The following is a 56306-nucleotide window of genomic DNA, read 5'->3' as shown; positions in this document are numbered from 1 at the left end:
GTTGTCCGGCGTGGACGTGCAGCTGATCCTGTCGGCCAGCAACAACCAGCGGCTGACCTCGTGGGCGCAGGAGGCGTACTACGACGAGCTGCTGCGCTGTGGCGTGCGCATCGCGCTGTACGAACCGCAGTTCCTGCACGCCAAGCACATGAGCGTGGACGAGGACATCGCGGTGCTTGGCTCGATCAACATGGATATCCGCTCGTTCGCGCTGAATGCCGAAATCGGCCTGATCTGCTACGACCGCGCGCTGGTGCAGCAGCTGTGCGCGATCGAGGACGGCTACCTGCGCGAGTCGCGGCAGCTGGACCTGCAGCAGTGGCGCAGCCGCCCTACGTGGCGGCGCAGCCGCGAAGGCATCGCACGCTTGGCCGATGCGTTGATGTGAGGCAAGGCCGGCCGCCCATTTCGGCAATCCGGCCTGTCATCGCCGATGGCCTACAATCGGCACATGACTGATTCACCGCGTAATGGCGAACTGGACCTGGCAATCATCGGTGGTGGTGCGGCCGGGGTGCTGGTGGCGATCCAGGTACTGCGCCAGGCCAAGGCGCCGCTGGCGCTGGCCATTTTCGAACCCGCCTCGCAGCTGGCGCAGGGCATCGCCTATGCCACGCCGTGGCCGGAGCATCTGCTGAACGTGCCGGCGGCGAAGATGAGTGCGTTTGCCGACCAGCCCGGCGATTTCCTCGACTACCTGATGGCCGCCAACGCCTACCCGGGCGAGGCGCGCGAGGTGCTGGGCGAGCGTTACGTGTGCCGCCACTACTTCGCGGCCTACCTGCAGCAGCGCCTGCAGGACGCTGCCGCAGCCAGCCCGGCGCAGCTGCAGGTGATCGCGCAGCCGGTACTGGGCCTGCAGCCGGATGACCACGGCTACCAGCTGACGCTCGGCGATGGCCACACGCTGCACGCCGCGCAGGCGGTGCTCGCCACCGGCAACAGCATGCGCCCGCTGCCGGTGGCCGGTGCCGATGCGCTGCCTGCCGACGATGTGATCGAGGCCTGGGACTACGACGGCGTACGCACCCTGGCCGGTGAGCAGGCCGTGGCCATTGTCGGGTCCGGCCTGAGCATGGCCGACACCGTGTTGGCGCTGGTCGCTGCCGGCCACACCGGCCCGCTGCACGTGATCTCGCGCCACGGCCTGCTGCCGTTGCCGCATGCGCATGGCGGCCTGCCCAGCTTCGACCCGGCCACGTTGCTGCCGATGAACCTGCGCCAGCGCCTGCACGCATTGCGCGGGTTCGCACGCCAGGCGCAGGCCGACGGCCTGCCGTGGCAGGGCGTGATGGACCGCATCCGCTCGCACGGGCAGGCGCTGTGGTGCAGCCTCGATGAGGCCGACCAGCGCCGCTTCCTGCGGCATGTGGTGCGCTACTGGGACGTCCATCGCCACCGCATCGCCGAAGAGGTCGACGCGCAGCTGCAGACACTGCAGGACAGCGGCCAGCTGCGTATCCACCGGTCCCGCCTGCAACGCGTCTGGCGCGAAGATGATGTTCTGCGGCTGTCTGGCCGCGATGCCTCGGGCAATGAACAGCAGTGGACGATCAGCGGGGTGATCAACGCCACCGGCGTGGAAACCCGCGCCAGCGCGCTGCGTAATCCGTTGCTGCAGCAGCTGCAGGCTGATGGGCTGGCGCGCCCCGGCCCGCACGGGCTGGGCCTGGACAGCACGGTGCCGGGCGATCGCCTGTGTGCCGCCGGTGGCCAGCCGCAGGCACGGCTGGGCGTACTCGGCAGCCTGCGCATCGGCAGCCTGTGGGAAAGCCTGGCGGTGCCTGAACTGCGTCAGCAGGCGCAGGCACTGGCAACCCAGGTGGTCGCAGGAGCCGCGACGGCGATGCCGTAAAATGGGGGCATGGATGTCTCCCACCTGCTTGATGGCCTGAACCCGGCCCAGCGCGAAGCCGTCTCCGCTCCCCCCGGCCACCACCTGGTGCTGGCCGGTGCCGGTTCCGGCAAGACCCGCGTACTCACCCACCGCATCGCCTGGCTGCATGAAGTCGATGGCGTGCCGACCCACGGCATTTTCGCGGTGACCTTCACCAACAAGGCGGCCGGCGAAATGCGCCACCGCATCGACGCACAGCTGCCCAATGGCAGCCGCGGCATGTGGATCGGCACCTTCCACGGCCTGGCCAACCGCCTGCTGCGCCTGCACTGGCAGGACGCGAAACTGCCGGAAGGCTTCCAGGTGATGGATTCGGACGACCAGCTGCGGCTGGTCAAGCGCGTGGTGCAGGCGCTGGAACTGGACGACGGCAAGTACCCGGCCAAGCAGATCGCGTGGTGGATCAACGCGCAGAAGGACGAGGGCCGCCGCCCTCAGCACATCCAGCCCGAACCGCACGACGCGTGGCTGGAAACCATGCGCCAGGCCTACATCGAGTACCAGGCGCGTTGCGACCGCGCCGGCCTGGTCGACTTCGCCGAGCTGCTGCTGCGCGCGCATGAGCTGCTGCGCGACAACCCGGCGTTGCTGTCGCACTACCGCGCGCGCTTCCGCGAGATCCTGGTGGACGAGTTCCAGGACACCAATGCCATCCAGTACGCCTTCGTGCGCGTGCTGGCCGGCGATTCCGGCCACGTGTTCGTGGTCGGTGACGATGACCAGGCCATCTACGGCTGGCGCGGTGCCAAGGTCGAGAACGTGCAGGGCTTCCTGCGCGACTTCCCGGGTGCGCAGACCATCCGCCTGGAACAGAACTACCGCTCCACGGCCAACATCCTCGGCGCCGCCAACGCGGTCATCGCGCACAACCCGGACCGCATCGGCAAGGAACTGTGGACCGACAGCGGCGACGGCGAGCCGATCGACTTGTACGCGGCGTACAACGAGATGGACGAGGCGCGCTACATCGTCGAGCGCGCGCGCCAGTGGGTGCGAGACGGTGGCAGCTATACCGAAGTGGCCGTGCTCTACCGCAGCAACGCGCAGTCGCGCGCGCTGGAAGAGGCGCTGCTGAGCGAACAGGTGCCGTACCGCGTGTATGGCGGCATGCGCTTCTTCGAGCGTGCCGAAATCAAGGATGCGCTGGCCTACCTGCGCCTGCTGTCCAACCGCAACGATGACGCCGCCTTCGAGCGCGCGGTCAACACGCCGACGCGTGGCATCGGCGACCGCACGCTGGACGAAGTGCGCCGCGAGGCGCGCGCGCAGGGCATCTCGCTGTGGGAAGCGACCATGCTGGTCACCCAGGGCAGCGCACTGGCCGCACGTGCGCGCAATGCGCTGGCCGGCTTCCTGGTGCTGGTCAACGAGCTGCAGGCGCAGACCCTGCACATGACCCTGGCCGAGCGCGTGGACCACGTGCTGGCCCGCTCGCAGCTGCGCGAGCACTGGAGCAAGGAAAGCCGCAACGCGCTGGACTCGGAATCGCGCACCGACAACCTCGACGAACTGGTCTCGGTGGCCTCTCGCTTTGTGCGTCGCGCCGACGACATCGAGGAAGTGGGCGAGGACATGGACGAGCTGGTCGCATTCCTGGCCTATGCCGCGCTGGAGGCCGGTGAGGGCCAGGCGCAGGCGGGCGAGGACGGCGTGCAGCTGATGACCCTGCACTCGGCCAAGGGCCTGGAGTTCCCGCTGGTGTTCCTGGCCGGCCTGGAAGAAGGCCTGTTCCCCAGTGCACGCTCGCTGGAGGAAAGCGGGCGGCTGGAAGAAGAGCGCCGCCTGGCCTACGTCGGCATCACCCGCGCGCGCCAGAAGCTGGTGCTGAGCTACGCCGAATCGCGCCGCATCCACGGCCAGGACAACTACAGCCTGCCGTCGCGTTTCCTGCGCGAGATTCCGCGCGAGCTGCTGCACGAAGTGCGCCCGAAGGTGCAGGTCTCGCGGCCGGCCTCGATGGGCGCCAGCCGGGTGATGGGCCATGCCTCGATCGAGGCACCGCCGCTTAAGCTTGGCGCACTGGTGAACCACCCCAAGTTCGGCGAAGGCATGGTGACCGACTACGAGGGCAACGGCGCCCACGCCCGCGTGCAGGTCGAGTTTGCCGATGCCGGCAGCAAGTGGCTGGTGATGGCGTATGCCAACCTGACGGTGATCTGATCACTGTCGAGGGGTCGGATCCCTTTTCCGTTGGAAAAGGAGTCCGACCCCGATACGCTGCGGGCATGACCCGCAACGTGCTCTTCCTCTGCAGCCAGAACCGCCTGCGCAGCCCCACCGCCGAGCAGGTATTTGCCGATTGGCCGGGCATCGAGACCGCCTCAGCCGGGTTGCTGGCCGACGCCGAGGAAGTACTCAGCCCCGAGTTGCTGCAGTGGGCCGATCTGGTCTTCGTGATGGAAAAGGCGCACCGCAACCGTCTGTCCAGCCGTTACAAGGCATGGCTGAACGGCAAGCGGGTGATCTGTCTGGATATCCCGGACGACTACGACTACATGGACCCGGTGCTGGTGGAGCTGCTCAAGCGCAAGGTGGCGCCGTTCCTGCGTTGACGGGCTGTTGTAGAGCCGAGCCCATGCTCGGCTGCTTCTGGTGGGAAAGGCAGTCGAGCACGGCTCGACTCTACAAAGGCAGTCGAGCAAGCTATGCCGGTCGTCCTGACCGGCACCCTTCGGGCCGTCGCAGGCGACGTTGGCAGCGGCTCCTGCCGCTACCTTCGACTCTACAATGGGGTCTGACATCTTCCAGGAACGCCCCGATGACCGAACCCACGCTGCACGTCACCGTGAAGTTGAACGCCAAGCTGCAGCCCGAGCATCGTCATGAGCTGTTCGAGGATCCGCTCGATGCGCTGCTGCAGGCGGCCCAGGTGGGCGAGCTGACCGGCGGCGGCACTGCGATGTCAGACCTGGGTGAGGTCGAATACGGCGATATCGAAGTTGCCCTGGTCGATGCGGCCGGCGTGCCGAAGCTGATCGACCTGCTGGAGCAGCTGGGCGCGCCGAAGGGTTCGCAGCTGCAGGGTGCGGGCGAGGCTGATCGAGGCTTCGGCGTGACCGAGGGCCTGGGCATCTACCTGGATGGCCTGACCCTGCCGGACGAGGTCTACGAGCAGTGCGATTCCAACCACGTGTTCGAACAGCTGTCGGAGAACATCGACGGCCTGGGCGAGATCTGCAGCTGGTGGCAGGGCCCGACCGAGACCGCGCTGTACATGTACGGCGAATCGTTCGAAGCGATGCGTGATGCGATTGCTGAATTCGTCGGCAGCTACCCGCTGTGCCAGAACGCACGCGTGGTGCAGATCGCCTGAGGGCAGAAATTGTAGCGCCGCGCCTGGCTCGGCTGCTTCGGGGGGTAAAAACAGCCGAGCTGGGCTCGGCTCTACAGAAGAGCGTTATCGGCCGGCTGACTGCCGGGCGTTGTCACGCAGCGCCATGTCCTTGCCCAGATGATAGCCGCCGCATAACAGCACGAAGGCGGCGATGAGGCTCCAAAGGATGATCCTGAGGGGGCTTCGTGGTGTCGGCTTGCTGTCCTGCATGCGGGTTCTCCCAAGGCGGCGGTGCCGCCGCCCACCCAGCTTGCGCTGCAGTGTCCGGGTACGCAAGCCGGCGGTGCGCACACGCCGCTGCGCCGCGCCGGATTGATCCTGCTCAAGGCACGGCCTGCACATCCGGTGTGCAATGGTGTCGTTCCCATCTGGCAGATCGCTACGGAGCCCCACCATGTACAAGCGCATCCTGATTGCCACCGACGGATCCGAGCTGGCCGACAAGGGCCTGGCCAAGGGCCTGGAGCTGGCCAAGGACCTCAATGCCGAGGTCGATATCGTGACTGTTTCCGAGCCATGGGCCGTCGGCATGTACGATGCCATGGGCTGGAGCGTGGGCTACATGAACAGCCCGGAGTACAAGGCCGACCGCGAGGAAGGTGCGCAGAAGGTGTTGCAGCCGGCGCTGGCCAAGGCGGCCGAGCAGGGCATCACCGCCAATCCGGTGCACGTGCTGGACCGCTACGCGGCTGACGGCATCATCGAGACCGCCGGCGAGCGCAACAGCGATCTGATCGTGATGACCTCGCATGGCCGCCGTGGCGTGACCCGTGTGCTGCTGGGCAGCCAGACCGCTGAAGTGCTGGCACGCAGCACGCTGCCGGTGCTGGTCATCCGCTGATACAAGCGTTCCCGGGGAGGGGACCCGACGCCGGCCGCAGGATGCGCGCCGGCGTCATCTTTTGTGGGGGCCGGCAGGGGCCCATCCACGCATGGCGTGGATCTACTGAATCGCAGGGATCCGACCCCGGTCACATCACCAGCTGTACAGCTTCCAGTACACCGGCGATACGCCGTCCTTGTCGTTGTCGAAACGGCCATCGCCGTTCTTGTCGTACATGTAGAACGGGGCACCGCGCGACGGGGTCACTTTGACCATGCGCAGCTGGCCGGACACGCGGTATTCCTCGATGACATCGCCGTTGTCCATGGTGCGCTTGGACACATCCGCGCCCTTGACGTCCACCGGGGGAGCGCCCGCGCCACCCATGCTGGCGCAGCCAGCGAGCAGGAGCAGGGAAGCCAGCATCAGGGTCTTCATCGGCGGGGGCCTTTGCCTGGAAAGAGCCTTGATTATGCCCCATCGCCGCGGCTGTGCCGTGTCGTCGCAGTGCAGGCACGGGCGCGTAGAATCAACCCATGAGCAGATTAGTCCTGATCGACGGGTCCAGTTACCTGTACCGCGCGTTCCACGCGCTGCCGCCCCTGTCCAATGCACAGGGCGAACCCACCGGCGCGCTGTTCGGCGTGGTCAACATGCTGCGCTCGACGCTGAAGGAGCGCCCGGCCTACGTGGCATTCGTGGTCGATGCGCCGGGCAAGACCTTCCGTGATGACCTGTACGACCAGTACAAGGCCAACCGCCCGCCGATGCCCGACGAGCTGCGCAGCCAGGTTGAACCGATGTGCCGCATCGTTGAAGCACTGGGCATCAGCATCCTGCGCATTCCCGGCGTGGAGGCCGATGATGTGATCGGCACGCTGGCCCTGCAGGGCGTGGCACAGGACCTGAAGGTGACCATCTCCACCGGCGACAAGGACTTTGCCCAGCTGGTGCGCCCGGGCATCGAGCTGGTCAACACCATGACCGGCAGCCGCATGGATTCCGATGCCGCGGTGATGGAGAAGTTCGGCGTGCGCGCCGATCAGATCATCGACCTGCTGGCGTTGATGGGCGATACCGTCGACAACGTGCCGGGCGTGGAGAAATGTGGGCCGAAGACCGCCGCCAAGTGGCTGGCCGAGTACCAGCACCTGGACGGGGTGATGGCCGCCGCGCCGACCATGAAGGGCAAGATCGGCGAGAACCTGCGCGCCGCGCTGGAGCGCCTGCCGCTGAACCGCGAGCTGGTGACCATCCGCACCGACGTAGAGCTGGACGCCAGCCCGACCACGCTGGCCCTGCGCGAGCAGGACGTGCCGGAGCTGACCGAGCTGTATGCGCGCTACGGCTTCACCCAGGCGCTGAAGGAGCTGGGTGCACCGCTGCCGGCGCCGACGGCCGCCAGCGAAGCAACGCCGAGCCTGCGTGGCACCGCCGCCGGCTTCGCCCGTGGCAGCGCCGAGGCACCGGCCGTCGGCACGCTGGATCCGGCGCTGGCCGCGCCGGGTGAATACGAGACCGTGTTGACCGCAGAGCAGCTGCTGGCTTGGGTGGAGCGCCTGCAGCAGGCGGACCTGATCAGCTTCGATACCGAAACCGATGCGCTGGACGCGATGCGCGCGCGCCTGGTGGGCATCAGTCTGGCGGTCGAGCCGGGCAAGGCCGCCTATATTCCGGTCGGCCACGATTACCCGGGCGCGCCGGCGCAGCTGCCGATGCAGCAGGTGCTGGATGCGCTGCGCCCGGTGCTGCAGGACCCGGCAAAGAAAAAGCTGGGCCAGCATGGGAAGTACGACCTGCATGTGCTGCGCCGCCACGGCGTGGAGGTGCAGGGCTACCACGACGACACCATGCTCGAGAGCTTCGTGCTCAATTCCACCGCCACCCGCCACGACATGGATTCACTGGCCCTGCGTTACCTGGGCTACAACACCATCAAGTTCGAGGACGTGGCCGGCAAGGGCGCCAAGCAGATTCCGTTCTCGCAGGTGGGCATCGACGAAGCCAGCCGCTATGCGGCCGAGGACGCCGACGTCACCCTGCGCCTGCACCACGCGCTGCAGCCGCAGCTGCTGGCCGAGCCGGCGCTGGACAGCGTGTACCGCGACATCGAGATGCCGCTGGTGCCGGTGCTGACCACGATCGAAGCCAATGGCGTGCGGATCGATACCGATGAACTGCGCCGGCAGAGCCAGGACCTGTCCTCGCGCATGCTGGCCGCGCAGCAGAAGGCCACCGAGCTGGCCGGCCGTAGCTTCAACCTGGATTCGCCCAAGCAGCTGCAGGCGGTGCTGTTCGATGAGCTGAAGCTGCCGGCGGTGGTGAAGACCCCGAAGGGCCAGCCCAGCACCAATGAAGAGGCGCTGGAGGCGATCGCCGACCAGCACGAGCTGCCGCGAGTGATCCTGGACTACCGGGGCCTGGCCAAGCTGCGCAGCACCTACACCGACAAGCTGCCGGAGATGGTCAACCCGGACACCGGCCGCGTGCACACCAGCTACCACCAGTCCGGCGCCGCCACCGGCCGCCTGTCCTCGTCAGACCCGAACCTGCAGAACATCCCGATCCGCACCGAGGATGGCCGCCGTATCCGCCGCGCATTCATCGCGCCGGAGGGCTTCCAGCTGCTGGCGGCCGACTATTCGCAGATCGAGCTGCGGATCATGGCCCACCTGTCCGAGGACCCGGGCCTGGTGCGTGCCTTCGAGCAGGGCGCCGACGTGCACCGCGCCACCGCCGCCGAGGTGTTCGGGCGCACGCTGGAGGAAGTGACCCCGAACGAGCGCCGCGCGGCCAAGGCGATCAACTTCGGCCTGATGTACGGCATGAGCGCCTTCGGCCTGGCGCGCAACCTGGGCATCGACCGTGGCCAGGCGCAGGACTACGTGGCGCTGTACTTCAGCCGCTACCCGGGCGTGCGTGATTTCATGGAGCGGATGCGCCAGCAGGCCCGCGACCAGGGCTATGTGGAAACCCTGTTCGGCCGCCGCCTGTACCTGAACGACATTCATGCACGTAACCAGGGCCTGCGCGCCGGTGCCGAGCGCGCCGCGATCAACGCGCCGATGCAGGGCACCGCCGCAGACATCATCAAGCGCGCGATGGTGGACGTGGACCAGTGGCTGCGTGACAGCGGCGCACCGGCACGGATGATCCTGCAGGTGCACGATGAACTGGTGTTCGAAACCGAAAGCAGTTTCGTCGAGGAGTTGCGTTTGCAGGTGGTCGAGCGCATGTCGCAAGCGGCCAAACTGCGGGTGCCGCTGGTGGTCGATATCGGCATCGGCAACAACTGGGACGAAGCACACTGAGGGTGTTTCAGGCCGAAAACGACGTGAATTCGTTCATTCGTCAGAGGTTTCTGACTCGATCATGAATGTTGCCCTGATGGAGGTTCATTAAATTGGGCCCCTTCACGAACCGTTAGTGTTCGGAGTGCTTCTATAACTCTCGACAGGCGCAACGCCTGTTGTGGATCTCTCCCATCCCCTGGAGCAGATCTCGGAACGGGGACTCCTCCCCAAGTGCCCGTTCCCCGGCCCCGTTGACCTCCCCCTGGTCAGCGGGGCTTTTTATTTGTGCCGTTGCCAGATGACGTGGCCTGCGCCACGCTGGGCCACCGCTCCGCAGGGGAACCCGCAATGCCCGATCTGTTCTCACTGGCGATGCCGTGGTGGGAGTTCATCCTGCGCGCGGTGGTGGTCTACGTCGTGGTGCTGGGCATGGTCCGGCTGAGCGGCAAGCGCCCGCTGGGGCAGATCACCCCGTTCGACGTACTGCTGGTGGTGCTGCTGGGCAATGCGGTGCAGAACGCGCTGCTCGGCACCGACACCTCGCTGGGCGGTGGCTTGTTGCTGGCCGCAACCCTGATCCTGCTCAACTACGGGGTGGGCTGGGTCAGTACCCGCAGCCGTCGCATCGAGCGCCTGGTGGAAGGAGAACCGGTAGTGATCGCGCGTGATGGGCGCCTGTTCGACGCCGTTCTGCGCCGTGAGCAGGTCACCCGTGCCGATTTCGAGGCCGCGATGCGCCAGCAGGGCTGCCTGGGCGTGGAGGATGTCGAGCTGGCCCTGCTGGAGATCAACGGGCACATCACCATCATCCCCAGGAAGAGCACCTGACGTGTAGCGTCGAGCAAGCTCGACGCTACGGGTACCCCTTCCCGCGCCCTCAGAGCGCGGCTTCGGCCTTCAGTGACGGCCAGTTGCGGGTGGCGTCCACATCGCAGGCCACATGCGTGCCCTTGCCATCCTTCGCGCAGAGCGCCGCCATGGCCTGCGGGATCTTCGGGTCGGCGGTATGCGAATACACCGCTGCCAATGCCAGGCACCCTTCGCGGACACCGGCGCCGCACAGCGTCTCGAAGTAGGGCAGCGACGCGGCCCATTTCTCGGCCTCGAACAGGGCTTCGCCGGCAACCTTGCAGCCCAGCAGCTTGCCCTCGGTGCAGCAGGCGTTGGCGCCGTCCTTGCGTGCCAGGGTGGGGCAATCCAGTGGCAGCGGGATCTCCACAAACGCCACCGGCGGCGTGCAGCTGGCATTGTCTGCGGCGGGCTTGCGCTCGTAGTAGGCGAAGCGGTTGCCGCCGTCGACGCTGGCGAGGTTTCCGTTCTTCAGCGGTTGCAGCACGAAGTCGCTGCCGACATCGGGACGGATGAGGATGCGGCCGTCCTGCAGGCGCGCGCGCAGGCGCTGGTCGCGGCCCTCGGCCTCAACCAGGCCGCCATCGAGGAAGCGCAGCTGCGAGAGCACACCGTACTCGGCTTCATAGCTCCCACACGGCAGCGCAGTGGCCGGCACCGGAGCCAGTGAAGCGACCGGCGCAGCGGCCAGGCTGGCAAGCGCCTTGGCGCGACCGCAGGCCACGCCATCGGCGCGCTGCGCGCACGACAGCTGCAGTGCTTCGTGGGCCTGCGAAAGGCGCCCGCCACTCCACAGAACCTCGGCAACATCGGCGCAGAACGTCTCGCCGTGCTGTTGCCGGCACAGTGCGGCCAGCTCATCGAGCTGCGCGAACGGCAACACGGGATCGACCGAATGCTGCAGACCCAGCAGGGACTTGCCGATCATCTCCAGCCCGACCACCTCGGCGATCGCTCTGCAACCCTCGGCGTTGAAGGACGCGGAATCCTCCTTGCAGATCTCCGGCTTCGGCGGCTCGGCCCGTGCAGGCGCCGGGGCAGCGTCCTTGGCCTGCTGCTGGTAGGTCTCCAACAGCTGGGAGCAGGCCGCGCCCACGCCCTCGACGCACCAGGCGTGCAGCTTCACCGGTGCGGCCTCGGGCAGCGCCTCCAGGCACTCGGAGGTGTTCATCACGCAACCATCTTCGATGGGCTCTGGCATCGTCTTGCAGGCGGCGGCGTGCTCACGGGTGAACTCGCGATAGGGCGTGTTGATCGTGCGGTCGTTGTCCGAGAAGAACCAGTTTTCCAGGCGTCCCGTGGACAGGTTGCCGGTGCCGAGCACGTCTTCCTGGCGGGCGATGCGCAGTTCCTCGGTGGCCTGGTAGGGACCGGACAGGAAGGCGTGGCCTTCGCTCTCGATGGTCAGCGTGATAGTGCCGTCGCTGTCCTTGTAGGTGCCGCAGGCCATCGATTGCGCGGCAGCCGGCAGGCTGGCCGAGGCCAGTGCGAGCAACAGCAGAGAGCGCCAGCCCGCAGCGCGGGGGCGGAGGGAAACAGCAGCATGCATGGGGTCATCCTTGAAGGAGGCAAAGCAGGACCTGTCCGGTGCAGGGCGCACCACAGGCAGGAGAAGACGCCACGCCTCAGGCGTGGCGCCGGAAGGTCAGAGCCAGTCGCGCGGCACCAGGTAATCGGCCAGGCGTGCCTCGGCGCTACCCGTTTCCGGGGTGAAGCCGTACTCCCAGCGCACCCGCGGCGGCAGGCTCATCAGGATGCTTTCGCTGCGGCCACCACTCTGCAGGCCAAACAGCGTGCCGCGGTCGTAGACCAGGTTGAATTCCACATAGCGGCCGCGTCGGTACAGCTGGAACTCTCGCTCGCGCTCGCCGTAGGCGGTGTCCTTGCGCTGCTGCACGATCGGCAGGTAGGCATCCAGGAAGCCATCGCCGACCGCACGCAGATAGTCGAAATCGCGCTCGAAGTCACCGTGCAGGTCGTCGAAGAACAGGCCGCCGACGCCGCGCGTTTCATTGCGGTGGCGCAGGAAGAAGTACTCGTCGCACCAGCGCTTGTGCGCGGCATAGCGTTCTTCGCCGAACGGGGCGCACAGGTCGCGCGCGACCCGGTGCCAGTGCTGCACGTCCTCGTCGAACGGATAGAACGGGGTCAGGTCGAAGCCACCGCCGAACCAGCTGGCCACCACTTCGCCGTCGCGCTGCGCCTGGAAGAAGCGCACGTTGGCATGGGTGGTCGGCACGTAGGGGTTGAGCGGGTGGAACACCAGCGACACGCCAGTGGCACGCCAGGAGGCGCCAGCCAGTTCCGGACGGTTGGCCGAGGCCGATGGCGGCAGGCGGCTGCCGGCCACGTCGGAGAAGCCGATGCCGGCCTGCTCGAACACCGCACCGTCGCGCAGCACGCGGGTACGCCCGCCACCGCCCTCGGCACGCTGCCACAGGTCTTCCTGGAAGCGGGCCTGGCCATCGACGGCCTCGATCGCCGCACAGATGCGGTCCTGCAGGTCGGTGAGGTAGGCGCGCACGCGCTCGAATTCGTTCATGGCGCGTACTTTACCGCAGGGCCCGCCCGAAGCTGCGGACAGGCCCTGGCCTGCTCAGCGCTTGCGGTTGGAGTTGCGCGGCGCCGGAGCGTCGTCCTCGGCTGCCTCATCAACCGCCTTCTGCAGGGCACCACCCAGCGTGATCAGCTCCCAGTTCTGGGTGCCGAGCACGTCGCAGGCCACGTGCAGGCCGCTGCGGTCGGCCTTGCAGAGCTGCTCCAGGGTTGCCCGTGCGTCCAGTTCCGCGCCGTTGCCCTGCGCGGTCACCAGGTTCTCGCACCCTTCGCGCACGCCGGCGCGGCAGACCGTGGTGTAGTGCCCGGCAGCCTGCAGCCAGTCGCCGGACAGCGCAAGGCGGTTGCCGAGAATGTTGCAGCCCTGCAGCTTGCCCTGCGCGCAGCAGGCTTCGGCACCGCCCTCGTTGGCCAGCGCCAGCGGGCAATCCTGCGGCAGTGGCAGCACCTTGAACTGCTTCGGTGCACTGCACCGGGTCGGGCCCTCGCCGGTGGGGACGAACACCTGGAAGCGGGTCCAGTTATCCAGGCCCAGCAACTGGCCGCCGGGCAGCGGGCGCAGCACGAAGTCGCCGTCCCGGTCGTGGTGGATGCGGATGTCGCCCGCTTCGACGCGTGCGCGAAGATGGCTGCTCCAGCCCACACCGACCAGGCCGGCGTCACCGAAATCCAGCGTGTCCATCAGGCCGCCGTCGGACCGGTAATTGCCGCAGGGCAATGCAGTCGCGGGCTGCGGTCGCAGCGATGCGCCCACTGCCTGCAACGCCGGCAGGCGCTCGCAGGTGGCGGTGTCATTGCCGGGGGTGCAGGCTGCAGTCAGGGCCTGCACCGCCTGCTGGGGATCTCCCGCGTCCCAGGACAGCTCAGCCACGCGGGTGCAGAATCCGCCGTGCGGTACCTCGCGGCACAACCGCAACAACTGTTGCCGCCGCTCAGCTGGAATGATCACCGGCACGGTCGGCGCCGTCATCGTCACCATGGCTTCGGTCATGGCGGCCGTCATCGCGGCCTTGACCAGCTGCTCCTGCACTGCCGGGTTGGCCTCGAGTGCCGCGGCACACGCCGGGGTTCCCTGTTCGAAGCCACCGTTGTCACAGGCAGCGGGGAGTTTGATGCCAGACAAGGCGGCGTCGAGCGCTGCCTTTGCCAGGGCGGGATCGGCCTCGACCGAGGGTTTGGCCTCCTCGTGCCAACGATCAGCCAGTTGCAGGCACATGCCGGGCACGCCTTCCCGACACCCTGCTTCCAGGGCGGCCAGGGTCGCTTCGCGACGGTTGTCCAGGCACGCCGCCGCATCAGCCAGGCAGCTGCCTGCAGCCGGCGTGGCGGCTGCGGCGCACTGTGCGGGCGCCTGCAGGAGGTAGACCGTGCCATCCACCTCGACCGTGCGGCCACGATCGCGCACTTGCAGCGCGCTGGGCAGGCCGTACTCCAGGTTCACCAGTTGCAGCTTTCCGTCGATCTGCTGGAACGCGACCGGAGACGGCGCACTGCCGAAGTGCTTCTGCTCGCCGCGGTTCGGTGAGCTGATGCGCAGCGTGCCGCTGCCTTCGTCGGCCTTGAACAGGCCGCATTGTGGCGACTGTGCGGCGGCCATCGGCGCGGCCAGCAGCAGGGCCCAGGCCAGCCAGCGGCGGCGCGGTGCGGGTGAATGCATGTCGTCTCCTTGACGATCGAACGGGAAGCTCCTGGCGCTACGGCGAACCCTGGCCCTCGCGCGGGGGCGTGCATTGTGCCGTGCCGGGCACGAGCTGGTAACGCTGGTAGGCCGTCTGGTTGTCCATGCCGAGCAGGTCGCCGTTGCCGAGCTGGCGCAGCACAAGAGTTTCGCCGTTCTGCTGCAGCTGGACGGCGCCTTCGTGCAGGCGGGCACGCGCGCCATCACCGAAGTCGAGCATGTCGATCACGCCACCGTCGGCCTGGTAACGGCCGCACGGCACCTGCTGCAGCGGAACCAGGCGCAGGTCGGTGCCGAGGCCACGCAGTGGCGCGATACGCTCACAGGCACTGACGCGGCCTGCATCGCAGACCACCTGCAGGGCCTGCACTGCCAACGCAGGTTCCAGCGCGTTCAATTGCTGCGCGGCCACTTCCACGCAGAAGCGGCCACTGCGGTGCTGCAGGCACCGCTGCTGCAGCTGATCGCGTGCAGCGGCCGGAAGCGGCGAATCCAGTGTGTCTTCGTCTTCCTGCTGCAGGCGTTGATTCACCCGCTGCATGGCGGCAGCCAATGCATCATTGGTCAGCGCCTCGCAGGCCTGCGGGTCATGCCCGGGCGTGTATTCGCGGCAGGCAGGCGGGCGTTCAAAGCCCGTGGCACCAACGTCGTCGGTGGCCTTTGCTGGGCTGCCATCCCGCAGTTGTCGCAGCAGCGCCGAGCAGCCTGCGCCAACGCCTTCGTCGCACGCGCGCTGGGTCTGGCCGGGCGAAGCCGCAGGCAGCTGCGCAATGCAGTGGCTGCCGGCGGCGCGGCAGCTGCCGGCAATCGCGGCGGGTTCGCTGGCGCAGTCCCGGGACTGGCGCAACGTGTAGACCACCAAAACCTCGTCTTCGATGCGCTGCCCATCGGCGCTGATCCGGACCGGCAGTGCCACGCCATCGTCGAGCATGACCAGTCGGGCCTGCGCCGCACTGCGATCGACCCACAGCGGCTCCGGCTCGCTGCCGTCGTCGCGGCGGTAGCCGGTGCTGGGTGATGTGAATATCAGCGCCATGCCACCGTCGGTGCTGCGGTATTCGCCACAGCGCAGCGCATCGGCGGCGGCAGGCAGCGCGGCGAACAGCAGCAGCGCGGGGAGAAGGGTCAGCAAGCGCATGCGACGGTCCTTGTCGTACGGGAAAGGGGTGTGGCTCAGTGGAAGCGCGAGCGGATGTCTGGTCGCAGCAGGCGCCAGGCCAGCCAGCCCTGCAGGCCGAGGAGTACGAACGACATGGCCACCATGGTCAGCGTGATCAACCAGCGTTTCAGATGGAGTTCCTGTTGCAGGACGGCGTCGTCGGAGAGAAACGGGATGACGTCGCGCATGAACACGTCCAGCCACCCGGCGATCGCAAAGTTGGTCAATGCACTCATCAGCAGGATCGCCACAAAGCTCCACAGGCCCCAGCTGCGCTCGCGCAGCAGTCCCCAGCTGGCCAGTGTCGAGGCAAGGCACAGCAGTGCGACGATCATCGACGCGGCCACCGGATGCGCCAGAAGCCAGATCAGGCTGTGCAGGTGCTGGAGTTGTACTTCCCTCTCAACCAGGTGCCAGATCGGAAGGTTGTGCAGCGGCCACAGCAGCAGTCCCTGCATCACGAAGTAGACCGTGAGCAGCAGTGACAGCCAGAACGAGGCGTGTGCGATCGGGCGCACCCAAGCGTGATAGGTCGGTTGGACCAGCGAAGGAATCGGCGGGATCGACATTGACATCCGGTGTCCTTGCAATCGGTGCCCGCGCGCTCAGCGGGCCGTCACCCGGGTGGCGACGGCCGGCAGGATATGGTGTTCGCTCAGCGGTGCCAAGGGCAGGCCGTGCGGTGGCTGCAGCGGCACCCAGGCCAGTTCGGCGATCTCCGCGCGTGCCTGTGGCATGCCGTCCACCTGCACCCACCAGGCCTGGGCCTGCACGCGGTGGCCAGGCTCGTTCACCGCCCAGTCCTGGAACGTGCCCAGCGCGATGGAGGCATCGGTGCACAGCTGCACGCCGAGTTCCTCGTCCAGCTCACGGGCCAGCGCCTGCAGTGGCGCTTCGCCGGGTTCGGGCTTGCCGCCGGGCTGGATGAAGCGGCTGGCGCCGTGTTTGCGCACCACCAGCGCCCGGCCGCGGTCATCCAGGATGACCGCGGCCACGATATGGATCGTGGCCGCGGCGTTGCTCACTTCAGGTTCTGCTCGAACAGCTTGAGGATGCGCTTGTACTGGTCCAGCCAGGAATCGGCGCGGACGTAGCCGTGGCGCTCCAGCGGGTACGGAGCGATCGACCAGTTGTCCTTGTGCAGTTCGATCAGGCGCTGGGTCAGGTTCACCGAGTCCTGGAAGAACACGTTGTCATCCATCATGCCGTGGGCGATCAGCAGGTTGTCCTGCAGGTTCTGCGCGTACTCGATCGGCGAGGACACGCGGTACGCCTCCGGATCGATGTCCGGGGTATTGAGGATGTTGCTGGTGTAGCCATGGTTGTACTGGTGCCAGTCGACCACCGGGCGCAGCGCGGCGCCGGCCTTGAACGTGCCCGGCGAGCGGAACAGCGCCATGAAGGTCATGAAGCCGCCGTAGGAACCGCCGTAGATGCCGGCGTGGTCGCGGTCACCCTGCTGGGTGTCGACCAGCCAGTCCAGGCCGTCCTTGTAGTCTTCCAGTTCCGGGTGGCCCATGTTGCGGTAGATCGCCGTACGCCAGTCGCGGCCGTAGCCCTCGCTGCCGCGGTAATCCATGTCCAGCACGATGTAGCCCTTCTGCACCAGCAGGTTGTGGAACATCTGCTCGCGGAAGTAGGCCGGGTAGCGCTGGTGCACGTTCTGCAGGTAGCCGGCGCCGTGCACGAACATCACGATCGGGTACTTCTTCCCCGGTTCCTTGTTTTCCGGTTCGTAGTACTTGGCCCAGACCACGCCGGCGCCATGCTTGGACGGCACTGCCACCAGCTTCGGCTGGATCCACTGGCGCGCCTTGTAGTCGGCGGTGCGGGTGTCGGTCAGCACGCGGGCCTGGCCACCGGTGCTGGGCAGCACGGCCAGCTGCGGCGGCAGGTAGGCGCCGGAGTAGCGCACCAGCAGCTGCTGGCCGTCCGGCGACAGCGAGAAGTCTTCCACGCCGTTGAGGCTGGTCAGCTCGCGCACCTGGCGGCTGCCGGTGTCGACCGCGCAGACTTCGTAGTCATGCGGGGCCTGCTGGTTGCACAGGAAGTAGAAGCCCTTGCCATCGGCCGACGGCACCGGTGCCGAGGTTTCCCACTTGCCGCTGGTCAGCGCCTGCGGCTTGGCGGTGCCGGCCTGGGTGTACAGGTGCGAGAAGCCCGATTCCTCCGACAGCAGCCACAGCGTGCGGCCATCGGCCATCCAGCCGAAATCGTTGAAGCCCCAGTTGATCCAGCCGTTGTCGGTCAGGCGATGGCGGTTCTGCACGCGGCCATCGGCAGCGTTGACACTGATGATCCAGCGGTCCTTGTTGTCGTTGGCACGCAGCATCACTGCGGCCTGCTGGCCATCGGGGCTCCAGCGGATGCCACCGCCCATGAAGTCGCTCATCACCTGCAGGCTGCGCTCGCCCTTCAGCGCGTCCTTGCCGGCCTTGCGGCGCAGCTCGGCCAGCGGATCGGTGCTGATGCCAGGCAGGCCGGCCAGCGAGACCTTCTCGGCCTTGCCGGTGCGCACGTCCACGTACCACAGGGTGTGCGGCTCGAAGCCGTTACGGCCGACGCGGGTGCGGGTGTCTTCGGTTTCCTCGTAGCCCGACTCGGTCACGTACAGCGGCATCTTGCCGCCGCGGCCGTCATCGAAGTCCTTCGGCTTGGTCACCACGATCAGGTGGGTCAGGTCCGGCGACAGCACGCTGTCGGCGATCTCCACGTCGGTGCCCAGGTACACCGGGCCCGGCGCGCGGGTCGGGTCGGCCTGGCGCCAACGCTGGTCCTGGTCCTTCAGTGCTTCGCGCTGGTCGCGGTCGCGGCGCAGGGTTTCCAGCGTGCGCAGCTGCTGGTCACGCAGCACGTCGGCCTTCGGCGGCGTGCGCGGATCCTTCTCGGCCTTCAGGCTGGCCACCTGCTGCACGCCGCTCGCGGCGGTCCAGTGGAACCAGTTCTGGCCAACGCGCCAGATCACGCCATTGTCGGCAGCAAAGTTCACGTTGCCCGCGCGCTCGTTGCTGCGGGTCAGCTGGGTCAGCGCGCCGCTGCGCAGGTCGCGCACGAACACGTCGCCATTGCGGACGAAGGCGCTGCGGCTGCGGCTGCGGTCGTAGACCGGCTCGGCCACGTCCAGGGTGCCGCGCTGGTCATCGGCCACCTGTGCGGCCACGCCACCCGCCACCGGCTGGCGGAACGTATCGCGCACCGGGCTGCCGTTGCGCTTGAGCTGGTATTCCACCTGCTGGCTGTTCCACGACCACCAGGCCTTCTCGACCGGCGGACCGATCCAGTCCGGGTCGGCCATGGCCTGTTCGATGGTGATCGGCGTCGGCGCGGCATGCGCAGCCGGTGCGGCCAGCACGGCCGACAGCAGGAGGGACAGGGGCAGCACTCGGGACATGGGCGGACGGCACCAGAAGAGGAAACCGGCCAAGCGTAGCAGCCGCAAGGGCCCGGGGCAGGGGCCACAGGTCATGGCGGCGGGATTGGCAAAGTGGTGCAACCGGTGGCCGGGGTTGCGCATCCATTCTTCTGAACCCGCATCATCCACCGAACAGGAGCCCGACCATGCAGGAACTGATCCCGATCACCCTCTTCATCTGCATCGCCTACGCGATCCATGCCATTGCCGATGCCCGCGCCCGCAGCAAGCTGGTGGCCCCGCACGTGCCGGAGGAAGTGATCCGCTCGCTGGCCGTGCTGGAAGAAGAACGCCGCCGCCAGGGGGCGCTGCGCTGGGGCATCAGCCTGGTCTGCCTGGCGTTGGCCATGGCCCTGCTGGAAGCCATCGGTGCCCGTGACCTGACCTTCGGTGCCGCCGCCGCGCTGGTCGGCAGTGCTGGCCTGGGCCAGCTGCTGGCCTGGCACTTCACCCGCCCCGCCGCACGCAAGGGCTGAGTCGGCCCATGTCACGGGCACAGGGGGCGCCCCGCAGATGAGCCTGCTCGGCGAAGCATTGTCGGCACTGCGGGGCCGTCGCCGCCACGATGCAGCGGCGACGGCGGCACCCGCCGCACCGCTGGATGCGGACCAGGCCCTGGTGCGGGCCATCATCGATGGCTCGCAGGCGGCGTTTTCGCAGCTGGTCGAGACCCACCAGCGCACCTGCGCACATGTGATCGGGCGCATGGTGGGCGACCGCGATCAGGTGGCCGACCTGCTGCAGGAGACCTTCCTGGCCGTGTTCCGCCAGCTGCACCGCTTTCGTTTTGAATCCTCGCTGCGCACCTGGGTTTCCCGGGTGGCCTACACCACCGCGCTGCAGCACCTGCGCCGGCGGCGGCTGGAGGCGCAATGGATGGTGGCGGTGGAGGTGCCGGAGGAACTGGGAATCGGCGATGAAGGACCGGGGCCGGCTGAACTGAGCGAGGCGCTGCAGGCGGGGCGCCATCTGGGCGTGGCGCTGGAGCGGTTGAGTGCACCGCAGCGCCTGATCGTCGGCCTGCACTACCTGGAGGACTTCGACCTGGTCGAGATCGAGCAGGTGACCGGGCTGGCACGCGGTACCATCAAGAGCCACCTGCACCGCGCGCGCCAGGTCCTGAAGCAGGAACTGACGCGGCATGCCGCCGCCGGAGAACTGCTGTGAGCCCATCGACCGACCCTCGCGATGCGGAAGAACGCGCGCTGGCGCAGGCGTTGCGTGAGCAGACACAGCAGGAAGAAACGCCGGATGTGAGCGAGGCGCTGCAGAAGCGCATTGCCGCTGAATCGCGCGATAGTGGCGTGGGCTATGTGGTGATGCAGGTGGTGTTGTTGGGGGCGTTGGTGGCGGCGGCTGTCTGGTATTTCTGGCACTGAGGCACCCTCCGGGCGGTGGGCCGCTCCAGTCGCTGTTGGTAGATGCCGACCTTGGTCGGCGTCTGGGCGTGTGTGCCAACCAAGGTTGGCAGCTACCAGAACGGTTGACCCCTGCGACAAAGTGAAGCAGCGCGTCACCCGGTCGCATCCCACCTTAACGAAATCCTCCTAAAGTGGTCCGGTATCCCACCGGTCACAGGCAGGAGGCGTCCCTTGGACGCGTTGTTGTTGTCCCGGATCCAGTTCGGATTCGTCATCAGTTTCCACGTGCTGTTCCCCGCCTTCACCATCGGTACGGCCAGCTGGCTGGCCTTCATCGAATGGCGGTGGCTGCGCACGAAGTTGCCCGTGTGGCGCGAGCTGTATTTCTTCTGGCAGAAGATCTTCGCCGTGTCGTTCGGCATGGGCGTAGTCAGCGGCATCGTCATGGCCTTCCAGTTCGGCACCAACTGGCCACGATTGAGCGAGGTGGCCGGTACGGTCATCGGTCCGTTGCTGACCTATGAGGTGCTGACCGCGTTCTTCCTGGAAGCCAGCTTCCTCGGCGTGATGATGTTCGGCTGGGGCCGGGTCTCGCCGCGCCTGCATTTCCTGTCCACCTGCATGGTGGCGCTGGGCACGCTGTTCTCCACGTTCTGGATCCTGTCGTCCAACAGCTGGCTGCATACACCGGCCGGCTACGAGATGGTCAACGGCATCGTGCATCCGGTGGACTGGTGGCAGGTGGTGTTCAACCCCTCGTTCCCCTATCGCCTGGCCCACATGGCGCTGGGCTCGTTCATCACCACCTGTTTCGTGATCGGTGGCGTCGGCGCGTGGTACCTGCGCAAGGGCACACATGTCGAGGCCGGACGGCGCATGCTGATCGCGGCGGTGGCGTTCGCGGCGCTGACGGTGCCGGTACAGATCTTCGTCGGCGACATGCATGGCCTGAACACGCTCAAGCATCAGCCGATGAAGATCGCGGCGATGGAAGCGCACTGGCATGAAACCCAGGAAGGCGAGGGCGTGCCGCTGGTGGTGTTCGCGCTGCCGAACGAGAAGGAAGAGCGCAACGACTTCGAAGTGGCGATTCCGAAGCTGGGCAGCGTGATCCTCACCCACAGCCTGGACGGCACCTTCGATCCGCTCACCTCGGTGCCGGCCAGCGAACGGCCGCCGGTGACGCCGGTGTTCTTCGCCTTCCGCATCATGGTTGGGCTGGGCACGCTGATGCTGCTGCTGGCCTGGGTGTCGGCTTTCCAGCTGTGGCGCAGGAAGCTGCTGGATTCGCCGTGGCTGCTGCGCGGCTGGAACTGGATGCTGCCGAGCGGCTTCATCGCGCTGCTGTCGGGCTGGTTCGTCACCGAAATGGGGCGCCAGCCGTGGGTGGTCTATGGCGTTCTGCGCACCGCTGATGCGGTCGGCCCACAGAGCGCGTGGATGACCGCGCTGTCGCTGGGTGTCTACGTGGTCGGCTACGCATTCGTATTTGGTTGGGGCATCTGGTACCTGGTGAAGATCCTGCGCCATGGGCCGCAGCCGTATGCCGAGGGGCCATCGCTGGACCACGGCAGCCATACCCCGGCACGTCCGTTGTCGGCCGCCGACGAACCGCTGGAGGAGCGCTGACATGGACCTGATGACCTGGCTGCCGGTGGCGTGGTTCGCGGTGATCGGCTTCGGCGTGCTGATGTACGTGGTGCTGGACGGCTTCGTGCTCGGCATCGGCATCCTTGCCCCGTTCGCCGAGGACGAGGAACAGCTGGACCTGATGATGAACACCGCCGCGCCGATCTGGGACGGCAACGAGACCTGGCTGGTGCTCGGTGGCGCTGGCCTGCTGGCGGCCTTCCCCAAGGCCTATGCGGTGCTGCTGTCGGCGCTGTACCTGCCGGTGCTGCTGCTGGTGGTGGCGCTGGTGTTCCGCGGCGTGGCCTTCGAGTTCCGCTTCAAGGCGCATCGATCGCGCCGGTTGTGGAGCGTGGCGTTCGGCCTCGGTTCGCTGCTGGCCACGTTTGCCCAGGGCGTGATCCTTGGCACCCTGGTGCAGGGCATCCCGCTGGTGGACGGTGTCTATCAGGGCGGGCCGTTTGCCTGGTTCAGCCCGTTCGCGATGCTGACCGGTGCCGCGCTGGTGGCCGGCTATGCGCTGCTGGGCAGCACCTGGCTGATCCTGAAGACCGAAGGTCGCGTGCAGGCGCTGGCGCGGCAGATGACCCGGCCACTGGTCGTGGCGGTGATCGCGGCGATGGGCCTGGTCAGCAGTTGGCTGCCGTTCCTCGATTCGCGCCTGATGGCGCGCTGGTTCAGCGACGGCAACTTCTGGTGGCTGTCGCCGGTGCCGCTGCTGACCCTGGCGGTAGCCGCCGCGCTGTGGCGCAGTGCCACCCACCCGCGCCGCGACCTGCCGCCATTCCTGCTCAGCCTGGCCCTGTTCGTGCTCGGCTTCCTCGGCCTGGTGCTGGGCATGTGGCCCTATCTGCTGCCACCGTCGATGACCTTGTGGCAGGCCGCCGCGCCGGCGTCGTCACTGGGCTTCACGCTGGTCGGGCTGGTCATATTGCTGCCGGTCATCCTCGGCTATACGGCGTGGTCCTACCGGGTATTCCGTGGCAAGGTGCACGCAGACACCGGTTACCACTGATCGATTGAAGACGGGGCCTGCCGGTGCCGGGCCCCGTGTTGGGGAATGTGAAACCTGCACACCCTGCGCGGGACGTGCTAGCGTGCGCTCCTTTCCGGCGGCCAGGGGGGCAGCCGGCGACGTCCTGGACGGACGCACGGCTGCAGGAACGGGGGGCCGCCGCGCGTCGCCGTAATGGCTCGTGCCTATCGTTCTCCCGTTGAAGCACCATCGCTAAATGATCGAATTCTCCATCGTCGACTGGGCTGCCTGGGCGCCCGGCCTGAGTGAGCGTAGCCAGTGGCTGGGCTGGGCCGATGCGCCGTACCTGCCGCACGGCGCGGACACGCCGGCGCTGGCCGAGGTGCCGGCGATGCAGCGCCGCCGCATCGAGCGGCTGGGCCGGATGGCGATCCAGGCCGCGTGCTGGTGCGAGGACGGGCAGGGCGCCGACAGTGACGTGCCGCTGGTGTTCGCCAGCCGCCACGGCGACGTGGCCCGTTCGATGGACCTGCTGGGCGCGCTGGTCGGCGACCAGCCGTTGTCGCCGACCGGATTCGGCCTGTCCGTGCACAACGCGATTGCCGCGCTGTATTCCATCGCCCGCGGCCACCGCGGCAACTACCTGGCGCTGGCGGCGGGCCAGGCCACGGTGGAGACGGCTTGCCTGGAGGCCGTCGGCCTGCTGGCCGACGGTGCCCGCGAGGTGCGGGTGGTGGTCTATGAGTCGCCACTTCCGGAAATTTACGCGACGTTCGCCGACGAACCCGACCCGTTCTTTGCCTGGTGCTGGCGCCTGACCGCCCCGGCAGAGGGCCGGCCGACGCTGTCGCTGCAGTGGCAGCCGGCCGACGCCCAGGCCAGCACTGCGCCCGGCCTGCTGCCGCACGCGCTGGACCTGCACCGTTTCCTGCTGTCCGGCGCGCCGGCGCTGGAGCACGTGGCCCAGGGCCAGCGCTGGCGCTGGGGGCGCCGTGGCTGAGGCGCTGCGCCGCCTCGATCATGCCTGGCGGGTGTTCGGCACCGGCCTGAGCTTTGTCGCATTTGGCCTGGGCGGCCTGCTGCTGGGCGTGCTGGTGATGCCGGTGCTGCTGCTGATGCGCGACCCGGTGGTCCGCCGCCGCCGGGCCCGCCGCGTGGTCCAGGCCGCCTTCGCCAGCCATCTGCGGCTGATGCGCGGGCTGGGGGTGATGACCTACGAGATCGAGGGCGGCGAACGCCTGCAGCGCGACGGCCTGCTGGTACTGGCCAATCACCCGACCCTGATCGACGTGGTCTGCCTGATCTCGCTGCTGCCCAACGCCGACTGCGTGGTCAAGCGGGCCGTGGCCTGCAACCCGTTCATGCGCGGCCCGGTACGGGCCGCCGGCTACATCTCCAATGACGATGGCGCCGGCCTGGTCGATGACTGCGTGGCCGCGGTGCATGCCGGCGGCACCCTGGTGATCTTCCCGGAGGGCACCCGCAGCGTGCCCGGGCAGCCGCCGCGGCTGCAGCGTGGGGCCGCCAACATCGCCGTCCGCGGCCGGCTGGACATCACCCCGGTGCGGATCACCTGCAGCCCGCCAACGCTGACCAAGGGGCAGAAGTGGTATCGTGTCCCCTCACGTCGCTTTCACGTTCGGCTGCAGATCGGCGAAGATATCCCGATCGCGCCATTTCTGGCCGAAGACGACTCGCCAAGGGGGGATGCCTTGGCAGCCCGTCGCGTCACCGAGCACCTTTCTCGTTATTTCGACCTGTCTGGAGATCCGAACCGTGCAAGCACTTGAGCACGAGATCAAGGAATTGATCATTTCCTCCCTTTCGCTGGAGGACATCACGCCGGAGGACATCGATCCGACCGCCCCACTGTTCGTCGAGGGCCTCGGCCTGGATTCGATCGACGCGCTGGAGCTGGGCCTGGCGCTGCAGAAGAAGTACGGTGTGAGCCTCTCGGCCGATTCGGAAGAAACCCGTCGCCATTTCTCCAGCGTGCGCGCGCTCGGCGAGTTCGTCGCCGCCCGCCAGTCGTAACGGTGCCAGGACCTGCCATGACCAAGAATGAACTGTTCGAACGCATCGTCAGCATCCTGACCGACAGCTTCGAGATCGAAACCGCCCGGATCACCCCCGAGGCCCGCCTGTACGACGACCTGGACATCGACAGCATCGACGCGGTCGACCTGATCGTTCAGCTGAAGCCGTTGCTCGGCCGCAACCTGCAGCCGGAAGCGTTCAAGGCTGTGCGTACCGTGCAGGACATCGTCGATGTGGTGCACAGGCTGCTGCCGGACCAGGCAGCCGCCTGACCGCAGCGTCGGCGGCTCCACCATGGCACGCGCACGCACGGTCGTGGTGGCTGCGATCTCGCTGGCCTACCCGGTGCTGGTGTACCTGGCGATGGGCCGCTTCGAGCCACGCTGGCTGTCGCTGCTGCTGTTCACCCTGGCCCTGCTGCGCGCGCTGAGTACGCGCCAGCCGCTGTGGTGGGCTGCGGCCGCCGGCACCGGCCTGCTGGCGGTGCTGGCCACTGTGCTCAACCAGGCCCTGCCGCTGAAGCTGTACCCGGCGCTGGTCAACGCAGTGATGCTGGCGGTATTCGGCACCAGCCTGCGTTTCGGCCCGCCGCTGGTGGAACGCCTGGCACGGCTGCAGGAACCGGACCTGCCCCCGTTCGCGGTGGCCTATACCCGCCGCGTCACCCAGGTGTGGTGCGGCTTCTTCGTTCTCAACGGCAGCCTGGCCCTGCTGACCGCGCTGTACGCGTCGGACCGGGTCTGGATGCTCTACAACGGATTGTTGGCGTACGTGATGATGGGCGTGTTGTTCGCAGGTGAGTGGCTGGTGCGGCGGCGGGTGAAGGCGGCGCACGCGCATGGCTGAGTGGATTGCCCTGGACCGGTTGCTGCTGGAGGCGCGGCCGCATCGAAGTGTTGGCGTCTGCGATGGCGAGGTGATCGACCACGCCCGCTTCCGCCAGCGCGTACTGGCCTGGCGCGCCGCGTTTGCGGCGGCCGCAGGCCGTGACTGGGCCCTGTATTTCGATGATGCGGTGGCCTTTGCCGCTGCGTTGTTCGGTGCCTGGCATGCCGGCAAGCGGGTGTTCCTGGCTGCCGACAACCTGCCGGCCACGCTGCAGGCGCTGCAGCCGCAGGTGAGTGGTTTCGCAGGCGACGTGTCCGCCGATTATCGTCCGCTGGCGGCGCTGGACGCCGCACCGGACGAGGGTCTTCAGGCGCTGGACGAGCGCGCCTGCGAGCTGTGCGTGTTCACCTCCGGCAGCACCGGACAGCCCAGTGCGATCAACAAGCGCATGGACCAGCTGACGCGCGAGGTGGACGCACTGCAGGCTGCGTTCGGCACGCAGCTGGAAGGCGTGCAGGTGCATGGCACGGTGTCGCACCAGCACATCTATGGCCTGCTGTTCCGCGTGCTGTGGCCGCTGGCTGCCGGCCGCCTGATCCATCCACGCCGGTTCTTCCACGAAGATCTGGTGGGTGCGCTGGCCGGTACCGATACGGTGCTGGTCGCGACCCCGGCCCACCTCAAGCGCCTGCCCGAGCAGCTCGACTGGGCCAGCCTGCATGGCCGCCTGCGCGCGGTATTCTCCTCTGGCGGCCCGCTGCCGGAAGAAGCCGCACGCCAGGTGCGGCAGTGGCTCGGCGTGGCACCGACCGAGGTCTATGGCAGCAGCGAGACCGGCGGCATCGCCTGGCGCCGCTGGGACACCGACCTGCCGCCGTGGCAGCCGCTGCCCGGCGTGCAGTGGCGCATCGAGGAGGGCTGCCTGGCGGTGGCCTCCGCACATCTGGAAACCCCGGATTGGTGGCGTACCCAGGACCGCGTTGAAGCGTTGGCCGATGGCCGCTTCCGCCTGCTGGGCCGCGCCGACCGCATCGTCAAGATTGAAGAGCGCCGCGTTTCGCTGGATGCACTGGAACGTGCGTTGCGCGAAGACGCCGAAGTGGATGACGTGCGCGTGCTGGTGCTGCCCGGGCAGCGCGAGCAGCTGGCCGCGGTGGTGGTACCGGCCGACCCGACGCTGCTGGAGGGCGGTGAGGCCGCGCGCCGCGCGCTGGGCCAGCGCCTTGGCACACGCCTGGCACAGGCTCATGACGCGGTCACCCGGCCGCGCCGCTGGCGGCTGGTGCCGGCGCTGCCGATCAACGCACAGGGCAAAGTCACCCAGGCGGCACTGGCAGCGCTGTTCCAGCCGCTGATGCCGGTGCCGGTCTGGGATCACCGCGATGCGGCCAGCGCCACGCTGCGGATGACCCTGGACCCGGCGCTGCGGCCGTTCCAGGGCCACTTCCCGCAGGCGGCGATCCTGCCCGGCGTGGCGCAGCTGGACTGGGCGGTGCGGTTTGGCCGCCAGGTGTTCGCCATGCCGGCAGTGTTCCTGCGCATGGATGCGGTGAAGTTCCAGCACGTGGCCCGCCCGGGCGATGAGCTGACCCTGCAGCTGGACTGGGATGCCGCACGCAACGTGATGGCCTTCCGTTACACCTCCAGCCACGGTGTGCATGCCAGCGGCAAAGTGGTCTTCGCCGATGCGGACTGATCCGGCCGTTGCCGGTGCCGCGTTCGCGCCACTGGTGGTGATTCCCGTCTACGACCACGAGCACGCCATCGCGGCGGTGGTCGACGGCGTGCAGGCCGCCGGCCTGCCATGCCTGCTGATCGACGATGGCTCGCATGAGGCGTGCGCGGCAGCATTGCGTTCGCTGGCACAGCGCCAGGGCGTCGACCTGCTGCGCCTGGACGTCAACCAGGGCAAGGGCGGGGCGATGCTGGCCGGTTTCGCCGAAGCCGGCGCGCGAGGCTACAGCCACGTGCTGCAGATCGATGCCGACGGCCAGCACGATACCCGCGATCTGCCACGCTTCATCGAAGCGGCGCGCGCCCATCCCGAGGCGGTGATCTGTGGCATTCCGGCCTACGACGCCAGCGTTCCCAAGGCGCGCCTGTATGGCCGCTACGCGACCCACATCTGGGTCTGGATCAACACGCTGTCGCTGCATCTGCGCGACACCATGTGCGGCTTCCGCGTGTATCCGCTGCCGCCGGTGCTGCGCCTGATCGGTGAAGAAACCATCGGCCGGCGCATGGATTTCGATACCGAAGTGATGGTGCGCCTGTACTGGCGGCACCTGCCGGTCGAGCACCTGGCCACGCGCGTGACCTATCCATCCGATGGCGTCTCGCACTTCGATGTGTGGCGCGACAACGTGCGCATCAGCCGCATGCACACCCGCTTGTTCTTCGGCATGCTCTGGCGCGCACCGCGCCTGCTGTGGCGCCGCCTGCGGGGGCAGCGCTGAGATGGCGGCCGCACAGGGTGCCCCGCACTGGGCCGACATCGGCGAATCCACCTCGGTGGCCGGCGTGCTGTTCCTGTGCTGGGTGCACCGCTGGTTCGGGCGCTGGCCGTTCCGCCTGTGCGTGTGGCCGGTGGTGGCCTGCCATTGGCTGGGCAACCGCGTCGGCCGCCAGGCCTCGATGCAGTACCTGCAGCGGCTGCAGGCATACAGCGGCGTGCTCGGCCGCACGCCGACCCGGGGTGACAGCCTGCGCCACTTCTTCGCCTTCGCCGATACGATGCTGGACAAGATCCTCGGCCTGGGCGGGCGCTATCCGGCCGAACGCATCCACCTGCATCGCGACCTGGTGCTGGAGAAGATCGCGCGCCGCGAAGGCGGGCTGATCCTCACCGCGCACATCGGCTGCCTGGAGCTGTGCCAGGTACTGGCCGAACAGGTGCCGGGGTTCCGCATCACCGTGCTGGTGCACACCGCGCATGCGCAGCGCTTCAACCGCCTGCTGCAGCGGCTGGACCCGCTGGCGGCGGTGGAGCTGGTGCAGGTAACCGAAATGGGCCCGGCCACGGCAGTGATGCTGGCAGAGCGCGTGGCGGCCGGTGGCTTCGTCGCCATCGTCGGCGACCGCACGCCGGTGCAGGGCGGCCGCAGCGTCACCGCCGATTTCCTTGGCCACCGCGCGCCGTTCCCGATCGGTGCCTACGTGCTCGCCGCCGCGCTGGGCTGCCCGGTCTACACGATGGCCTGCCTGCACCAGGGCGAGGGTTATCGCGTGGCGTTTGAACAGTTCGCCGAACGCATCGTGCTGCCGCGTGGCTCGCGCGATGCCGCACTGGCCGAACAGGCACAGCGCTTCGCGCGCTGGCTGGAACTCCAGGTCATCCAGTCCCCGTTGGACTGGTTCAACTTCTTCCCCTTCTGGGATCAGGCTCCGCATGACGACTGACGCCGTACCCGTGTGCCGCTTTGGCGATGCACCGTTGACCATTGAAGACGTGGTTGCTCTGGCCCAGCGCCAGTGCGAGGCCGCACTGAGCGACGCGCCGGCGTTCCGCGCGCATATCCAGCGCGGTGCCGACTTCCTCGACCGCCTGCTGCGCGAGGACGGCGTGATCTACGGCGTGACCACCGGCTACGGCGACTCGTGCACGGTGAACATCCCGCCGGCGCTGGTGGCTGAGCTGCCGCACCACCTGTACACCTACCACGGCTGTGGCCTGGGCCGTTACCTGGACCCGGTCGAGACCCGCGCGGTGCTGGCTGCGCGCCTGGCGTCGCTGGTGCGTGGCATGTCCGGTGTCAGTGTGCCGCTGCTGGAAGGCCTGGCCACACTGCTGCAGCACGACGTGCTGCCGATGATTCCGGCCGAGGGCTCGGTGGGTGCCAGCGGTGACCTGACCCCGCTGTCGTACGTGGCCGCGGTGCTGTGCGGCGAGCGCGAGGTGCTGCACGACGGCCGCGTGCAGCCGGCGGCGGATGTGTTGGCGAAGATCGGCATGACCCCGTTGAAGCTGCGGCCGAAGGAAGGCCTGGCGATCATGAACGGTACCGCCGTGATGACCGGCCTGGCCTGCCTGGCCTGGCAGCGCGCCGATTACCTGGCGCGCATGGCCACGCGGCTGACTGCGTTCAACGTGCTGGCCAGCGACGGCAACGCGCATCACTTCGACGAAACCCTGTTCGCCGCCAAGCCACACCCGGGCCAGGGCCGCATCGCCGCGCGCCTGCGCAGCGACCTGCACAGCGAGCGTCCGCCGCGCAATGAACAGCGCCTGCAGGACCGCTACTCGCTGCGCTGCGCGCCGCATGTGATCGGCGTGCTGGAAGACAGCCTGCCGTTCCTGCGCCAGCTGATCGAAACCGAGCTGAACAGCGCCAACGACAACCCGCTGATCGACGCCGATGGCGAGCGCATCCTGCACGGCGGCCACTTCTATGGCGGCCACATCGCGCTGGCGATGGACACCCTGAAGAACACCGTGGCCAACCTTGCCGATCTGCTCGACCGGCAGCTGGCGCTGGTGGTTGATGCCCGCTACAACCACGGCCTGCCGGCCAACCTGTCGGCGGCCACCGGCCCGCGCGCGGCCATCAACCATGGCCTGAAGGCGCTGCAGATCAGCGTTTCGGCGTGGACCGCCGAAACGCTGAAGCAGACCATGCCGGCCAGCGTGTTCTCGCGCTCCACCGAATGCCACAACCAGGACAAGGTCAGCATGGGCACCATTGCCGCGCGCGATTGCCTGCGCGTGATCGAGCTGACTGAACAGGTGGTGGCCGCGATGCTGGTCGCTGCCCGCCAGGGCCTGGCGCTGCGCGAACGGGTTGGCATGAACGCGCAGCTGCATGGCAGTCTGGCCGACATGTACGCCGACCTGGGGCAGCGCATCGCCCTGGTTGAAGAAGACCGCGCGCTGGATCGCGAACTGCGGGAACTGCTGGTGGAGATCCGCGCGCAACGTTGGGAGCTGTATGCCGGTGAATGAGGCAATCGAACTGGTCGGCGAGATTTCGCTGACCCCCGCCTTCCATGACTGCGATCCGATGAACGTGGTCTGGCATGGCAACTACTTCAAGTACTTCGAGATCGCGCGCTGCGCGCTGCTCGGGCGCTACGACTACGACTACCCGCAGATGCTCGAATCGGGCTACCTGTGGCCGGTGGTCGATGCGCGGGTGAAGTACGTGCGTCCGTTGCTGTTCAACCAGGCCCTGCGCGTGATCGCGCGCATCGTGGAATGGGAGAACCGGCTGAAGATCGAGTACGAAATTCTCGATGCGCAGAGCGGCCAGGTGCTGACCCGTGCGATGACCATCCAGGTTGCGGTGGACGCGACCAGCAAGGAAATGCTGTACCAGTGCCCGCCGGTACTGTGGGAACGCCTGGGAGTGCCTGCGCCATGAACCGAGCGAACCGTTTCGCCCGTGCGCTGCTGTGCGCGCTGCTGCTGGCCGCACCGCTGGTGCAGGCGGCCGACCCCGCCATCGATGCGATCACCCAGGCGGTGGCGCGGCCGGACGTGCTGCGCGGCCAGTTCAGCCAGGAAAAGCAGGTCAGCGGCTTCAAGAATCCGCTGCGCTCGCAGGGCCGGTTCGTGGTCGCGCGCCAGCACGGTGTGATCTGGACCACGCTCAAGCCGTTCCCCTCCGAGGTGGTGGTCACCGCCGACCGCATCCTCAGCCGCCAGCGCGATGGCAGCACCCGCGTCGAACTCGATGCACGGCAGCAACCGGCGATGCGTTCGGTGAACGCGATCATGTTCGCGCTGATGAGTGGCGACGTGCAGGCGCTGTCCAGCCAGTTCAACGTGGCGGCCAGCCGTGAAGGACAAGGCTGGCGGCTGCGCCTGACGCCGAAGTCGGCGATGCTGGCCAAGGCTTTCGAATCGCTGACCCTGCAGGGCGACCGCTACGTGCGCCAGGTCGAGATCGTGGAGGCCAACAAAGACCGCACGCAGATCCAGTTCAGCGCGTTGAGCGAGACGCCGGCCACGCTCAATGCCGACGAGGCCCGCCGCTTTGAGTGAGGCCGCGGCATCGAACGCACCGGACCGGTTGCGGCGCTGGTGGCACTGGCTGGGCATCGCCTGGCTGCTGGTGCTGGTGGTACTGGGCGCGCAGCAGTGGCACCTGTGGAGCCAGCAATCGCGGATCGACACCGACATCCTCGCCCTGCTGCCGCAGGACGCACACGACCGCCTGTTGAGCGACGTCACCCGGCGCATCGCCGACGGCAGCTCGCGGCAGGTCGTGGTGCTGCTCGGCAGCAAGGACAGCGCCGCCGCCAAGCGTGCGCAGGCGGCTTTTGCCGCGGCCATGGCCAAGGACGCCGATCACGCCCTGCTGGTACCCAGCGGCTCGATCGAAGGCTGGTTCGATGAGGCGCGCGCGTTCTACGCGCCGTACCGTGACCGCCTGCTGACCCCGGCCCAGCGCGAGCAGCTGCAGGGCAGCGAGCCGGGCGCGCTGGCAGAACAAGCGTTGGCTGCGCTGTACGGCCCGATGGGCGCGCCGCGCCTGACCGACTGGCGGCAGGACCCGTTGTCGCTGTGGCCGCAATGGTGGCAGCAGCAGGCGCAGGGTTCGGGACTGCGGCTGGGCGATGACGGCCTGCTCGAAGCCGAGGACAAGCATTGGGCCGCGCTGCAGTTCGACACGCCGGGTTCGGCGTTCCAGCTCGACGGCGAACGCCATCTCGATGGCCTGCTGGAACGTGCCGGGCAGGCAGCAAAAGCGGCCGCTCCGGATCTGGAGATCCTGCATGCCGGCGTGCCACTGCACGCCGAAGCGGCCGCGGTGCAGGCCAACCAGGAGATCAACACCATCGGTTGGGGGTCGCTGGCGGCGGTGCTGCTGCTGGTGTGGCTGGCATTCCGCTCGCTGCGGCCGATCCTGCTGGTCGCCGCCTCACTGCTGATCGGCTGTGGCGTGGCGCTGGCAGTGACCGTGCTGGTGTTCGGCAAGGTGCACGTGCTGACCCTGGTGTTCGGTGCATCGCTGGTGGGCGTGGCCGAGGATTACGGCATCCACTGGTTCGCTTCGCGCCAGGCCGAGCCGGCCGATCGTCGCTGGAAGCTGCTGCGGCACCTGTTGCCGGGCCTGTGGCTGGCGTTGCTGACCAGCGCACTGGCCTACCTGGCCCTGGGCCTGGCCCCGTTCCCGGGCCTGCGCCAGATGGCGCTGTTCTCGGTGGTCGGCCTGGCTGCCGCCTTCCTCACGGTGATCTTCTGGTTCCCGTGGCTGGATGGTGGCGAGATCCGCCAGACCCGCTTCTCGCAGTGGCTGGGCAACACGCTGGAGCGTTTCCCGCGCCTGCATGGCCGCCGCGCGGTGACGATGTTCGTGGTGATCACGCTGGCACTGTCTGCCATCGGCATCGCGCGCCTGCAGAGCAACGACGACCTACGCAGCCTGCAGTCGTCGCCGCCGGCATTGATGGCGCAGCAGATCCGCCTGAGCCAGCTGCTGGGCATGCCCAGCCCGGCGCAGTTCTACCTGGTGCAGGGTGCCGATGCCGCGCAGCTGCTGCAGCGCGAAGAAGCGCTGACCGAACGCCTGCGTGTATTGGCCAACGACAAGCGCATTGGTGGCTATCGCGCGATCAGCGATTGGCTGCCGTCGCCGTCGCGGCAGCAGGCCGATGCCGCGCTGACCGCGAGGGTGGAACCCGGCGTGCTGTCGGCCGTGTCCGAGGCCGTCGGCGAGCCGCTGCAGCGACCGCAGTTCGCGGCCGCACCACTCAGCGCCGAAGCCTTCCTGGCCTCGCCGGCCTCGCAGCCGTTCCGTCACCTGTGGGTGGGTGAGGTCGGTGGACAGATGATCAGCGTGGTGATGGTCGATGACCTGTCGCGCGCCGATGCGCTGGCCACCCTGCAGGGTGCGGCCGAAGGCCTGCCGGGCGTGCGCTGGGTGGACCGTACTGCCGACTTCTCCACGCTGCTGGGCCACTACCGCAAGCTGATGGGTGGGCTGCTGCTGGTCGGCATCGCGCTGGTGTTCGGCGCGCTGTGGCTGCGCTACCGCCGCCAGGCCTGGCGCGTGTTCGCACCGACCCTGATTGCCGGTGCCTTGACCCTGGGCCTGCTGGGTCTGTTCGGCCAGCCGCTGCAGCTGTTCAACGTGCTGGCACTGATGCTGCTGCTGGGCATGGGCATCGACTACGGCATCTTCCTGATCGAGCACCGTGGCGATGCCAGCGCCTGGCTGGCAGTGTGCGTGGGCGCGGCCAGCACCTGGCTGTCGTTCGGCCTGCTGGGCCTGTCGCAGACCCCGGCGCTGCGCGCGTTCGGCCTGACCCTGCTGTTCGGCATCGGCCTGGTCTGGTTGATCTCGCCGCTGTTCCGGCCGCCGCCACATGACCTGCCGCCAGCTTGAACCTGTCTTCCGACTTCCTTCTTTCCACCTGATCGAGCAACAAGGACGCACCGATGAATACTGCTGTGGATGCTGTCGAACGTACTGAAATCCTGATCATCGGCGCGGGCCCGGCCGGCTCGGTGGCCGCGGCGATGCTGCGCCAGCAGGGCCGCCAGGTGCTGATGCTGGAGCGCCAGCAGTTCCCGCGCTTCTCGATCGGTGAAAGCCTGCTGCCGCAGAGCATGGAGTACATCGAAGCGGCAGGCCTGCTGCAGGACGTGGTCGAAGCGGGCTTCCAGCACAAGAACGGCGCCGCCTTCGTGCATGGCGAGGCGCGCACCGCGTTCGACTTCAGGAAGAAGTTCTCGCCAGGTTGGGGCACCACCTACCAGGTGCAGCGCGCCGACTTCGACAACGTGCTGGCGCGCGGCGCCGAACGCATGGGCACCACGCTGCGCTTCGGCGATGAAGTGCTTGCGGTCGAGCCGGGCGAGCAGCCGGCGGTGACCGTGCGCCGCCCGGACGGCAGCGAGTACCGCATCGAGGCCGATTTCATCCTCGATGCATCCGGTTTCGCGCGCCTGCTGCCGCGCCTGCTGCAGCTGGAATCGCCGTCCAACTTCCCGGTGCGCGGGGCGATCTTCTGCCACGTGCGCGACAACATTCCGGCCGAAGCGGACTTCGACCGCAACAAGATCCTGATCACCACCCATCCCGAGCACATCGACGTCTGGTACTGGACGATCCCGTTCTCCAACGGCTGCTGCTCGCTGGGCGTGGTCGCCGAGCCGTCGTTCTTCGAGCGCTACGAGGGCGACGACCTGCAGAAGCTGCAGGCCATCGTTGGCGAGGACCCCAACCTGACCCGGCTGCTGGCCAACGCCGAATGGGCGGTGCTGCCGGTGCGTCGCATCACCGGTTACTCGGCCAATGTCAGCTCGTTGTGGGGCCCGGGCTACGCCCTGCTGGGCAATGCCGGCGAGTTCCTTGACCCGGTGTTCTCCTCCGGCGTCACCATCGCCTTCAAGTCCGCGCAGCTGGCCAGCGAATGCCTGGCGCGCCGCTATGCCGGCGAAACCGTCGACTGGGAAGCTGAATTCTCGATCCCGCTGCGTGCCGGCGTGAAGACCTTCCGCCGCTTCGTTGAAAGCTGGTACGAGGGCGGCTTCCAGAAGATCATCTACCACCCGCAGCAGCAGCCCGAAGTACGCGACATGATCAGTTCCATCCTGGCCGGCTACGCCTGGGACACCAACAACCCGTATGTGGCCGACGAAAGCGGCCGCCGCATGCGCGTGCTGGAGCAGCTGTGCAGCGCCTGATCGCCCGTACCGCGGCCGTGCTGCTGTGCCTGCTGCTGGCCGCCTGTGCCGGCCGCATGCCCAAGCCATTGGTGGAACTGCCGCCGCTGCGCCTGTCGCCGGCCAGCCTGCCGGCGCCGCTGGCATTGCAGCAGCAGCTGCATTTCCGGTTCGGTACGCATGAGCGCGACCTGGATGCTCTGCTGGAAGCCGATGCGCAGCAGGTGCAGCTGGCGGTGCAGGCGATGGGCCAGACCGGCGTGCGCCTGCAGTGGGACGGCCAGCAGCTGACCCAGCAGCGCGCGCCGTGGCTGCCGCCGCAGGTACGTGCCGAGCGTGTGCTGGATGACCTGCAGTTCGCGCTGTGGCCGACCGCGGCCATTGCCGCCGCGTTGCCGGCAGGTTGGCAGGTCAGCGATGACGGCCGGCAGCGCAGCCTGTCGCGCGACGGCACGGTGTGGCTGCAGCTGCAGCGCCTGGACGATGGCAGCGTGCAGTTGGACAACCGCGCCGAAGGCTATGCGCTGCGCATCGAATCGATCGACATGGCCGGGCAGGACCGATGAGTGCACCGATCTACCTGAACGACCTGGGCGTGGTCTGCGCGCTCGGCGATGGCCGCGCCGCGGTCGCGTCGGCGATGTTCGCCGATGTGCCGGGCGGGCTCAGCGACAACGACAGCCTGCTGCCGGGGCGCACCCTGGCGCTGGGAGAGGTGCGCACGCCACTGCCGGCGCTGGAGGACCTGCCGGTGGCCCTGCGCGGGCGCAACAACGCCCTGCTGGACGTGGCACTGGCGCAGATCGCACCAGCGGTGGCCGCCGCGATCGCCCGCCATGGTGCCGAGCGTGTGGCGGTGGTGCTGGGCACCAGCACCTCGGGCATTGGTGAATCCGAGCAGGCCCTGCGCACCCACGCCGAACAGGGCCAGTGGCCGCAGGGCTTCGATTACGCCCAGCAGGAAATGGGCACCGCCGCGCAGTTCGTGCGCCAGCGCAGTGGTGCACAGGGGCCGGCATGGACCCTGTCCACCGCCTGCTCGTCCAGCGCCAAGGCGCTGATGTCGGCCGCCCGGATGCTGCGCGCCGGCATCGTCGATGCGGTGATTGCCGGCGGTGCCGATTCGCTGTGCCGCTTCACCGTGGCCGGCTTCAGCGCGTTGGAATCGGTGTCGGCACTGCGCTGCAATCCGTTCTCGCAGCACCGCTCCGGCATCAACATCGGCGAGGGCGCCGCGCTGTTCCTGCTTACCCGCGAGCCGGGTCCGGTGTGCCTGGCCGGGTGGGGCGAATCGGCCGATGCCCATCACATGTCCGCCCCCGATCCGCAGGGGATGGGGGCCATCGACGCCCTGCAGCAGGCGCTGCTGCGCGCCGGCTGGGGCGCCGACGAAGTGGATTACGTGAACCTGCATGGCACCGCCACCGGGCACAACGATGCGATGGAAAGCCTGGCGGTCTCGCAGGTGCTGGGCAATGGCGTGCCGGCCAGTTCGACCAAGCCGCTGACCGGCCATACGCTGGGTGCCTCGGGCGCGATCGAGGCGGCGCTGTGCTGGATCCTGCTGGCCGAGAACCCGCAGCAGCAGCTGCCACCGCACTGGTGGGACGGCGTGGCCGACCCCGCACTGCCGGTGCTGCCGCTGGTCGCGCCGGGCTCCTGCCTGGCGCAGGCGCCGCGGCGGGTGCTGAGCAATTCGTTCGCCTTCGGCGGCAGCAATGCCGTGCTGGCACTGGAGCGTCGATGAATACGCTGTACGCGATCGAGGACGTGGTGCCGCACCGCCAGGACATGTGCCTGCTGGAGTGCATCACACAGTGGGACCAGGACGCCATCGAGGCCGAGCTGGTGGTGCCCGAGGCCGGCCTGTTCGTCGAGGATGGCCAGGTGCCGGCATGGGTCGGCATCGAATACATGGCGCAGGCCATCGCGGCCTGGGCCGGCTGCCGCGCGCGTGCGGCCGGCAAGCTGCCGCAGCTGGGCTTCCTGCTCGGCAGCCGCCGCTACAGCAGCGCGCGCAGCAGCTTCCCCAGCGGATCGCGGCTGCGCGTACAGGCGCGCTGCGAGCTGTTGGGTGACAATGGATTGGGGATGTTCGCCTGCCGCATCCTGGCGGGCGAGGACGAATGGGCGACAGCCAACGTGTCGGTGTTCGAACCGGCCGACGCGATGGCCTATCTGGAGAGTGGACAGGCATGACAGGGAATCGAAGCGTGCTGGTGACCGGCGCCAGCCGGGGCATCGGCCGGGCCATCGCGCTGCGCATCGCGCGCGATGGCTTCGACGTGGTGGTGCATTGCCGCAGCCGCCTGGAAGAGGCACAGGCCGTGATGGCCGAGATCCAGGCCTTGGGCCAGCAGGCCCGCGTGCTGGCGTTCGACGTAGCCGACCGCGAGGCCGCACGCGCCGCGCTGGAGGCCGATGTCGAAGCGCACGGCGCGTACTACGGCGTGGTCTGCAATGCCGGCATCGCCCGTGATGGCGCCTTCCCGGCGCTGTCGGCGGAGGATTGGGACCAGGTCATCCACACCAACCTGGATGGCTTCTACAACGTGCTGCATCCGCTGATCATGCCGATGGTGCGGCGGCGCAAGCCGGGCCGCATCGTCACCCTGTCGTCGGTGTCCGGGCTGGCCGGCAACCGCGGCCAGGTCAACTACAGTGCCGCCAAGGCCGGCATCATCGGTGCCACCAAGGCGCTGGCGCTGGAACTGGCCAGCCGCCAGATCACCGTCAACTGCGTGGCCCCGGGCCTGATCGAGACCGAAATGCTCAACGATGAAGTGATCGAACACGCGCTCAAGCTGATTCCCGCCGGCCGCGTCGGTCGTCCCGACGAAGTGGCGGCCACGGTGGCGTTCCTGCTGTCCGAGCCGGCCGGCTACATCACCCGCCAGGTGATCTCGGTGAACGGAGGCATGCTCTGATGGCCGCCGATCGTCGCGTGGTGGTCACCGGTGCGGCCACCATCAGTCCGCTCGGCCACGACTGGCCGACCATCGAAGCGCACCTGCGCAGCTGCCGCAATGCCGTGCGCACGATGCCCGAATGGGATGTCTATGCCGGCCTGAACACCAAGCTGGCCGCGCCGGCGCAGGACTTCGAGCTGCCGCCGAACTACAACCGCAAGACCACCCGCTCGATGGGCAAGGTCGCGATCATGTCGGTGCGCGCCACCGAGGTGGCACTGCGCGAGGCTGGCCTGCACGAGCACCCGGTGCTGCGCAGTGGCCGTACCGGCGTGGCCTACGGTTCGTCCTCGGGCAGCCACGAGGCCACCGGTGAATTCGGCCGCATGCTCAACGAGTTCACCACCGACGGCATCAGTGCCACCACCTACCTGAAGATGATGAGCCACACCGCGCCGGTCAACATCGGTGTGTTCTTTGGTTTGTCCGGGCGCGTCTACACCACCTCCAGTGCCTGCACCTCGGGCAGCCAGGGCGTGGGCGCGGCCTACGAAGCGATCCGCAGCGGCAAGCAGACGGTGATGGTGGCTGGCGGTGCCGAGCAGCTCGATGCCACTGCCGCGGCAGTGTTCGACACCCTGTTCGCCACCAGCGTGCGCAATGATGCGCCGCAGACCACGCCGCGCCCGTTCGATGCCGGCCGCGATGGCCTGGTGCTGGGCGAGGGTGCCTGTACGCTGATCCTGGAAGACCTGGAGCACGCGCAGGCACGTGGCGCCACCATCCTTGCCGAGGTGGTCGGCTACGGCACCAACAGCGATGGCCAACACGTCACCCAGCCCAGTGCCGACACCATGGCCCAGGCCATGCGCCTGGCGCTGGAGGATGCCGGGCTGGACGCGGCGCAGATCGACTACGTCAACGCCCACGGCACCGCCACCGACCACGGTGACATCGCCGAGACCCAGGCCACCGCGCAGGTGTTCGGCAGCCGCATGCCGATCAGCTCGCTGAAGAGCTACGTCGGCCACATGCTGGGCGCCTGTGGTGCGTTCGAGGCCTGGATGAGCATCGAGATGATGCGCGCCGGCTGGTTCGCGCCCACCCTGAACCTGGTCGAGGTCGATCCACGCTGCGGCCAGCTCGACTTCATCACCGGGCAGGGCCGTGAACTGCAGGCCGAGTACGTGATGAGCAACAACTTCGCCTTCGGTGGCATCAACACCTCGCTGGTGTTCCGCCGCTGGCGCGAGTGATCCACCGCCCCACCGCCGCTGTTCCCGCAACCTACCCGCACCCTCGACAAGGAGATGTTCCGATGCGCCGCACTCTCATGATCGCCACCGCCACCACGCTGCTGGCCCTGGCCTCCACCGCTTCTGCCCGCGATACCCGCGTGGAGCAGTCCCTGCAGGAACTGGTCAATTCGCAGGCTGCCAAGGACGCCGGCATCGACGGCAGCGTCCGCTTCTACCTGGCCGGCCAGCCGGTCAGCGTGCAGCAGCGCCTGGGCGAAGACGTGACCAACAAGAAGACCAACGCCGCCAACAAGAGCGATGCCGAGGCCTGCCGCTGGGTCGCGCTGTCGGCGCTGCGCGCGCTGCAGGACGGTGCCAAGTCGCGCGGCGCCAACGCCGTGGTCGACATCGTCAGCTACTACAAGAAGAACGAGTTCAAGAGCAGCACCAACTACGAATGCTATGCCGGTGCGATCCTCGCCGGTGTCGCGCTGAAGGGCACCTACGCCAAGGTCAAGTAAGCGCCCGTGTGGCGGCGGCGTTGGCTGAACGCCGTCGCCACATTGCTGAATCCCGCCGGGGAAACGCCGCCGATCACGCCGCCATCGTCGGCTGACGGCTTTCCCCGGTGTCGGCTTTCCGACACAATCATGGCTCTTCCCGGGTTATCGTCCCGCGGACATGCACGCCTACGTCTATAAAAGCCAACTCAAGCCGGACACCTACGTCTACGTTCCCCGTCGCGATGATTTCAGCGCGCTGCCTGCGCCGCTGCTCACCTCGCTGGGTGCGCTCACCTTCGTCCTGGACGTGGCCCTGGATGCCCAGCGCCGCCTGGCCCAGGCCGATCCGGAAAAGGTCCGCAGCGAAATGAGCGAGCGCGGGTTCTACCTGCAGGTGCCGCCATCGGTGGCCAGCCTGATGCCGCGCCACTATGACTGACACGTCCCGTCCGCGCGCCCTGTCGATCGCCTTCGCCGTCGGTGCCGTGCTGGCGCTGGGCGCCGCTGTGGGCGGCGTTCCAGGCGCCATCCTTGCGGCACTGGCGCAGCCGGCGTTCGCGCTGGGTGTGTCGTGGTGGCGTCGCAGCCGAGCGCTGCTGCCGCTGAAGATCGTCGCGCGCCAGGACCTGCCGGCGCTGCTGGCGTTGTGGACGGCGGCGCCGCTGTTGCTGGCGCTGCTGCTGGCCTGGCCGCTGGCGGCGCTGCGTGACAGCGGCAGCCTGGCCGCGGTGCTGGGCCTGAGCGTGCTGGTCAGTGCCGGCCTGCTGGCGGCCTGGCGCACCTGGCCGCTGTGGAACGATGTCGAACGCCTGGACGGCAATCTCGCCCAGCATTGGCAGGCGCTGGCCGGACGCGATCTGACCGCCTGGCGCGGTCTCGGTGTCGCCGCGCTGGTGATCGCGCTGGCCGCGCTGGTGGTGCTGCCGGCCTGGCCGGGCCTGTTGCCGGAAGGCGCGCGCTGGCCCGCCGCGCTGGCGGTGGTGCTGCTGTCTCCCGTGCTGCACCTGCTGCTGCAGCGGGTGGCGCCGGCACCCTTGGTGTCGCTGCGCGCGAGCCCGTTGGCCAGCGCCGGCAACGAGCACGAACCGATGTTCGCAGCTGCGGCCGAAACCGCGCCGCTGGAGGCGATGGCGCCGCAGGAGCTGACCCCGGCCCTGTATGAAGCCGCCCGCCATGGCCGCATCGACCGGGGCCTGCAGTTGCTGCAGGCCGGTGCCGATCCGTATGCGCTGCCGGACCCGAACTGGCGCGACCAGCGCAGCCTGGCGGTGCTGGCGGCGGTGCTGCCGGACCTGCGCCTGCTGCGCGAACTGATCGCCCGCGGCGTCGATGTGAATGCGCCGCACCGGGGCATGACCCCGCTGCTGGCCGCCACCCGCGACAGCTGGCACGGCCGCCCCGAAGCGGTGATGACCCTGCTCGCCAACGGTGCCGATTCGCGTGCCATCGACAGCGATGGCAACACCCCGCTGCACCATGCGGCGCGCAGTTCCGACCCGGGCGTGGCCGCGCTGCTGCGCGATGCCGCCGCCGAAGTCGACGCGCTGAACAACGAGGGCTGGTCGCCGCTGGCCGTGGCCTGCCAGGTCGGCAACTGGCGCCTGGCCCGCTTCCTGCTCGAACGCGGTGCGCGCAGCGAACCGGCCGAAGGCACCCCGGTGTTGCTGGCCGCGGCCGCCACCGAAGACGACGATCCGGCCGGCGTGCAGCTGCTGCTCAAGCACAAGGCGCGGGCTGACGCGCGTGATCGCCAGCGCCGCAGCGCGCTGCATGAGGCCGCACTGGCTGGCCACGTCGAGATCATCGGCGTGCTGCTGGGTGCCGGTGCCAATCTGGAAGCGCGCGATGCGCTGGGCCGTACGCCGTGGCTGGAAGCGGCCCGTGCCGGCCGCGCTGCCGTGGTCGAGCATCTGCTGCCGCACAAGCCGGATCTGGTTGCGGTGGACGGCGAAGGCCGCAATGCGGTGCAGCTGGCGGCGATGGCCGAGGATGTCTCGCCATTGCTGATCAAGCGCCTGGTCGAGCTGGGCATCGCCGCCGATGCCACCGATCCGGTTGGCCGCCGTGCGGTGGACTACGCCGCCGAAGCCGGTCGCTGGGCGATTGTGGCCCTGCTGGACCCGTCCTATCCGTTGCCGGCCGCCGTCAGTGATGGCCTGGCCGAGCGCGGCGAAGCCGCCAGCGCCAGTGGCCTGCTGCCGGACCGTCCGCCGCTGACCCTGCTGCGCGAAGCGCTGGGCTTCGGCAACACCGATGGCATGGCCGCGCTGGCCAAGCTGTGCCAGCCGGAAGAACTGGGTGGCCTGCTGCTCGATCCGGAACTGGCACTGGAGCCGCGTGCGGTCGATTGGCTGCTGGGCCACGGCGCCGATCCCTACGTGCGTGACGCCTGCTCCGACACGCCGATGTTCGCGCTGCTGTCGCGCGGCATCGATGCGGTGCCGGCGCTGCAGGTCATGCTGCAGCGCGGCCTGTCGCCGGCCGGACGCGGTGGCCTGGCGCGCTTCCTTGCCGCCTGCGCACAGCACGATCAGGCGGCCCGTGGCCTGGAGCAGCTGGCGCTGGAACTGCTGGAACGTGGTGCCGATCCGTTCGCGGCCTCGCCGGCGGGTGACCCGCCGTTGTCGCTGGCAGTGCGCCTGGGCTGGCTGCGCCTGCAGCAGGCCCTGCTCAAGGCCGGTGTCGATCGTGAAGCGCGTGACAGCCATGGCATGACCGCATTGCATCTGGCCACCGCATTGGCCCGCGAAGGCGCGCTGAAGCTGCTGGTGCAGCACGGTGCCTCGCCGGAAGCACGTGCCGCCGATGGGCAGACGCCGCTGGGCGTGGCGCTGTCGATCGGTCGCCGTGACCTGGCCGACTGGCTCGACTGGCGGGTGTGGCCGTTGCCGCGCCGCACCCTGCGCGAGGCCGATCTGCCGGCCGCTGCGATGGCCGGTGACGTCGATGCGGTGCGCCGCCTGATCGATCTGGGATTTGCCGTCGACGCAGTCGACGCACAGGGCTGCACCGCGCTGCTGCGTGCGGCCGGTGGTGGCCATCTGGCAGTAACCGACCTGCTGCTGGCACGCGGCGCCGATCCGCAGCACGCCGCTGCCAGTGGCGCGACGCCGCTGTCGGCGGCGGTCAGCATGCGCCAGGTGGACATCGTTTCGGCCCTGCTCGACGCCGGTGCCAAGCTGGAACACCGCCTGCCGGGCGGCGTGACCGTGCTGATGCTGGCCTCGGCGCTGGGCCTGCCGGACATCGTCGCGCGCCTGCTCACCGCCGGTGCCGACGTGCATGCCGGTGACGCGCAGCAGCTGGGCCCGCTGCACTGTGCCGCGCTGTACGGTTTCAGTGCCCGCGACCGCTCGCGCCTGCTGGCCCTGCTCGACACCCTGCTGCTGGCCGGTGCCGAACCGGACCAGGCCGCTGCCGGTTCGGTCACGCCGCTGCTGCTGCTGCTGGGTGCGCGTGCCGAGCCGGGTACCGCCTGCGACGAGCAGGTGGTGATGGCGGCGGTGGAACGCCTGCTGGATGAGGACGTGAGCCTGGACGTGCGTGATCCGCGCGGTTTCGGCCCGCTGCACCTGGCCGCGCTGCATGGTCTGCCGCTGCTGGTGCAGCGCCTGCTGCGCGCCGGTGCCGATCCGGAAGTGCGCGACAGCCTCAACCGCAGCCCGCGCGAGATCGCGGTGATGCGGGGCTTCATCGACGTGGCCGGCGAGTTCGAGCCGCGCGTGCCGGGCGTCTCGTCGATGGCGCGGTTCCTGCGCGACAACGGCTGATCGGGACCCAGTAGATCCACGCCATGCGTGGATGATCGTGTCCGGAAGCCAAAGCACCCACGCCTGGCGTGGATCTACTGCCGGAATCCGCAGTGGGTAGTGCCGGCCGCGGGCCGGCAACCTCATGATGCTGCGGATGTCACGGGAATGCCGGCCAGCGGCCGGCACTACCGCTGCACGGTTCAACGTTTCTCGAAGCGCTCCTCGAAGAACTCATCCAGCGCCTTCCATGCGCGCTTCGCCGCGCGCTCGTTGTACTGGCAGCCCGGCGGGCTGTTGGCATCGCGCTCGGCAAAGCAGTGCACCGCGCCGCTGTAGTTGGTGAATTCCCAATCGACCTTGGCCGCGTTCATTTCTTTCTGGAAGCTGCCGATGTCCTCGGCGGTCACGCTGGTGTCGTCGGCGCCATTGAGCACCAGCACCGACGGGTGGCTGCCACCAGCCTGTGCCGGCAGCGGCGAACCCAGCCCGCCGTGCAGGCTGACCACCCCTGCCAGCGGCGCACCGGCACGGGCCAGCTCCAGCACCGTGGTGCCACCGAAACAGAAGCCCACCGCACCGATCCGGCTGGCATCGAGCGGCGCCTTGCCGGCCTGGGCCTTGAGCACGTTCACCGCCTCCAGCGCACGCGCACGCAGCAGCGGCCGGTCGTTGCGGAGCTTGGTCGCCACCGGCCCGGCCTCGGCATCGGTCTTCGGCCGCACGCTCTTGCCGTACACATCGGCCACCAGCACCACATAGTCATCGCCAGCCAGCTGCTTGGCCTTCTCCACCGCCGACTCGTTCACGCCTTTCCAGTTCGGCACCATCACCAGCCCGGGGCGCTTATCGTTGTCGCCGTCGTCATAGACCAGCACGCCACTGAAGGTCGTACCCTGGTGCTTCCACTCCACCGGCTGCGTCTTCATCGCCGCCCACGCCGGCATCGCCGCCAGCCCCAGAACCACCGCCACACCGCATCGCCAACGATTCATGCGCCTGCTCCGCAAGAAAAAGGGGACGGAGGGGATTAAGCCGTATTCGCCCCTCCCGCGTCGCATTCTGCATTGGCGACGTGACGCAGGTGTGGTTGGATACGACTTAATCCCCTCCGTCCCCTTTTTTCGCATGAATCTTGTTGATCGCTTCCTGTCTGGCCTGATCCCCCGCCTGCCTGCCGAGGATGCCCCGCAGTGGGCCCACGTGCAGGGCGCCAGCGGCGAAGACCTGCAGCGCCTGCGTGCGCAGTGGCCGCAGGTGCCGGACAGCCTGCTGGAACTGTTGTCCCGCGTGGATGGCACCCACTTCCGTGAGTACCCCGGCGGCGAGGTCTGCGTGCTGGTGCTCGGCTCGGACGTGGAGGACGGCGGCTATCCCTACTACCTGCGTTCGGTCGCGCAGATCTTCGAGGACCAGCAACAGTGGGACGACAGCATCCGTTCCATCTACGAAGAGTGGCTGGATGACGAGCCGGAGATCCTGGGTGAGGGCATCGACGCCGATCTGCCGATGAACCGCCGCCTGTGCTTCTCGCACTGCATGAACAACGGCGGCACCTCGATGCTGTACCTGGATTTTGATCCCGCGCCGGGCGGCGCGGTCGGCCAGGTGGTGCGCTACCTGCACGATCCGGACAGCTATGCGGTGATCGCGCCCAGCTTCGATGCGTACCTGCAGCAGCTGATCGAAGGCGGCTACGCGTTCATCGACGAGGAGCAGTAGATCCACGCCATGCGTGGATGAATTTCTCCGGAGGTTGCCGGCCAGCGGCCGGCACTACCTTCAAGCGATACCCAGCCCGGGAATCGCGCTGATGCTCTCCGGGTCAAACCCAGCCAGCTCAGCGAAATGACGGCCACGCGCCACGTAATCCCGGTAGGCACCAAAGCTCGGCGCGCCAGGCGACAGCAATACCACCCCGCCCTCAGAACCCAGCGCAGAACGCGCCAAAGCGATTGCCTCCGGCAGATCGCCGGCGGCGTGCAGACCGAAGCGACCGGCATCGGCCAGCGGCTGCAGCATCGCGTGGATGCGCGGGCCGTTGCTGCCCATCGTCACGATCTCCACCGGCGGCACGTCGTGCGCCATGTGCTGCATGAAATCGGTCCAGTCCAGGCCACGGTCATGCCCGCCCACCAGCAACGCGATGCGCTGGCCGGCGAAGCACTCCAGCGCGGCCAGGCTGGCATGCGGCGTGGTGCTGATCGAATCGTTGACGTAGGTCAGGCCATCGGCCGCGCCGATGCGCTGCAGGCGATTCGGCAGCGGACGGAAATCCTGCACCGCCGGTGCCAGCGCCACGGCGTCCAGCCCCAGCGCTTCCAGCGCCGCCAGTACCGCACACAGGTTGCCGCGGTTGTGGCGACCCGGCAGCGGCGTGTTGCGGGTATCGAACACGGCCTGCTCGCCGCGATGCACGATGTCACCGCGCATGTGCCAGCCCTGCGGCTGGTTGAACCAGACCACTTCGCTATCGGGCAGCGACAGCGCAGCCAGATGCGGATCGGCGGCATTGAGCACGGCGATGCGCGGTGCGGCTTCAGTCACCAGCCGCAGCTTGTCCTCGATGTAACGCTGCTCGCTGCCGTGCCAATCCAGGTGCTCCGGGAACAGGTTCAGCACCACCGCTACCTGCGGATGGGCGCCACTGCGCGCCACTTCGCCGGTCTGGTAGCTGGACAGTTCCACCGCCCAGTACTCGGGCGCGGGCTGCGGATCCAGCACTTCCAGTAGCGGCAGGCCGATGTTGCCGACCAGGCCGGTGCGGTGGCCGGCGGCACGCAGCAGGTGCGCGACCAGCGCGGTGGTGGTGCTCTTGCCCTTGGTGCCGGTCACGCACACGGTGTCGTGCACGATGCCATCGGCACCCGCATGCTCGGCAAACCACAGCGCGGTGCCACCGATGAAGGTGGTGCCCTGCCCCGCCGCCGCCAGCGCGACCGGCTGGTAGGGGCTGATCCCGGGCGACTTGATCACCACGTCGAACGCGGCCAGCGCTTCAGCAGAAGGCTCGCCACGCACATCCAGCGCGCCCCGCGTTTCTGCGCGTGCGGCCTCGACTTCTGCCGCCGGGCAGAACAGGCTCAGCGGCAGCGTGGGCAGGCGCTCACGCAGCACCGCAAACGCGGCGCGGCCCTCACGGCCCCAGCCCCACAGCGCAACGCGCTTTCCTTCAAGCTTCGAAATCTTCACGCACCCGTTCCCACAGCGCAGCCGGAACGCGGTGCTCGCCCTGCAGCTGCAGCAGCGGTGCCAGTTCCAGTTCGGCGGCATCCAGCTGCGGCTGGATCTCATTGCAGAAGCGCTTCACCAGCACGTCTTCCTTCCACTCCGGGCGCTGCGCCAGGGTCGCCATCGCCGCACGCGATTCGCGGCCTTCGCCCACGCACTCGAACGGCTTGTGGTCCTGGAATTCCAGCAGTGCATCGAAGCCACCGGCCTGCTCGGCATCGTCCAGCAGGTTGCGGCCAAAGATGCGCACCAGGCGCGTCTTGGGCATGAACGGGGCCAGCGCCAGGAACACGAAATGGCACTTCGGGCAGACACCGCACCAGCGGTTCACCGGGCGCTCGCCGAGGATGTGGAAGTTACGGTTGCAGCTGGAGAAATGCGCGTCGTAGAAATCGGTCTTGGCGAACTGGCGGGCCACTGCCAGCTCCGACATCGGGCGCAGCAGCGAGTAGTACTGCAGGTCCGCCGCTACGTGCGTCTGCACATGGCTGCCGAACGCCTGCTCGAATGCCCAGCCCTTGGACCACTGGTGGTTCACTTCGCCGGTGCCCGGAATCTGGCTGCCGTAGCTGGCCGAACGTTCGTTGGAGAACACCACCTGGTCCACGCCCTGCAGCAGCGCGGCCAGCACCATGATCGCCGAGTTCACCGCAGTGACCGGGATATGCCCGTTCCACGCACCCTGGCGGTTCAGCTCGAACAGTTCCGGCGCCAGCGCGCGGCCCAGGTTCAGCGTCGGCAGGCCGGTGCGTTCAGCGCAGGCACGGATCAGCTGCGAGCCACCGATCCAGGTCACCGTCTCGTCCACGCCGGCACGGCGCAGCGCTTCGATGCTGACCAGCGAATCCTTGCCGCCACCGATCGCCACCAGCGCGTGCGGCTGCAGGCCCAGCACCGGCGCCTGCACTGCCTCGCCTTGCACCGGCAGGCGGAAGCGCCCGCGCAGGTTCAGGCCGTTGCGGTAGGCAAATTCACCCAGGCCATTGAGGTAGACCGTCTCCACCAGCGCAGCGGTATCGGCATCGATGGCGTAGCTGTCGATGCTGACCGTCTCCGGCACGCCCGCCTTGTAGTAGCTGACACCGGCGATCAGGTGCAGCAGCTGCAGCGCGCGCTGCACAGCGGCGGTACGCGCTTCGTCCAGCATGAACGGGGCGCCCGGCACGGTGATGGTTTCCACCATCTCCGGGCCGTCATCAAAGGCGTAGACCAGCTTGGCCACGCCGGTGTCCGCGGCGAATTCGCAGCGGACGAAGCGGAAGCGGGAAACCTGGTGTTTGTCGAAAGCAGTCATGGTGTATCCGGTCAGGCACGGGCCCGCGCGATGGCGCGGGGCGTGTCGGTGGGCGGGTGCAGGGCGCGCGCGGTGGTCATTCGATCACGTCTTCGCGCGGCAGCATCCGCTGGTTGTAGGTGTTGGCCATCGAATAGCCGTAGGCGCCGGCATCGGCGATCAGCATCACGTCGTCCGGTGCGGTCGACACCGGCAGCTTGCGGCGCTTGCCGAACACATCGCTGGATTCGCAGATCGGCCCGACCACGTCGAATGCCGCTTCGGCATAACCGCCCTGGCGGCTGAGGTTCTCGATGTCGTGCCAGGCGTCGTACAGGGCCGGGCGCATCAGTGCGTTCATGCCGGCATCCAGGCCAACACGGCGCACGCCGTCCTTCTCCACCACCTGGGTGACATGGGTCAGCAGCACGCCGGACTCGGCCACCAGGTAGCGGCCCGGCTCGATCGCCAGGCGGAATGCCGGATGCAGCGCCTTGACCTCGGCCAGACCCTCGGCCCAGGCGTCCAGGTCGAACGGCTCGTCTTCGTCGCTGTACGGAATCGGCAGGCCACCGCCGATATCGATGGTGTGTACGCTGCCGATGCGACGGGCGAAACCGGCCAGCTCATCGCACATCAGGCGCCAGTGCTGCGCGGTTTCCACGCCACTGCCGAGGTGCGCGTGCAGGCCGACCACGCGGCTGCCCAGATCGGTGGCCGCGCGCACGAACTCATCGACGCGGGCGATCGGCAGGCCGAACTTGGAGTCCTTGCCGCCGGTACGGACCTTGGCATGGTGGCCTTCGCCACGGCCCAGATCGACGCGCAGCCACAGCTCACGGTTGCGGAACAGGTCCGGCCAGCGCTGCAGCGCTTCGACGTTGTCGACGGTAACGGTCACGCCCAGCGCGAACGCGGCTTCGTACTCGCTGCGCGGGCAGAAGCTGGGGGTGAACAGCACACGCTTGGGCGACAGTTCCGGCAGGTGCTGGAACACGTGCTTCAGTTCGCCGTGCGATACACACTCAAGGCCGAAGCCCTCGGCTTCCAGCAGCTGCAGGATGGCCGGGTGGCTGTTGGCCTTGATCGCGTAGTAGCGCTGGTCGATCGGCTTGATCGCGGCCAGCGCGCGGGCACGGGCGCGCACGGTCGGCAGGTGGTAGACATAGCGCGGCGTACCGGCGTCGGCCAGCTGCAGCAGGTGCGCCCGCTGGCCCCGCCACCACGGCGTGCCACGCGGGCGCACGGTGCCGGCGATCTCGCGCCAGCGTGGGCCGAACACTTCGGTCTCTTCCACCGGCATCGCACCGCTGTCGATCAGCTCGGCGTGCAGGATCGGCAGCAGGCCATCGGCATCGGCTTCGTCGATGACGAAGGTCAGGTTCAGGTCGTTGGACGACTGCGAGATCATGTGCACGCGCTCGCGGCCGAAGGTGGCCCACACGTCCGACAGCTTGTGCAGCAGCGAGCGCATGCCGCGACCAACCAGGGTGATCGCCGCGCACGGCACGATCACCTTCACCTTGCAGATCTGCGACAGGTCGGCCGACAGCGCGGCCAGCACATCGGTGTTGACCAGGTTCTCGGACGGATCCAGCGATACGGTGACGTTGGTTTCGGCCGAACCGATCAGGTCCACCGACAGGCCATGCTTCTTGAACAGGTTGAACACATCGGCCAGGAAGCCGACCTGCTGCCACATGCCGATGCCTTCCATCGACACCAGCACGATGCCGTTGCGGCGGCTGATCGCCTTCACGCCCGGGACCGGTGCAGCGCTGCCATCGATGCTGGTGCCCGGCAGTTCCGGGCGCTCGGTATCGAGGATGGCCATCGGCACGCCGGCATCGCGGCACGGCTTGATCGAGCGCGGGTGCAACACCTTGGCGCCAGTGGTGGCGATTTCCTGCGCCTCGTAATAGTCCAGGCGGGTCAGCAGGCGCGCGTCCGGCACGTCCTTCGGGTTGGCACTGAACATGCCCGGCACATCGGTCCAGATCTCCACGCGGCTGGCACCGAGCAGCGCACCGAAGTACGCCGCCGAGGTATCCGAGCCACCACGGCCGAGGATGGCGGTACCACCATCGGCATGCCGCGAAATGAAGCCCTGAGTGATCAGCAGGCGGGTCGGCTGCGCGCGGAAGCGCTGCATCCACTCCGCATCGGCACGCCACTGGCAGTTCACCGACAGCCGCTGCGACCAGTCGCTCTGGTTCGGCTGCGGCGGCATCGCGTCCAGCCACTGGCGGGCATCCATCCAGCCCATGTCCAGGCCCGAGGCGTGCAGGTAGGCAGCACCCAGGGTGGAGGACAGCAGTTCGCCCTGGCCCAGCACTTCGGCCTGCCACTGCAGCGGCCGGGTGGCCGCGCGCGCGTCGTCGAGCAGCCCCTGCAGCGCCGCCAGGCGCTCGGCCAGCACCTCGCGACCCAGGCCGAGTTCAACCAGGAAGGCCTCGTGGCGTTCGACCAGCGCCGCCACGCGATCACGGCTGTCCGGCGCGCCATCGGCGATCGCGGTCAGTTCGTTGGTGACCCCGGACAGCGCCGAAACCACCACCAGCACGCGCGAGCCGGTCTCTTCCGCACGTTTTTTCGCCAGCTTCCCGATCGTGTCCCAGCGATGACGACGCGACACCGAGGTGCCGCCGAACTTCAGTACGATCCAACGATCGACAAGGGGGGAAGCTGACATGGATTGGCTATGTAGAATGTGGGGAAGCCGCCCTCGGGGGCGGAACCTTTGATTCTAAGCGCAATATCCTCGTAGATGGCCGTCCTCCGTTACCTGCAGCTCGATGTCTTCGCCCCCCGCCCCGGCACCGGCAACCCACTGGGCGCCATCCTGGACGCCGACGAGCTCTCCAGCAGCCAGATGCAGGCCCTGGCCGCCTGGCTGAACCTGTCCGAGACGGTGTTCTTCCTGCGCCCCAGCGCGCCCGGCGCCGATTACCACATCCGCATCTTCACCCCGACCCGCGAGCTGGCATTTGCCGGCCACCCCAGCGTCGGCGCCGCCTGGGCGGCGGTGATCTGCGGCCTGGCGCAACCACGCGACGGTGCCCTGCTGCAGCAATGCGCGGCGGGGTTGCTGCCGGTACGGGTGAGCGGCCCGGCCGAGGCACTGCAGATCCAACTGGCCAGCCCACCGGCGCAGCAACTGGACACAGCGGCGGACGGAGCGCCGGAAACGCTGCTGGCGCTGGCTGCCAGCGGGCACGTACCCGAACTATGGGACAACGGCGCTCGCTGGTGGCTGCTGCCGCTGCGCGACGCCTCCGCCGTACGCAACCTGGTGCCGGACATGGCCGCACTGGCCGACTGGAGCCTCGCCACTGATGCCACCGGCCTGGCCGTGTTCGCCGACGAAGCTGGCACCGACCACACCCGGGTGGTGCGCGCTTTCTGCCCCGCTGATGCGGCCGCCGTACCCGAGGACCCGGTGACCGGCAGCGCCAATGCCCTGATCGGTGCCTGGCTGCGGCAGCGCGATGCCCTGCCGGGCCGCGAGGGCCACTACGTGGCGAGCCAAGGCCGCGAAGTCGGCCGCGACGGCCGCGTGCAGGTGCAGGTCGATGCGCAGGGCACGGTCTGGATCGGCGGCCAGGTGCAGCCGGTCATCGACGGCCACATCCACTGGTAGCGCACGGAAAAAAGGGGACGGAGGGAATTAAGTCGCTTATGGCACATGGGGCAAAAGCGACTTAATTCCCTCCGTCCCCTTTTTGGTGCCCCGCGCTACGCTATGCGGCCTGTTTACTGGAGTGCCGCCTGATGTCCACCCGCCGTTTCCTGCAGCTGGATGTGTTTTCCCCGCGCGCCGGCGCCGGCAATCCGCTGGCCGTGGTGCTCGATGCCGAGGGCCTGGACGACGCCAGCATGCAGGCCATCGCGCGCTGGACGCGCCTGCCCGAAACCACCTTCGTGTTCCCGCCGCAGGTCGCCGGTGCCAGTTACCGGCTGCGCATGTTCAGCCCGCAGAAGGAAGTTCCGTTTGCCGGCCACCCCAGCGTCGGCACCGCGCATGCGGTGCTGCAGGCCGGCCTGGCCGCAGCGGTCGATGGTGTGCTGGTGCAGGACGGCATTGCCGGTGCCCTGCCGCTGCGCGTCAGCGGTGAAGGTGCGCAGCAGCGCATCGCCATCCGCACGCCGCGCGCGCAGCTGGCCGAGACTGCCGAGGCGACCGATCCACGCCTGCAGGCCGCACTGAAGGACTGGCCGCTGGGCACGCTGCCGCCGGCGCGGATGCAGGGCGGACGCAGCTGGTGGGTGGTGCAGGTGGCCGATGAGGCCGCATTGCGCGCATTGCAGCCGGACTGGGATGCGGTGGCCGCACTGGCCGAGTCCACCGACAGCATGGGCGTGTTTGCCTATGCCTTCAGCGATGGCAGCGAGGGCTTCGATCTGGCCGTACGTGCCTTCGTCGGCAATGGACGCCGCTTCGAGGACGCCGCCTCCGGTGCCGCCAATGCGGTGCTGGCCGCATGGCTGGACCTGCGCGATGCGCTGCCCCGTGGTCGCGCACCGTTCGAAGTCAGCCAGGGCCGCGAAGTCGGCCACGACGCGCGCCTGACCCTTTTCGTCGATGAAGACGGGGAAGTCTGGTCCGGTGGCCAGGTGCAGACGGTGATTACCGGCACCCTTGACTGGTGATTGTGATGGGGGGTGGTAGAGCCGAAGGCAGCGGCAGGAGCCGCTGCCAACGTCGGACGCGACGGCCCGGAGGGTGGCGGCCAGGAAGGCCGCCATAACGCTGGCCGGTTGTTACCTGGACCTCGACATCATGCGGTTGCCGGCCAGCGGCCGGCACTACCCTCAGCCCAGCTCGGCTTCCAGGCTGATCGGCACTGCGCTCAGCGCCTTGGATACCGGGCAGTTCTGCTTGGCGTCATCGGCAATCGCACGGAACTGCGTCGCGTCGATGCCCGGCACCACCGCCTTCACCTTCAGCCGGATCTGCGACAGCTGCGGGCCGCCTTCCAATGACAGATCGACCTTGGCTTCGGTATCCAGCGAAGTCGGGGTAAAGCCGGCTTCGCCGAGCTTGGCCGACAGCGCCATGGTGAAACAGCCGGCGTGCGCGGCAGCGATCAGCTCTTCCGGATTGGTGCCCTTTTCGTCGCCGAAGCGGCTGTTGAAGCCGTAGCGGGTCTTGTCCAGCAGCCCACTCTGCGGCGTGCTCAACTGCCCCTTGCCCGACTTCAGATCGCCTTCCCAATGCGCGGTGGCGTGTCGCGAGATTCCCATGTGCTGCTCCTGCGTGACGGTGATGAACGGTCACCCTCGCACGGGAGGCGTTAGCCCTGCGTCGCTCCGCCGCACGCCACAGGTCCGCCGGAAACCGGACAACTGGTCACTTCTTCGCCAGGCCGGCGCGCATTTTTCCCTTGTTTTCAGTGGTTTCGCGCATTCCTCCGATGGGCAGGCGCGGGCCATCGCGCGCGCTGCCACACCCCCTTCCTCCACTGCCGGCCATGTACTGAATCGGCCTGGATATGAAAAAACATGCACTTTCCGCGCTTCGGGCTATTGGCGGCGCCCGAGAGTTGCCCTACATTGCGCTTGCCGACGGGGTTCGGCGCCGACCAAACAACCAACCGTTCACGGAACAGGAAACCATGGCAAAGACCGCTAAGAAGGCTGCCCCGAAGAAGGCAGTGAAGAAAGTCGCGACGAAGGCAGCCGCCAAGCCGGCCGCTCCGAAGCCGATCAAGGAAGTGCTGACCAAGTCCGGCCTGGTTGCACACATCGCTGAAGCCTCCGGCGTCATCGCCAAGGACGTCCGCGCTGTGCTGGCCTCGCTTGAAAGCGCCGTCGCCTCCTCGGTGCACAAGAAGGGCGCTGGCTCCTTCACCCTGCCGGGCCTGCTGAAGATCACCACCGTCAATGTGCCGGCCAAGCCGAAGCGCAAGGGCATCAACCCGTTCACCAAGGAAGAGCAGTGGTTCGCTGCCAAGCCGGCCACCACCAAGCTGAAGGTGCGTCCGCTGAAGAAGCTGAAGGACGCCGCGCTGTAAGCGCGCGCCCCAACGCGGATTCCGACGGGACGGCTCTGGCCGTCCCGTTTTTTTTGTCCCAACCACAGCCCGCAACACAGCGTTGCCGCATCCCCGGGAATGCGCGTACAGGCCCGTCGCCATTGGCTGGGCGTGGTCCGTTGCGGCCCCGGAACGTACCGGGTGGAACACTGCGTGCAGCCCCGGCCATCGCCGCCGGGCACGGCCTTGCCTAAGGTGGGCACATCCTCCACAGCTACGGCGAGCACACCCTCATGGCCAGCCCCTCCACCCGCTACCGGATCTCGGTGACCCCCATCGAAAAGGACGGGTTGCAGTGCACCGGGCGCTGCACCATCGAACTGGAACATCGCGCAAGCCGCGACCTGATGCGCCTGCTGGAAGCGGCGCCGCGCACCGCTGGTATCAGCGGCGACGAGCGCGCGACCCTGGTGATCGCCACCCAGCTGCTGCGCGACATCGTGCAGCGCCACGCCGACACCGAAGGCCATGCCCTGGCCGCCATCGCCGCGCAGGTGCTGCCGGCGCTGGATGCACTGGAACAGCTGCCCTCCTCCCGCTGATCGCGGCACAGCCGATACACTGCCTCCTTCCGTTCGCCTCGGGGAGGAGGCAGACATGCGCAGGTTCCTGATACTGCTCGCACCGCTGGTGCTGCTGGCCTGTTCCCGGCCGACATCGCAATCCGATCCAGCGGATGCCACACCGTCGGCCACGGCCGAGGCGGCTGCCCGCACGAAGTCACAGACCGCCGCAGAAGGCGATGCACCGACCGTGCAGGCCATCGATGTCGATCCCCTGTTTGCCGCCGTCGCGGCCGAGGCCGAGCTGCCGGCGGGAATGCTCAATGCCTATGTCATGGCCCTGCTCAATCGCGATCGCAAGGCCGTCGACGCCGCGTGGACCTTCCCGCCCAGCGATGCACGACGCGCCGACGATGCCGCATTGCGCCAGCTCACGGACGTGCGCAGCCTGCGCCTGACCAGCGAACTACCGATCGCGCGCGACGGTCACCAGCCGCCGCAGCTGCTGGAGGTTCCGGTACAGATCCGCGCAGTGACCCCTGAGGGCACCTTCCGCTTCGGCGGCTGGTACCGGGTGCAACCCCGTGCCGATGGCCGCGCCTGGCAGATCCAGTCGGCGCAACTGCGGCCAACGCTGGACTGAACCGTTGCAGCGGCATGCACGCGCGATTCAGCCGGCACGGCTACTCTTTGATTCGTCCATTCATATCCACCGGTCACCGCCATGCGCCTGCGTTCCCTGATGACCCGCCTTGCCGCCTCCACCGTACTGATCGCCGCTGCGATCGGCGCCCAGGCCGCCCCTTCCATTTCCGGCCGCGAACTGTCGGTCGGCGCCAGCGACGTGCAGCAGTACCTCGATGGCAGCTTCCCGCGCACCCAGGACGCCCTCGGCGGCCTGATCGCGCTGACCATGAGCCATCCACAGCTGAGCCTTCCGGCCGGCGAACGGCTGAACCTGGGCATGGATGTGGCACTGGCCACCGCCGGTGGCAACCCGGCCAAGCTGGGCACGGTGAAGCTCAGCAGTGGACTGCGCTATGACGCGCAGACCCAGGGCTTCCACCTGCAGCAGCCCAGCGTGGATGACTTCACCCCGGCCAACCAGGGCGGTCGCCTCGATTCGCGCACCCGCGGCCTGCTCAATGCCTGGCTGAGCGACTACGCCCAGCGCGAACCGATCTACAAGCTGGACCCGGCCGTGGCCGGCCTGCTCGGCGCCCTGCAGGTGCAGTCGGCGCAGGTGAAGAACGGCAAGCTGGTGGTCACCTTCAACCAGAACCTGGGCAACCTGGTGCCGGCAGGCGTGCTGGGTAAGTAAGGTAGTGGCGGGCGGGGGGCGGCGCGCGGTTTACCAGTGTTGCGGGCCGCGGGCCGGCCCACCCCCGGGGGGGGAGCCCGGTTGGGGGGGGAAGGGGGGCGG

At 68.2% G+C, this 56306-nt stretch carries 55 protein-coding genes (1 of these 55 running past the window's edge); 41 read left to right on the top strand and 14 right to left on the bottom strand.

Going from position 1 to position 56306, the window contains the following annotated elements; translation table 11 throughout:
- The 5 genes from cls to ABE423_RS09165 all read left to right on the top strand — a co-directional run.
- A protein-coding gene (cls, locus tag ABE423_RS09185; RefSeq protein WP_125893378.1) for a cardiolipin synthase crosses the window boundary here: on the top strand, positions 1–388 show its 3' portion. Its footprint begins 1031 nt before the window's first position; 388 of the gene's 1419 nt are visible here — the last part of the coding sequence; the start codon falls outside the window, past its left edge; it ends in the stop codon at positions 386–388.
- Positions 389–433: 45 nt separating this feature from the next.
- Positions 434–1855 carry an FAD/NAD(P)-binding protein gene (locus tag ABE423_RS09180; RefSeq protein ID WP_346485812.1) on the top strand — a complete coding sequence of 474 codons (1422 nt, stop codon included), beginning with the start codon at positions 434–436 and terminating at the stop codon, positions 1853–1855.
- A gap of 9 nt (positions 1856–1864) precedes the next feature.
- Positions 1865–4057, top strand: coding sequence for a DNA helicase II (gene uvrD / locus ABE423_RS09175; protein WP_346485810.1), 2193 nt, complete (start codon positions 1865–1867; stop codon positions 4055–4057).
- 65 nt (positions 4058–4122) lie between these two features.
- Positions 4123–4449: a low molecular weight protein tyrosine phosphatase family protein gene (locus tag ABE423_RS09170; protein ID WP_053498324.1), complete on the top strand. Its 327-nt coding sequence runs from the start codon at positions 4123–4125 to the stop codon at positions 4447–4449.
- A 206-nt stretch (positions 4450–4655) separates the two neighbouring features.
- A complete protein-coding gene (locus ABE423_RS09165; protein ID WP_164080032.1) occupies positions 4656–5210 on the top strand; it encodes a hypothetical protein in 555 nt (184 codons plus the stop codon).
- Positions 5211–5294: 84 nt separating this feature from the next.
- On the opposite strand, the gene ABE423_RS09160 is transcribed toward ABE423_RS09165, so the two are convergent.
- Complete coding sequence (locus tag ABE423_RS09160) at positions 5295–5441, bottom strand: hypothetical protein (protein WP_346485807.1); 147 nt, start codon at positions 5439–5441, stop codon at positions 5295–5297.
- Between the two features lie 184 nt (positions 5442–5625).
- On the opposite strand from ABE423_RS09160, the gene ABE423_RS09155 reads away from it, so the two are divergent.
- Positions 5626–6072: a universal stress protein gene (locus tag ABE423_RS09155; protein WP_005411629.1), complete on the top strand. Its 447-nt coding sequence runs from the start codon at positions 5626–5628 to the stop codon at positions 6070–6072.
- A gap of 135 nt (positions 6073–6207) precedes the next feature.
- Here the strand turns inward: ABE423_RS09155 and ABE423_RS09150 are convergent, their stop codons facing one another.
- Positions 6208–6492: a DUF2782 domain-containing protein gene (locus ABE423_RS09150; RefSeq protein ID WP_005411628.1), complete on the bottom strand. Its 285-nt coding sequence runs from the start codon at positions 6490–6492 to the stop codon at positions 6208–6210.
- A 98-nt stretch (positions 6493–6590) separates the two neighbouring features.
- Here ABE423_RS09150 and polA point away from each other — a divergent pair, with 98 nt between their 5' ends.
- Together polA and ABE423_RS09140 are read left to right on the top strand one after the other, a co-directional pair.
- The gene (gene polA, locus ABE423_RS09145; protein ID WP_346485805.1) at positions 6591–9365 is read left to right on the top strand and encodes a DNA polymerase I; all 2775 of its coding nucleotides are present in this window, start codon (positions 6591–6593) and stop codon (positions 9363–9365) included.
- Positions 9366–9695: 330 nt separating this feature from the next.
- Complete coding sequence (locus ABE423_RS09140; protein ID WP_125893335.1) at positions 9696–10175, top strand: YetF domain-containing protein; 480 nt, start codon at positions 9696–9698, stop codon at positions 10173–10175.
- A 49-nt stretch (positions 10176–10224) separates the two neighbouring features.
- Here ABE423_RS09140 and ABE423_RS09135 read toward each other — a convergent pair whose 3' ends face one another.
- The 7 genes from ABE423_RS09135 to ABE423_RS09105 all read right to left on the bottom strand — a co-directional run bounded on the left by ABE423_RS09135 (position 10225) and on the right by ABE423_RS09105 (position 18980).
- Positions 10225–11745, bottom strand: coding sequence for a hypothetical protein (locus tag ABE423_RS09135; protein ID WP_346485803.1), 1521 nt, complete (start codon positions 11743–11745; stop codon positions 10225–10227).
- 96 nt (positions 11746–11841) lie between these two features.
- Positions 11842–12738, bottom strand: a complete 897-nt coding sequence (gene hemF / locus ABE423_RS09130; protein WP_346485801.1) for an oxygen-dependent coproporphyrinogen oxidase — start codon at positions 12736–12738, stop codon at positions 11842–11844.
- 54 nt (positions 12739–12792) lie between these two features.
- Positions 12793–14409, bottom strand: coding sequence for a hypothetical protein (locus ABE423_RS09125; protein ID WP_253143658.1), 1617 nt, complete (start codon positions 14407–14409; stop codon positions 12793–12795).
- 37 nt (positions 14410–14446) lie between these two features.
- Positions 14447–15568: a hypothetical protein gene (locus ABE423_RS09120; protein ID WP_346485799.1), complete on the bottom strand. Its 1122-nt coding sequence runs from the start codon at positions 15566–15568 to the stop codon at positions 14447–14449.
- Positions 15569–15603: 35 nt separating this feature from the next.
- A complete protein-coding gene (locus tag ABE423_RS09115) occupies positions 15604–16164 on the bottom strand; it encodes a hypothetical protein (protein WP_049398641.1) in 561 nt (186 codons plus the stop codon).
- A 30-nt stretch (positions 16165–16194) separates the two neighbouring features.
- On the bottom strand, positions 16195–16614 hold the full coding sequence (locus ABE423_RS09110; protein WP_125893345.1) for an NUDIX domain-containing protein: 420 nt from the start codon (positions 16612–16614) through the stop codon (positions 16195–16197).
- Positions 16611–18980, bottom strand: a complete 2370-nt coding sequence (locus ABE423_RS09105) for a S9 family peptidase (RefSeq protein WP_125893347.1) — start codon at positions 18978–18980, stop codon at positions 16611–16613. The genes ABE423_RS09110 and ABE423_RS09105 overlap by 4 nt, the downstream gene beginning before the upstream one ends.
- A gap of 167 nt (positions 18981–19147) precedes the next feature.
- Between ABE423_RS09105 and ABE423_RS09100 the strand changes: the two genes are divergently transcribed.
- The 26 genes from ABE423_RS09100 to ABE423_RS08975 all read left to right on the top strand — a co-directional run bounded on the left by ABE423_RS09100 (position 19148) and on the right by ABE423_RS08975 (position 43862).
- Entirely contained in the window at positions 19148–19477 is a 330-nt protein-coding gene (locus tag ABE423_RS09100) for a hypothetical protein (protein WP_005414880.1), read from the top strand.
- Positions 19478–19514: 37 nt separating this feature from the next.
- Entirely contained in the window at positions 19515–20168 is a 654-nt protein-coding gene (locus ABE423_RS09095) for a sigma-70 family RNA polymerase sigma factor (RefSeq protein ID WP_180837868.1), read from the top strand.
- Positions 20165–20380 (top strand): hypothetical protein, encoded by a 216-nt coding sequence (locus tag ABE423_RS09090; RefSeq protein ID WP_346485796.1) that lies wholly within the window; start codon positions 20165–20167, stop codon positions 20378–20380. Before ABE423_RS09095 ends, ABE423_RS09090 begins: the two co-directional genes overlap by 4 nt.
- A gap of 213 nt (positions 20381–20593) precedes the next feature.
- Positions 20594–21991, top strand: a complete 1398-nt coding sequence (locus ABE423_RS09085) for a cytochrome ubiquinol oxidase subunit I (RefSeq protein WP_121504130.1) — start codon at positions 20594–20596, stop codon at positions 21989–21991.
- Between the two features lies 1 nt (position 21992).
- Positions 21993–23006 (top strand): cytochrome d ubiquinol oxidase subunit II, encoded by a 1014-nt coding sequence (gene cydB / locus ABE423_RS09080; RefSeq protein ID WP_005414876.1) that lies wholly within the window; start codon positions 21993–21995, stop codon positions 23004–23006.
- A 217-nt stretch (positions 23007–23223) separates the two neighbouring features.
- Positions 23224–23967 carry a beta-ketoacyl synthase chain length factor gene (locus tag ABE423_RS09075; RefSeq protein WP_125893351.1) on the top strand — a complete coding sequence of 248 codons (744 nt, stop codon included), beginning with the start codon at positions 23224–23226 and terminating at the stop codon, positions 23965–23967.
- A complete protein-coding gene (locus ABE423_RS09070) occupies positions 23960–24757 on the top strand; it encodes a lysophospholipid acyltransferase family protein (RefSeq protein ID WP_125893353.1) in 798 nt (265 codons plus the stop codon). Before ABE423_RS09075 ends, ABE423_RS09070 begins: the two co-directional genes overlap by 8 nt.
- Positions 24744–25001, top strand: a complete 258-nt coding sequence (locus ABE423_RS09065) for a phosphopantetheine-binding protein (protein ID WP_005411610.1) — start codon at positions 24744–24746, stop codon at positions 24999–25001. The genes ABE423_RS09070 and ABE423_RS09065 overlap by 14 nt, the downstream gene beginning before the upstream one ends.
- Positions 25002–25018: 17 nt before the next feature.
- Entirely contained in the window at positions 25019–25276 is a 258-nt protein-coding gene (locus tag ABE423_RS09060) for an acyl carrier protein (RefSeq protein WP_006402206.1), read from the top strand.
- 22 nt (positions 25277–25298) lie between these two features.
- Positions 25299–25850, top strand: coding sequence for a membrane protein (locus ABE423_RS09055; protein WP_012512473.1), 552 nt, complete (start codon positions 25299–25301; stop codon positions 25848–25850).
- A complete protein-coding gene (locus ABE423_RS09050) occupies positions 25843–27528 on the top strand; it encodes an AMP-binding protein (RefSeq protein WP_125893355.1) in 1686 nt (561 codons plus the stop codon). The genes ABE423_RS09055 and ABE423_RS09050 overlap by 8 nt, the downstream gene beginning before the upstream one ends.
- A complete protein-coding gene (locus ABE423_RS09045) occupies positions 27518–28288 on the top strand; it encodes a glycosyltransferase family 2 protein (protein ID WP_071228592.1) in 771 nt (256 codons plus the stop codon). Before ABE423_RS09050 ends, ABE423_RS09045 begins: the two co-directional genes overlap by 11 nt.
- Position 28289: 1 nt before the next feature.
- Complete coding sequence (locus ABE423_RS09040; protein ID WP_049424200.1) at positions 28290–29231, top strand: acyltransferase; 942 nt, start codon at positions 28290–28292, stop codon at positions 29229–29231.
- Positions 29221–30771, top strand: coding sequence for an aromatic amino acid ammonia-lyase (locus tag ABE423_RS09035; protein ID WP_180837869.1), 1551 nt, complete (start codon positions 29221–29223; stop codon positions 30769–30771). The genes ABE423_RS09040 and ABE423_RS09035 overlap by 11 nt, the downstream gene beginning before the upstream one ends.
- Positions 30758–31189 (top strand): acyl-CoA thioesterase, encoded by a 432-nt coding sequence (locus ABE423_RS09030; RefSeq protein WP_180837870.1) that lies wholly within the window; start codon positions 30758–30760, stop codon positions 31187–31189. Before ABE423_RS09035 ends, ABE423_RS09030 begins: the two co-directional genes overlap by 14 nt.
- On the top strand, positions 31186–31812 hold the full coding sequence (locus ABE423_RS09025) for an outer membrane lipoprotein carrier protein LolA (RefSeq protein ID WP_180837871.1): 627 nt from the start codon (positions 31186–31188) through the stop codon (positions 31810–31812). Before ABE423_RS09030 ends, ABE423_RS09025 begins: the two co-directional genes overlap by 4 nt.
- Positions 31784–34159 carry an MMPL family transporter gene (locus ABE423_RS09020; RefSeq protein WP_219630909.1) on the top strand — a complete coding sequence of 792 codons (2376 nt, stop codon included), beginning with the start codon at positions 31784–31786 and terminating at the stop codon, positions 34157–34159. Before ABE423_RS09025 ends, ABE423_RS09020 begins: the two co-directional genes overlap by 29 nt.
- A gap of 53 nt (positions 34160–34212) precedes the next feature.
- A complete protein-coding gene (locus tag ABE423_RS09015) occupies positions 34213–35463 on the top strand; it encodes an NAD(P)/FAD-dependent oxidoreductase (RefSeq protein ID WP_032129172.1) in 1251 nt (416 codons plus the stop codon).
- The gene (locus tag ABE423_RS09010; protein WP_107433485.1) at positions 35451–36008 is read left to right on the top strand and encodes a DUF3261 domain-containing protein; all 558 of its coding nucleotides are present in this window, start codon (positions 35451–35453) and stop codon (positions 36006–36008) included. The genes ABE423_RS09015 and ABE423_RS09010 overlap by 13 nt, the downstream gene beginning before the upstream one ends.
- Positions 36005–37189: a beta-ketoacyl-ACP synthase gene (locus ABE423_RS09005; protein WP_134951922.1), complete on the top strand. Its 1185-nt coding sequence runs from the start codon at positions 36005–36007 to the stop codon at positions 37187–37189. Before ABE423_RS09010 ends, ABE423_RS09005 begins: the two co-directional genes overlap by 4 nt.
- Positions 37186–37641, top strand: coding sequence for a hypothetical protein (locus ABE423_RS09000; RefSeq protein WP_346485789.1), 456 nt, complete (start codon positions 37186–37188; stop codon positions 37639–37641). The genes ABE423_RS09005 and ABE423_RS09000 overlap by 4 nt, the downstream gene beginning before the upstream one ends.
- Positions 37638–38369, top strand: a complete 732-nt coding sequence (locus ABE423_RS08995) for a 3-ketoacyl-ACP reductase FabG2 (protein WP_049398676.1) — start codon at positions 37638–37640, stop codon at positions 38367–38369. The genes ABE423_RS09000 and ABE423_RS08995 overlap by 4 nt, the downstream gene beginning before the upstream one ends.
- Positions 38369–39607 (top strand): beta-ketoacyl-ACP synthase, encoded by a 1239-nt coding sequence (locus tag ABE423_RS08990; RefSeq protein ID WP_346485787.1) that lies wholly within the window; start codon positions 38369–38371, stop codon positions 39605–39607. The genes ABE423_RS08995 and ABE423_RS08990 overlap by 1 nt, the downstream gene beginning before the upstream one ends.
- Before the next feature lie 62 nt (positions 39608–39669).
- A complete protein-coding gene (locus ABE423_RS08985; RefSeq protein WP_346485785.1) occupies positions 39670–40110 on the top strand; it encodes an excinuclease ATPase subunit in 441 nt (146 codons plus the stop codon).
- Between the two features lie 160 nt (positions 40111–40270).
- Positions 40271–40531 carry a YcgL domain-containing protein gene (locus tag ABE423_RS08980; RefSeq protein ID WP_180837874.1) on the top strand — a complete coding sequence of 87 codons (261 nt, stop codon included), beginning with the start codon at positions 40271–40273 and terminating at the stop codon, positions 40529–40531.
- Complete coding sequence (locus ABE423_RS08975; protein ID WP_125893369.1) at positions 40524–43862, top strand: ankyrin repeat domain-containing protein; 3339 nt, start codon at positions 40524–40526, stop codon at positions 43860–43862. The genes ABE423_RS08980 and ABE423_RS08975 overlap by 8 nt, the downstream gene beginning before the upstream one ends.
- Positions 43863–44044: 182 nt before the next feature.
- Here ABE423_RS08975 and ABE423_RS08970 read toward each other — a convergent pair whose 3' ends face one another.
- Complete coding sequence (locus ABE423_RS08970) at positions 44045–44836, bottom strand: dienelactone hydrolase family protein (protein ID WP_180838146.1); 792 nt, start codon at positions 44834–44836, stop codon at positions 44045–44047.
- A gap of 133 nt (positions 44837–44969) precedes the next feature.
- Here ABE423_RS08970 and ABE423_RS08965 point away from each other — a divergent pair, with 133 nt between their 5' ends.
- Positions 44970–45563 carry an SMI1/KNR4 family protein gene (locus tag ABE423_RS08965; protein ID WP_125894212.1) on the top strand — a complete coding sequence of 198 codons (594 nt, stop codon included), beginning with the start codon at positions 44970–44972 and terminating at the stop codon, positions 45561–45563.
- 60 nt (positions 45564–45623) lie between these two features.
- Here the strand turns inward: ABE423_RS08965 and murD are convergent, their stop codons facing one another.
- The 3 genes from murD to ABE423_RS08950 form a co-directional block, all read right to left on the bottom strand.
- Positions 45624–47033 carry a UDP-N-acetylmuramoyl-L-alanine--D-glutamate ligase gene (murD, locus tag ABE423_RS08960; protein ID WP_125894210.1) on the bottom strand — a complete coding sequence of 470 codons (1410 nt, stop codon included), beginning with the start codon at positions 47031–47033 and terminating at the stop codon, positions 45624–45626.
- Complete coding sequence (gene murL, locus ABE423_RS08955) at positions 47014–48366, bottom strand: UDP-N-acetyl-alpha-D-muramoyl-L-alanyl-L-glutamate epimerase (protein WP_125894208.1); 1353 nt, start codon at positions 48364–48366, stop codon at positions 47014–47016. The genes murD and murL overlap by 20 nt, the downstream gene beginning before the upstream one ends.
- A 76-nt stretch (positions 48367–48442) precedes the next feature.
- On the bottom strand, positions 48443–51037 hold the full coding sequence (locus ABE423_RS08950; RefSeq protein ID WP_100437481.1) for a bifunctional aspartate kinase/diaminopimelate decarboxylase: 2595 nt from the start codon (positions 51035–51037) through the stop codon (positions 48443–48445).
- Between the two features lie 75 nt (positions 51038–51112).
- Here ABE423_RS08950 and ABE423_RS08945 point away from each other — a divergent pair, with 75 nt between their 5' ends.
- Complete coding sequence (locus ABE423_RS08945) at positions 51113–51985, top strand: PhzF family phenazine biosynthesis protein (RefSeq protein WP_293794692.1); 873 nt, start codon at positions 51113–51115, stop codon at positions 51983–51985.
- A gap of 131 nt (positions 51986–52116) precedes the next feature.
- A complete protein-coding gene (locus ABE423_RS08940) occupies positions 52117–52995 on the top strand; it encodes a PhzF family phenazine biosynthesis protein (protein ID WP_125894204.1) in 879 nt (292 codons plus the stop codon).
- A 162-nt stretch (positions 52996–53157) separates the two neighbouring features.
- Here ABE423_RS08940 and ABE423_RS08935 read toward each other — a convergent pair whose 3' ends face one another.
- Positions 53158–53589, bottom strand: coding sequence for an OsmC family protein (locus tag ABE423_RS08935; RefSeq protein ID WP_005408443.1), 432 nt, complete (start codon positions 53587–53589; stop codon positions 53158–53160).
- A 371-nt stretch (positions 53590–53960) separates the two neighbouring features.
- Here ABE423_RS08935 and ABE423_RS08930 point away from each other — a divergent pair, with 371 nt between their 5' ends.
- The 4 genes from ABE423_RS08930 (at position 53961) to ABE423_RS08915 (ending at position 56204) form a co-directional block, all read left to right on the top strand.
- Positions 53961–54359: an HU family DNA-binding protein gene (locus tag ABE423_RS08930; RefSeq protein WP_010483539.1), complete on the top strand. Its 399-nt coding sequence runs from the start codon at positions 53961–53963 to the stop codon at positions 54357–54359.
- Between the two features lie 254 nt (positions 54360–54613).
- A complete protein-coding gene (locus tag ABE423_RS08925; RefSeq protein ID WP_049398822.1) occupies positions 54614–54922 on the top strand; it encodes a DUF3861 family protein in 309 nt (102 codons plus the stop codon).
- Between the two features lie 55 nt (positions 54923–54977).
- Positions 54978–55526: a hypothetical protein gene (locus ABE423_RS08920; RefSeq protein ID WP_125894202.1), complete on the top strand. Its 549-nt coding sequence runs from the start codon at positions 54978–54980 to the stop codon at positions 55524–55526.
- A gap of 81 nt (positions 55527–55607) precedes the next feature.
- Complete coding sequence (locus ABE423_RS08915; RefSeq protein ID WP_012510326.1) at positions 55608–56204, top strand: DUF1439 domain-containing protein; 597 nt, start codon at positions 55608–55610, stop codon at positions 56202–56204.
- Positions 56205–56306 lie beyond the last annotated feature (102 nt).

This window comes from Stenotrophomonas sp. TWI1409 (assembly GCF_039673015.1).
Lineage (GTDB): Bacteria > Pseudomonadota > Gammaproteobacteria > Xanthomonadales > Xanthomonadaceae > Stenotrophomonas > Stenotrophomonas maltophilia_A.
This window is presented reverse-complemented; position numbering and strand designations above follow the sequence as displayed.

Excerpts from the sequence above, each read along its gene's own strand:
- ABE423_RS09180 (WP_346485812.1), top strand. The coding sequence starts at position 434 with ATGGCCTACAATCGGCACATGACTGATTCACCGCGTAATGGCGAACTG.
- uvrD (WP_346485810.1), top strand. The coding sequence starts at position 1,865 with ATGGATGTCTCCCACCTGCTTGATGGCCTGAACCCGGCCCAGCGCGAA.
- ABE423_RS09170 (WP_053498324.1), top strand. The coding sequence starts at position 4,123 with ATGACCCGCAACGTGCTCTTCCTCTGCAGCCAGAACCGCCTGCGCAGC.
- ABE423_RS09165 (WP_164080032.1), top strand. The coding sequence starts at position 4,656 with ATGACCGAACCCACGCTGCACGTCACCGTGAAGTTGAACGCCAAGCTG.
- ABE423_RS09160 (WP_346485807.1), bottom strand. The coding sequence starts at position 5,441 with ATGCAGGACAGCAAGCCGACACCACGAAGCCCCCTCAGGATCATCCTT.
- ABE423_RS09155 (WP_005411629.1), top strand. The coding sequence starts at position 5,626 with ATGTACAAGCGCATCCTGATTGCCACCGACGGATCCGAGCTGGCCGAC.
- ABE423_RS09150 (WP_005411628.1), bottom strand. The coding sequence starts at position 6,492 with ATGAAGACCCTGATGCTGGCTTCCCTGCTCCTGCTCGCTGGCTGCGCC.
- polA (WP_346485805.1), top strand. The coding sequence starts at position 6,591 with ATGAGCAGATTAGTCCTGATCGACGGGTCCAGTTACCTGTACCGCGCG.
- ABE423_RS09140 (WP_125893335.1), top strand. The coding sequence starts at position 9,696 with ATGCCCGATCTGTTCTCACTGGCGATGCCGTGGTGGGAGTTCATCCTG.
- ABE423_RS09135 (WP_346485803.1), bottom strand. The coding sequence starts at position 11,745 with ATGCATGCTGCTGTTTCCCTCCGCCCCCGCGCTGCGGGCTGGCGCTCT.
- hemF (WP_346485801.1), bottom strand. The coding sequence starts at position 12,738 with ATGAACGAATTCGAGCGCGTGCGCGCCTACCTCACCGACCTGCAGGAC.
- ABE423_RS09125 (WP_253143658.1), bottom strand. The coding sequence starts at position 14,409 with ATGCATTCACCCGCACCGCGCCGCCGCTGGCTGGCCTGGGCCCTGCTG.
- ABE423_RS09120 (WP_346485799.1), bottom strand. The coding sequence starts at position 15,568 with ATGCGCTTGCTGACCCTTCTCCCCGCGCTGCTGCTGTTCGCCGCGCTG.
- ABE423_RS09115 (WP_049398641.1), bottom strand. The coding sequence starts at position 16,164 with ATGTCAATGTCGATCCCGCCGATTCCTTCGCTGGTCCAACCGACCTAT.
- ABE423_RS09105 (WP_125893347.1), bottom strand. The coding sequence starts at position 18,980 with ATGTCCCGAGTGCTGCCCCTGTCCCTCCTGCTGTCGGCCGTGCTGGCC.
- ABE423_RS09100 (WP_005414880.1), top strand. The coding sequence starts at position 19,148 with ATGCAGGAACTGATCCCGATCACCCTCTTCATCTGCATCGCCTACGCG.
- ABE423_RS09095 (WP_180837868.1), top strand. The coding sequence starts at position 19,515 with ATGAGCCTGCTCGGCGAAGCATTGTCGGCACTGCGGGGCCGTCGCCGC.
- cydB (WP_005414876.1), top strand. The coding sequence starts at position 21,993 with ATGGACCTGATGACCTGGCTGCCGGTGGCGTGGTTCGCGGTGATCGGC.
- ABE423_RS09075 (WP_125893351.1), top strand. The coding sequence starts at position 23,224 with ATGATCGAATTCTCCATCGTCGACTGGGCTGCCTGGGCGCCCGGCCTG.
- ABE423_RS09060 (WP_006402206.1), top strand. The coding sequence starts at position 25,019 with ATGACCAAGAATGAACTGTTCGAACGCATCGTCAGCATCCTGACCGAC.
- ABE423_RS09055 (WP_012512473.1), top strand. The coding sequence starts at position 25,299 with ATGGCACGCGCACGCACGGTCGTGGTGGCTGCGATCTCGCTGGCCTAC.
- ABE423_RS09050 (WP_125893355.1), top strand. The coding sequence starts at position 25,843 with ATGGCTGAGTGGATTGCCCTGGACCGGTTGCTGCTGGAGGCGCGGCCG.
- ABE423_RS09045 (WP_071228592.1), top strand. The coding sequence starts at position 27,518 with ATGCGGACTGATCCGGCCGTTGCCGGTGCCGCGTTCGCGCCACTGGTG.
- ABE423_RS09040 (WP_049424200.1), top strand. The coding sequence starts at position 28,290 with ATGGCGGCCGCACAGGGTGCCCCGCACTGGGCCGACATCGGCGAATCC.
- ABE423_RS09035 (WP_180837869.1), top strand. The coding sequence starts at position 29,221 with ATGACGACTGACGCCGTACCCGTGTGCCGCTTTGGCGATGCACCGTTG.
- ABE423_RS09030 (WP_180837870.1), top strand. The coding sequence starts at position 30,758 with ATGCCGGTGAATGAGGCAATCGAACTGGTCGGCGAGATTTCGCTGACC.
- ABE423_RS09025 (WP_180837871.1), top strand. The coding sequence starts at position 31,186 with ATGAACCGAGCGAACCGTTTCGCCCGTGCGCTGCTGTGCGCGCTGCTG.
- ABE423_RS09020 (WP_219630909.1), top strand. The coding sequence starts at position 31,784 with ATGCCGACGAGGCCCGCCGCTTTGAGTGAGGCCGCGGCATCGAACGCA.
- ABE423_RS09015 (WP_032129172.1), top strand. The coding sequence starts at position 34,213 with ATGAATACTGCTGTGGATGCTGTCGAACGTACTGAAATCCTGATCATC.
- ABE423_RS09005 (WP_134951922.1), top strand. The coding sequence starts at position 36,005 with ATGAGTGCACCGATCTACCTGAACGACCTGGGCGTGGTCTGCGCGCTC.
- ABE423_RS09000 (WP_346485789.1), top strand. The coding sequence starts at position 37,186 with ATGAATACGCTGTACGCGATCGAGGACGTGGTGCCGCACCGCCAGGAC.
- ABE423_RS08995 (WP_049398676.1), top strand. The coding sequence starts at position 37,638 with ATGACAGGGAATCGAAGCGTGCTGGTGACCGGCGCCAGCCGGGGCATC.
- ABE423_RS08990 (WP_346485787.1), top strand. The coding sequence starts at position 38,369 with ATGGCCGCCGATCGTCGCGTGGTGGTCACCGGTGCGGCCACCATCAGT.
- ABE423_RS08985 (WP_346485785.1), top strand. The coding sequence starts at position 39,670 with ATGCGCCGCACTCTCATGATCGCCACCGCCACCACGCTGCTGGCCCTG.
- ABE423_RS08980 (WP_180837874.1), top strand. The coding sequence starts at position 40,271 with ATGCACGCCTACGTCTATAAAAGCCAACTCAAGCCGGACACCTACGTC.
- ABE423_RS08975 (WP_125893369.1), top strand. The coding sequence starts at position 40,524 with ATGACTGACACGTCCCGTCCGCGCGCCCTGTCGATCGCCTTCGCCGTC.
- ABE423_RS08970 (WP_180838146.1), bottom strand. The coding sequence starts at position 44,836 with ATGAATCGTTGGCGATGCGGTGTGGCGGTGGTTCTGGGGCTGGCGGCG.
- ABE423_RS08965 (WP_125894212.1), top strand. The coding sequence starts at position 44,970 with ATGAATCTTGTTGATCGCTTCCTGTCTGGCCTGATCCCCCGCCTGCCT.
- murL (WP_125894208.1), bottom strand. The coding sequence starts at position 48,366 with ATGACTGCTTTCGACAAACACCAGGTTTCCCGCTTCCGCTTCGTCCGC.
- ABE423_RS08950 (WP_100437481.1), bottom strand. The coding sequence starts at position 51,037 with ATGTCAGCTTCCCCCCTTGTCGATCGTTGGATCGTACTGAAGTTCGGC.
- ABE423_RS08945 (WP_293794692.1), top strand. The coding sequence starts at position 51,113 with ATGGCCGTCCTCCGTTACCTGCAGCTCGATGTCTTCGCCCCCCGCCCC.
- ABE423_RS08940 (WP_125894204.1), top strand. The coding sequence starts at position 52,117 with ATGTCCACCCGCCGTTTCCTGCAGCTGGATGTGTTTTCCCCGCGCGCC.
- ABE423_RS08935 (WP_005408443.1), bottom strand. The coding sequence starts at position 53,589 with ATGGGAATCTCGCGACACGCCACCGCGCATTGGGAAGGCGATCTGAAG.
- ABE423_RS08930 (WP_010483539.1), top strand. The coding sequence starts at position 53,961 with ATGGCAAAGACCGCTAAGAAGGCTGCCCCGAAGAAGGCAGTGAAGAAA.
- ABE423_RS08925 (WP_049398822.1), top strand. The coding sequence starts at position 54,614 with ATGGCCAGCCCCTCCACCCGCTACCGGATCTCGGTGACCCCCATCGAA.
- ABE423_RS08920 (WP_125894202.1), top strand. The coding sequence starts at position 54,978 with ATGCGCAGGTTCCTGATACTGCTCGCACCGCTGGTGCTGCTGGCCTGT.
- ABE423_RS08915 (WP_012510326.1), top strand. The coding sequence starts at position 55,608 with ATGCGCCTGCGTTCCCTGATGACCCGCCTTGCCGCCTCCACCGTACTG.